Source organism: Parabacteroides hominis (assembly GCF_014287585.1).
GTDB lineage: Bacteria > Bacteroidota > Bacteroidia > Bacteroidales > Tannerellaceae > Parabacteroides > Parabacteroides hominis.
Map to the genome: position 1 here is coordinate 1 of NZ_JACOOJ010000014.1, position 57,671 is coordinate 57,671.

Annotated in this window: 38 protein-coding genes (1 of these 38 running past the window's edge); 12 read left to right on the forward strand and 26 right to left on the reverse strand. The window is 46.1% G+C overall.

What is annotated here, in order from left to right; translation table 11 throughout:
- Window positions 1-156: 156 nt before the first annotated feature.
- Both H8S65_RS09480 and H8S65_RS09485 read right to left on the reverse strand, forming a co-directional pair.
- Window positions 157-1,527 (reverse strand): M56 family metallopeptidase, encoded by a 1,371-nt coding sequence (locus H8S65_RS09480; protein WP_186929751.1) that lies wholly within the window; start codon window positions 1,525-1,527, stop codon window positions 157-159.
- A gap of 1 nt (window position 1,528) precedes the next feature.
- Window positions 1,529-1,894, reverse strand: a complete 366-nt coding sequence (locus H8S65_RS09485) for a BlaI/MecI/CopY family transcriptional regulator (RefSeq protein WP_119216668.1) — start codon at window positions 1,892-1,894, stop codon at window positions 1,529-1,531.
- A 227-nt stretch (window positions 1,895-2,121) separates the two neighbouring features.
- Between H8S65_RS09485 and H8S65_RS09490 the strand changes: the two genes are divergently transcribed.
- From H8S65_RS09490 to H8S65_RS09500, 3 genes are all read left to right on the forward strand, one after another.
- The gene (locus tag H8S65_RS09490) at window positions 2,122-3,663 is read left to right on the forward strand and encodes a sulfatase (protein WP_186929752.1); all 1,542 of its coding nucleotides are present in this window, start codon (window positions 2,122-2,124) and stop codon (window positions 3,661-3,663) included.
- Window positions 3,664-3,711: 48 nt separating this feature from the next.
- Window positions 3,712-4,017, forward strand: coding sequence for a helix-turn-helix domain-containing protein (locus H8S65_RS09495; protein WP_186929753.1), 306 nt, complete (start codon window positions 3,712-3,714; stop codon window positions 4,015-4,017).
- 132 nt (window positions 4,018-4,149) lie between these two features.
- Window positions 4,150-4,398, forward strand: coding sequence for a DUF6722 family protein (locus tag H8S65_RS09500; protein WP_186929754.1), 249 nt, complete (start codon window positions 4,150-4,152; stop codon window positions 4,396-4,398).
- 492 nt (window positions 4,399-4,890) lie between these two features.
- Here H8S65_RS09500 and H8S65_RS09505 read toward each other — a convergent pair whose 3' ends face one another.
- From H8S65_RS09505 to H8S65_RS09515, 3 genes are all read right to left on the reverse strand, one after another.
- On the reverse strand, window positions 4,891-11,310 hold the full coding sequence (locus H8S65_RS09505) for a YDG domain-containing protein (RefSeq protein ID WP_186929755.1): 6,420 nt from the start codon (window positions 11,308-11,310) through the stop codon (window positions 4,891-4,893).
- A gap of 337 nt (window positions 11,311-11,647) precedes the next feature.
- Window positions 11,648-14,038, reverse strand: a complete 2,391-nt coding sequence (locus H8S65_RS09510; RefSeq protein WP_186929756.1) for a DUF3987 domain-containing protein — start codon at window positions 14,036-14,038, stop codon at window positions 11,648-11,650.
- A gap of 11 nt (window positions 14,039-14,049) precedes the next feature.
- Window positions 14,050-14,274 carry a DUF4248 domain-containing protein gene (locus H8S65_RS09515; protein ID WP_186929757.1) on the reverse strand — a complete coding sequence of 75 codons (225 nt, stop codon included), beginning with the start codon at window positions 14,272-14,274 and terminating at the stop codon, window positions 14,050-14,052.
- Between the two features lie 290 nt (window positions 14,275-14,564).
- On the opposite strand from H8S65_RS09515, the gene H8S65_RS09520 reads away from it, so the two are divergent.
- The 3 genes from H8S65_RS09520 to H8S65_RS09530 all read left to right on the forward strand — a co-directional run bounded on the left by H8S65_RS09520 (window position 14,565) and on the right by H8S65_RS09530 (window position 16,004).
- Window positions 14,565-15,014, forward strand: coding sequence for an HU family DNA-binding protein (locus H8S65_RS09520; protein ID WP_186929758.1), 450 nt, complete (start codon window positions 14,565-14,567; stop codon window positions 15,012-15,014).
- A 4-nt stretch (window positions 15,015-15,018) separates the two neighbouring features.
- Window positions 15,019-15,501, forward strand: coding sequence for a glucosaminidase domain-containing protein (locus tag H8S65_RS09525; RefSeq protein ID WP_186929820.1), 483 nt, complete (start codon window positions 15,019-15,021; stop codon window positions 15,499-15,501).
- Between the two features lie 332 nt (window positions 15,502-15,833).
- Complete coding sequence (locus H8S65_RS09530; protein WP_186929759.1) at window positions 15,834-16,004, forward strand: hypothetical protein; 171 nt, start codon at window positions 15,834-15,836, stop codon at window positions 16,002-16,004.
- 304 nt (window positions 16,005-16,308) lie between these two features.
- Here the strand turns inward: H8S65_RS09530 and H8S65_RS09535 are convergent, their stop codons facing one another.
- Together H8S65_RS09535 and H8S65_RS09540 are read right to left on the reverse strand one after the other, a co-directional pair.
- The gene (locus H8S65_RS09535) at window positions 16,309-16,566 is read right to left on the reverse strand and encodes a hypothetical protein (protein WP_186929760.1); all 258 of its coding nucleotides are present in this window, start codon (window positions 16,564-16,566) and stop codon (window positions 16,309-16,311) included.
- Window positions 16,567-16,625: 59 nt separating this feature from the next.
- A complete protein-coding gene (locus H8S65_RS09540) occupies window positions 16,626-17,339 on the reverse strand; it encodes a carbon starvation CstA family protein (RefSeq protein ID WP_186929761.1) in 714 nt (237 codons plus the stop codon).
- A gap of 198 nt (window positions 17,340-17,537) precedes the next feature.
- On the opposite strand from H8S65_RS09540, the gene H8S65_RS09545 reads away from it, so the two are divergent.
- A complete protein-coding gene (locus H8S65_RS09545) occupies window positions 17,538-17,903 on the forward strand; it encodes a hypothetical protein (protein ID WP_186929762.1) in 366 nt (121 codons plus the stop codon).
- Between the two features lie 41 nt (window positions 17,904-17,944).
- On the opposite strand, the gene H8S65_RS09550 is transcribed toward H8S65_RS09545, so the two are convergent.
- The 10 genes from H8S65_RS09550 to H8S65_RS09595 form a co-directional block, all read right to left on the reverse strand.
- Complete coding sequence (locus H8S65_RS09550; RefSeq protein WP_186929763.1) at window positions 17,945-22,732, reverse strand: efflux RND transporter permease subunit; 4,788 nt, start codon at window positions 22,730-22,732, stop codon at window positions 17,945-17,947.
- Window positions 22,729-25,836 carry an efflux RND transporter permease subunit gene (locus tag H8S65_RS09555; protein ID WP_186929764.1) on the reverse strand — a complete coding sequence of 1,036 codons (3,108 nt, stop codon included), beginning with the start codon at window positions 25,834-25,836 and terminating at the stop codon, window positions 22,729-22,731. Before H8S65_RS09555 ends, H8S65_RS09550 begins: the two co-directional genes overlap by 4 nt.
- The gene (locus tag H8S65_RS09560; RefSeq protein WP_186929765.1) at window positions 25,833-26,891 is read right to left on the reverse strand and encodes an efflux RND transporter periplasmic adaptor subunit; all 1,059 of its coding nucleotides are present in this window, start codon (window positions 26,889-26,891) and stop codon (window positions 25,833-25,835) included. Before H8S65_RS09560 ends, H8S65_RS09555 begins: the two co-directional genes overlap by 4 nt.
- 1 nt (window position 26,892) lies before the next feature.
- Complete coding sequence (locus H8S65_RS09565; protein WP_374046315.1) at window positions 26,893-28,368, reverse strand: TolC family protein; 1,476 nt, start codon at window positions 28,366-28,368, stop codon at window positions 26,893-26,895.
- A 37-nt stretch (window positions 28,369-28,405) separates the two neighbouring features.
- Window positions 28,406-31,678 carry a golvesin C-terminal-like domain-containing protein gene (locus tag H8S65_RS09570; RefSeq protein ID WP_186929767.1) on the reverse strand — a complete coding sequence of 1,091 codons (3,273 nt, stop codon included), beginning with the start codon at window positions 31,676-31,678 and terminating at the stop codon, window positions 28,406-28,408.
- Window positions 31,679-31,694: 16 nt separating this feature from the next.
- Entirely contained in the window at window positions 31,695-32,588 is an 894-nt protein-coding gene (locus tag H8S65_RS09575; RefSeq protein ID WP_186929768.1) for an ABC transporter ATP-binding protein, read from the reverse strand.
- Between the two features lie 163 nt (window positions 32,589-32,751).
- Entirely contained in the window at window positions 32,752-33,330 is a 579-nt protein-coding gene (rbr, locus tag H8S65_RS09580) for a rubrerythrin (protein ID WP_186929769.1), read from the reverse strand.
- A gap of 254 nt (window positions 33,331-33,584) precedes the next feature.
- On the reverse strand, window positions 33,585-35,927 hold the full coding sequence (locus tag H8S65_RS09585; protein ID WP_186929770.1) for a carboxypeptidase-like regulatory domain-containing protein: 2,343 nt from the start codon (window positions 35,925-35,927) through the stop codon (window positions 33,585-33,587).
- A 150-nt stretch (window positions 35,928-36,077) separates the two neighbouring features.
- Window positions 36,078-36,230 (reverse strand): hypothetical protein, encoded by a 153-nt coding sequence (locus H8S65_RS09590; protein WP_186929771.1) that lies wholly within the window; start codon window positions 36,228-36,230, stop codon window positions 36,078-36,080.
- 175 nt (window positions 36,231-36,405) lie between these two features.
- Window positions 36,406-38,352, reverse strand: coding sequence for a tetratricopeptide repeat protein (locus tag H8S65_RS09595; RefSeq protein ID WP_186929772.1), 1,947 nt, complete (start codon window positions 38,350-38,352; stop codon window positions 36,406-36,408).
- Window positions 38,353-39,276: 924 nt separating this feature from the next.
- Between H8S65_RS09595 and H8S65_RS20925 the strand changes: the two genes are divergently transcribed.
- Both H8S65_RS20925 and H8S65_RS09600 read left to right on the forward strand, forming a co-directional pair.
- Complete coding sequence (locus tag H8S65_RS20925; RefSeq protein WP_222616265.1) at window positions 39,277-39,462, forward strand: hypothetical protein; 186 nt, start codon at window positions 39,277-39,279, stop codon at window positions 39,460-39,462.
- Window positions 39,463-39,670: 208 nt separating this feature from the next.
- Window positions 39,671-41,347 carry a SulP family inorganic anion transporter gene (locus H8S65_RS09600; protein ID WP_186929773.1) on the forward strand — a complete coding sequence of 559 codons (1,677 nt, stop codon included), beginning with the start codon at window positions 39,671-39,673 and terminating at the stop codon, window positions 41,345-41,347.
- Here H8S65_RS09600 and H8S65_RS09605 read toward each other — a convergent pair.
- Window positions 41,340-41,510: a hypothetical protein gene (locus tag H8S65_RS09605; protein WP_186929774.1), complete on the reverse strand. Its 171-nt coding sequence runs from the start codon at window positions 41,508-41,510 to the stop codon at window positions 41,340-41,342. The two genes, H8S65_RS09600 and H8S65_RS09605, sit on opposite strands and share 8 nt — an antisense overlap.
- A 104-nt stretch (window positions 41,511-41,614) precedes the next feature.
- Between H8S65_RS09605 and H8S65_RS09610 the strand changes: the two genes are divergently transcribed.
- The gene (locus tag H8S65_RS09610) at window positions 41,615-44,416 is read left to right on the forward strand and encodes a T9SS type A sorting domain-containing protein (protein ID WP_186929775.1); all 2,802 of its coding nucleotides are present in this window, start codon (window positions 41,615-41,617) and stop codon (window positions 44,414-44,416) included.
- Between the two features lie 13 nt (window positions 44,417-44,429).
- On the opposite strand, the gene H8S65_RS09615 is transcribed toward H8S65_RS09610, so the two are convergent.
- Genes H8S65_RS09615 through H8S65_RS09625 form a run of 3 tightly spaced genes read right to left on the reverse strand, consistent with a single transcriptional unit; the run spans window position 44,430 to window position 48,092 of the window.
- Window positions 44,430-45,209 carry a radical SAM protein gene (locus H8S65_RS09615; protein WP_186929776.1) on the reverse strand — a complete coding sequence of 260 codons (780 nt, stop codon included), beginning with the start codon at window positions 45,207-45,209 and terminating at the stop codon, window positions 44,430-44,432.
- A gap of 36 nt (window positions 45,210-45,245) precedes the next feature.
- The gene (locus tag H8S65_RS09620) at window positions 45,246-47,273 is read right to left on the reverse strand and encodes a helix-hairpin-helix domain-containing protein (RefSeq protein ID WP_186929777.1); all 2,028 of its coding nucleotides are present in this window, start codon (window positions 47,271-47,273) and stop codon (window positions 45,246-45,248) included.
- A 12-nt stretch (window positions 47,274-47,285) separates the two neighbouring features.
- Window positions 47,286-48,092: a hypothetical protein gene (locus H8S65_RS09625; RefSeq protein ID WP_186929778.1), complete on the reverse strand. Its 807-nt coding sequence runs from the start codon at window positions 48,090-48,092 to the stop codon at window positions 47,286-47,288.
- Window positions 48,093-48,364: 272 nt separating this feature from the next.
- On the opposite strand from H8S65_RS09625, the gene H8S65_RS09630 reads away from it, so the two are divergent.
- The gene (locus H8S65_RS09630; protein ID WP_186929779.1) at window positions 48,365-48,970 is read left to right on the forward strand and encodes a DUF4294 domain-containing protein; all 606 of its coding nucleotides are present in this window, start codon (window positions 48,365-48,367) and stop codon (window positions 48,968-48,970) included.
- Here the strand turns inward: H8S65_RS09630 and H8S65_RS09635 are convergent.
- Window positions 48,962-49,492, reverse strand: coding sequence for an RNA methyltransferase (locus H8S65_RS09635; RefSeq protein ID WP_186929780.1), 531 nt, complete (start codon window positions 49,490-49,492; stop codon window positions 48,962-48,964). The two genes, H8S65_RS09630 and H8S65_RS09635, sit on opposite strands and share 9 nt — an antisense overlap.
- A 598-nt stretch (window positions 49,493-50,090) precedes the next feature.
- Here H8S65_RS09635 and nadA point away from each other — a divergent pair.
- Window positions 50,091-51,077, forward strand: coding sequence for a quinolinate synthase NadA (gene nadA / locus H8S65_RS09640; RefSeq protein WP_186929781.1), 987 nt, complete (start codon window positions 50,091-50,093; stop codon window positions 51,075-51,077).
- A gap of 72 nt (window positions 51,078-51,149) precedes the next feature.
- Here nadA and porZ read toward each other — a convergent pair whose 3' ends face one another.
- The 4 genes from porZ to leuS form a co-directional block, all read right to left on the reverse strand.
- The gene (gene porZ / locus H8S65_RS09645) at window positions 51,150-53,468 is read right to left on the reverse strand and encodes a type IX secretion system anionic LPS delivery protein PorZ (RefSeq protein ID WP_186929782.1); all 2,319 of its coding nucleotides are present in this window, start codon (window positions 53,466-53,468) and stop codon (window positions 51,150-51,152) included.
- 13 nt (window positions 53,469-53,481) lie between these two features.
- On the reverse strand, window positions 53,482-54,063 hold the full coding sequence (locus H8S65_RS09650; protein ID WP_186929783.1) for a non-canonical purine NTP diphosphatase: 582 nt from the start codon (window positions 54,061-54,063) through the stop codon (window positions 53,482-53,484).
- An 84-nt stretch (window positions 54,064-54,147) separates the two neighbouring features.
- Entirely contained in the window at window positions 54,148-55,026 is an 879-nt protein-coding gene (locus tag H8S65_RS09655) for a YitT family protein (protein ID WP_186929784.1), read from the reverse strand.
- A 7-nt stretch (window positions 55,027-55,033) separates the two neighbouring features.
- A protein-coding gene (leuS, locus tag H8S65_RS09660) for a leucine--tRNA ligase (RefSeq protein ID WP_186929785.1) crosses the window boundary here: on the reverse strand, window positions 55,034-57,671 show its 3' portion. 200 nt of this gene lie beyond the right edge of the window; only the last 2,638 of its 2,838 coding nucleotides appear in the window; the start codon falls outside the window, past its right edge — the gene reads right to left on this strand; its stop codon occupies window positions 55,034-55,036.

Here is a 57,671-nt window from a genome sequence, read left to right on the forward strand (position 1 = left end):
GAACGAAAATGGCAATTATTACTTATACAACTCGGAAAATTGCGGCATAGAAAAATACTATATCGGGAAAAGGAGGAAACGATATAAAAAGAGGATGTGTCGGTTTTGACACACCCTCATCCTCTTGGGGAAAAGCATGTACCCTTTTATTACGCACTATTTCTTTTTCGAAGGATAGTCTTTGCGCGGATCACCGAAAAAGAACAGAGTCGGAGCGTTCTTCCCGGCAGCTGTCGCCTGATACCCGGCAAATGCTTTGCCAGCCGCTTCCAATGCTTCTTTAACTGCTGCGTCGCTTGTCTGCATATCGCAGAGGAAATAGATCATCACAGGCTTTTCACCTGACGATGCAGACAAGGTCGCTTTCAGCTTGGCCGGCATTTCAGACATTTCTGCAAAATCGTTGCCATACAGTATCTGGTCATTGGCATTAATGAAGAAATCCATTTTCTGCGTATGTTTCTCCATAAATGCAAGTCTTTCCGAGCCTGAAAGCTGTCCGCCTCCCGCCTGCTCGATATACCGGTCGATCTCCTTGTCGAAGAATTCACGGGTGTACGGTTGTCCGGGCGAAGAAATTGTCGTACCTTCGCTCTGTACTAAGTTTGTCAACTCCCGGTTTACATCCGGGCGGGCGAAAGCGAGCATGCTACATGCTGCCACCGGAACTAAAAGCACGAGCTTCAACCGGGCCCAACTGTTTGATTTCTCTTTTAACATCATAGTAATTCGTTTTTTAATTTTACTGTGATTGAAGCTGTTAGCAAAGGTGTAGGAGCTCGCGCTAACAGCTTTTTTCACTAATAATAATTGATATTTTGTTGCATCGATGCCATTTTTAAGTACGCCCGTATCGGCCTGGTACTCATGAACCTCCTGCAGTTCCCGTTTCAACAGCCAGGCTGCAGGATTGAACCAGTGCAGGAGCACGACTGCCTCCGTATAGATCAAGTCCAACGAATGATGCTTGCGCCGGTGAACCTGCTCATGCATCAATATCTCATCCGGGTAGTCACAATAATCTTTCAACGACAGGACAATATACGGTCCCCAGTTAAAAGGAGTGACCGGCCTGCCGACCAGCACCAGCGTATAACGCTCTTTCCGTATCTTCTCGCCGCTCCGGATCAGCCAAAGCAAACTCACAAACGAGCGAACCAACCGGCAGAGGACAACCGCCATCCCCGCAAGATACAGGTAAACCGCCCACTCTCCCCATGAGCCGGAAGCCTCCCGTACAGCCGGTACAACCTCCGTTCCAACCTGGACAACGGAGTGCTGCGAAACCGTCTCCCCCACTCCTTCCTGTATCATCTCTTCCAACTGCAACAACGGCATTTGCAGCACACCGGGCGATTCCGTCCGTAGCTCGACAAACGGCAGCAGCATGCACACCAGCATCCCCGCCAGCAGCACCATCCGGTTGAAGCGGAAAAACGTCTCGTTGCTCAACAAGGCTTTATAACCCAAGTAAAACAGAGTCAGGCAACAAGTAGACTTAACGATATAAAGGAGGAAGGCAACCATCTCATTTATTTTTACGGTTCTTGATCTGCTGTAGCAATTCTTCCAGTTCCTCGACCGACAGTTCGTCACGGTCTATCAGCGAAGAAACGACACGCGTATAGGAATCGCCGAAATAGCGGCTTACCACGTTCTTCAGCGTCTTGTTCCGGTATTCGTCTTCCGAAACCAACGCATAATACTGATAGGTGTTTCCATACGGGCGATACCCGATATAGCCTTTCTCTTCCAGCACGCGTACGATCGTGGACAACGTGTTGTAGTGCGGCTTGGGCTCTTCCTGCAATTCCAATAACTCACGGATAAACAACGGGCCGTTCGTCCAGAAATAACTCAGGATATCTTCTTCTTTGGGAGTCAGTTTCTTCATATTCGATGTTTATTTATCAGGTGAATGCCCAAAGATAACTATAAAGTGCAATAACACAACTACAATTAATAGTTAAACTACTATATTTAGCAATAATTTAATGTACAGCCCTCAAAACGTAAATATTCACTAAAGGATTCCGAAGCCTCTTCCATTTCTTCTGTAAAGCGTACCTTTGTCATATCAGTAACTTTCTCAGGAATATAAACCGAAAAACACAAAAAAAGATGGACAAACGAATCTTATTGCCTTTAGCAATCCTTCCCGCTTTTCAGGCAGGAAACATGCAGGCAGCCGGCGAGACTGCCAAACGACCGAACATCATCCTCTTTATGGTTGACGATATGGGATGGGAAGACACTTCCCTGCCTTTCTGGACAGAAAAGACACATTATAACGAAGTCTACGAGACACCCAACATGGAACGCCTCGCCCGCCAGGGAGTCATGTTCACCGAGGCGTATGCCAGCAGTATCAGTTCCCCGTCCCGTTGCAGCCTGATCACCGGTACGAATGCCGCCCGCCACCGTGTCACCAACTGGACGCTGCAAAAAGACAAGACGACCGACCGCAAAGACAGCCTGCTCGACATACCGGACTGGAACTATAACGGCGTCAGCCAGGTTCCGGGGACCAACAACACCTTCGTCGGGACTTCTTTCGTCCAACTCCTGAAGAACAGCGGCTACCACACGATCCACTGCGGAAAGGCCCATTTCGGCGCGATCGACACTCCGGGAGAAGACCCGCACCACTGGGGATTCGAAGTCAACATTGCCGGCCATGCTGCCGGTGGCCTGGCAAGCTATTTAGGCGAAGAGAATTACGGCCATACGAAGGATGGCAAACCGACTTCGCTGATGTCCATCCCCGGCCTCGAAAAGTATTGGGGCACGGAGACGTTCGCCACCGAAGCCCTGACGCTGGAAGCGATCAAGGCATTAGACAAGGCGAAGAAATACAACCAGCCGTTCTATCTCTACATGTCCCACTATGCCATCCATATCCCGCTGAACAAAGACATGCGCTTCTACGAGAAATACAAGAAGAAAGGAATGACGGATCATGAGGCTGCCTACGCCACCCTGATCGAAGGAATGGACAAGAGCTTGGGCGACCTGATGGACTGGCTGGAAAAGAACGGGGAGGCGGACAATACGATCACCATCTTTATGAGCGATAACGGTGGCCTTGCTTCCGAATCAGCCTGGAGGGATGGTCCGCCGCATACGCAGAACTACCCGTTGCTGAGCGGTAAAGGCTCGCTTTGCGAAGGGGGAATCCGCGAGCCGATGATCGTCAGTTGGCCGGGAGTAGCCCAACCGAATACCCGTTGCGACAAATACCTGCTGATAGAAGATTTCTACCCGACTATTCTGGAAATGGCCGGAGTGAAGGACTACAAGACAGTGCAACCGATCGACGGCATCAGCTTCGTGCCTCTGCTCACCGGGACGGGCGATCCTTCCAAAGGGCGTTCCCTCTTCTGGAATATGCCTAACAACTGGGGTAACGACGGTCCGGGCATCAACTTCAACTGTGCGGTTCGCAACGGCGACTGGAAGCTGATTTACTACTACGGCACAGGCAAGAAAGAATTGTTCAACATCTCCGACGACATCGGTGAAAAGAACGACCTTAGCACCCGTCACCCGGAAATCGTCAAACGCCTCTCCCAAGAACTCGGCGACCACCTCCGCAAGGTAGACGCCCAACGTCCGTCTTTCAAGGCGACTGGAAAGGCTTGCCCGTGGCCGGATGAGGTGTAAAGCCCGATAGCGAAATCAACAAAGCAATAAAATTAAAAAAGGAGTATTATGGAACTAAAGGAAATCAGTAAAGACATTTATGATGTTAGTGCATTGCTTGACGATGTTTTAGGTAAAGTAGGCACTCCTGAACGGGAGAAAAATAGAGAAAAGGCATGGGAGGAATATAACGCCCAAATCCTGTTGGATGCCCGCAAGAATGCAAGACTAACGCAAGCAGAGCTTGCTAAGCGCATAGGTGCGGACAAAGGGTATATTTCAAGAATCGAAAGAGGATTGACTGTTCCTACCGTCTCCACCCTATACCGTATAGCTGCCGCAATGGGATTAACGGTGGAACTGCGTCCTATGTAGATCGTTTTCCCTAAGCATATAGGATGAGGTATAACCCCGTCTCTATCAAAAAATAGACTGAAAAGGTAGGAAAGGTTTGAAATCTTTTCTACCTTTGTTGTTACTTAATGTTTAACACAAAAAGTCTTGACTATGAAGAAAAAACGAAATTCAAGAGTACAAGTTCTTCCGATAGTAAGGGAAGAAGGTATAAACGTTCAAAAAGAATTTGGAAAGTATTTACTGGATATATCGAAGCTGGTTATTGGCGGTGCAGTAATTACAACAGCATTAGATTTAACAGCCAACAAAAACACTTTGATAATTATTGCGTTTTGTGCAGCTTTTATCATCGGTGTTGGAGGTTTTTTAGTATTCACTTATAAAAACAAGAAGTTATGAGCTCAGGAATTTTATTATACAGTCTTTTGGGTGGTTTTGGATTAATACTATTGATATTCTTACTCACCCCGGCTGGAAAACGGTGGGTTAAATCATTAGACAAGTAACTATGAGTTCAGCAATGGTATTATATGGTATGTTAGGAATAATTGGGGCTGGAATCCTGATATTCTTATTAACTCCGGCAGGTAAACGGTGGTTGGATAAAATCTCATAAATCAAAATGGGCATGGAAGCAGCGTATGTTTTATATGGTATGTTAGGAGTAATTGCATTTGGATTACTGATATTCCTGCTGACTCCGGCTGGAAAGAGATGGGTTAAATCCTTGTAAGTAACTGCAAGGGCAGGTATATATGGAAAGAGAGTTTCTTTGAAAAGAGGCTCTCTTTTTTGTGTTAGGGGGATTTGTGTACGGGCAGGGATATAAAAAAAGGGCATCCTCGCGGACGCCCTTTCTCATTCAATACTAAAACTCTCTATACATATGGATTAGTATACATTAACCTTGGTAACAATAGAATTGCCGGCATTGGTTAATTTCACAATGTAAATGCCTTTCGTTACCGGTATTTGCGTATTGCCACTGATACGTGCATTGTAGACGATCTTACCGATCATGTTTACAACGGTCACCTGTAGCGGCTGAATCGGATTCACATAAATATTTCCCTTTCTTCCAAACACTTCTGTATTGGCAAGAGCTTCTTCGAGGCCCGTTGCGAAACCTACGGTTACTTCGCAAGTGGCGGTTACATCACCGATCGTAGCTGTGATCGTTGCTTTTCCAACCTTGACACCTTTGACTGTCACCTTGTTTCCATCTGCTGTTACAGAGGCTACAGTAGGATCGCTGCTGCTCCATGTAACCGTCTTGCCGGCAGGAGATACAGTAGCTGTCAGGATGAACTCTTCCGTACGAGGAAGATCTTTGGTTGTTGCATCTAAGGAGATTGTAACGGTTTCGTCTTCGTCACCACCAGAAGGAGGAGTTACAGGGTCAGCCTTGAAGCCGATCAGGTTCTTCGTGTAAAGCAAAGTAAAATTCTTATTATCAAAATCTTCTTTTGTACTTACCTGATAAGCATTATTACCTAATGATACTACCTGTATAGCTTCGCTAAATGCATCACCAGGAACCACTTTACCAGTTTCACGGATTGTATAAGTCAATTTACTCTTAGCATTCGCTACAGAAGAAGCCGTTTCCGGAACTTCCACAATGATAGTCGGTTTCAAAACAGAACCTTCTAACTGTGCATTCTTGTTAAATAATGTATAGTTGCCTACATGATTTCCACCTAAGCTATTTAATGTAAACTGACGCGGGCCAACCTCTTCATTATCCAATGTTACATTCAAACTAACAACATCATTGCTTAAAATACCTTCGGCTGTAAAATCATCCAGAGTAAGCGATTTGCTACCTGTATAATAAGCACTGATAGGTGTTGAAACTGTAACAGCTTTCGGGCTAATCTCACCAGAAAGAGCTGCAGTTAAGCTATAGTTATTAGCATCTGCACCCACTAAAATAGGATTCTGAGACGGATTGATTGTCTTTGTTCCGGCAGCATTAGAGGTATAGTTGAACGTTACGCCTTCCATATCCAGAGCAACATTATCACTAACTTCTACGCCATCCAATGTTACAGTACCCGTAGCCTGGGTTAATCCATCGTATGTCTTATCCATGTTAGCCGTATAAGTAACCGGTTTCGGTGTTACTTCATACAGTTTGACTTTGACATCGCCAGATGTATTTGTTGCAATAATAGCAACTTTACCTACACCATTGATTGTCAAAGTACCATTATCCACTGCCAAACGATTCAAATTAGTAGAAGAATAAGTATAACCTGAAAGATCTGTAATCTGATCTGCAGATCCACCATATACTAATTCTATAGGATTAGGATTATTCCATTCTTCTGTTGTAGCTTTCGTAAGCATAGCATTAACAACTTCATCCTTTTGTTGTATAGCATTTACACTTTGCGTAATAACAGTACCGCTTCCGTCTTCTACCGGGAAATAACCTGCGTCATTAATCTTGCCGATTTTCAAGTCTGTATAACCAGCCGAATCAACAACTAAAGCCTCTGCTTTGTCATTTGCATTATAAGCCACCACTACCGGAGTTCCTTTTGTAATAGTCAGAGTACCATTCTGGGCTGTCAGATTATAATTCTGACATAATTTAGGATCAATCGTCAATGCCAGTACGCCATCCTTTTCTGCCACATCCAATTTTCCTGTATAAACAGAAGACAAAGATTCACCTTCGATTAGACCTGTATCCGTAAACGTATATTTCGTATAACGCTGGTTGTACATGCGTGTAACGTCGTTAACTTTTACAGTTGCACTCTTCTTCGTGATTTCACCTTTCAGGCCGGTAGGCTGGATCAAAGTGTAATTATCTTTTTGTGCACCGTCCAATTCCAAAGTGGAAAGAGTGATTGCATGTGTGCCGACATTCTTACTTGCGTAAGTAGCAGTAGCACCTGTCTTAATACTAACTTTATCAGTACCTATTACCTTATAATCTGCAGACAACGTAATAGCCGGCACTGTTGCTGTAACACTGCCATCGTACGTTTTCGGTGTGAAGGCAGCCACACTTGCTTTAAGCGGTCTCGGAGTTACTTTAATTGTCTTGGTAACAGTGGCAGAAGAATAATTTTCATCTGCTGCACGAGTTACTGTAACGGTAATCTCTCCGGCTGCTGTCGGTTTCAAGACGTTCGTGTTGCTAATAGTTGCACCAGACCCAACACTAAAGGTATATTCACCTGTTGCAGCAGCAGCATCGCTTGTTACGGCCAACTGCAAGCTATCGCCATAAACGATAGATGAAAGAACTTTTGAATCGAATGTCAAATTCTGCGGAGTACCTTTTTCTACAGTTACATTGATTGAGGCTGTACCGGATTTATCACCAGCAGTAGCCGTAAATGTAACAGTATGGGTAGCAGCAGTTGCTTGTGATATGGTATAAGTATAGTAGCCATCATCGCCTTTTGCTATTGCGCCATTGGCAGCCTTCATTTCAGAAGCAGCTGTTACAGTTGCAGTAGTAGCACCACCGGAATGAACCAGATTAGCCCGTACCGTAATTGTTTTAGCATCGGCATCACCGGTAACCTTTGCATCTACAATTTCAATCTTAGGATCAACCGCATCAACGGTCAGCTTACCTGCTACAAACTTGATAGCATAATTATCGGAAGTCAGGCCGTAAGGCATAATATCATAACCGCCCTGTTTCACCAATGAATCAGGAGTAGCGGAACAAATGAACTTTAATGTTCCGTCAAGTTGATCTTTGGAATTCTCAATTACTTTTATTTCTGCTTCAAAAGTTGGTAATTCCTTACCGAAGTCGTTATTTGCAGCCTTAGCTGTTACTGTAGCCTGTGCCTTTACAACCTTAGCTGTTACGAAAGTGATCGGAGCTAAAGTATAATATGTAGCTGAATCCCCATTTAACAAAGCGTTCGCATTTGTTATCTCAACCGGAACTTTATCACCTACATTCTTATTGGCACGTGCTCCAGTCGGAGCAGTCGAAGTAGTAAAATAGGCAGCAGCAGCAGCTTCCCAAGGCAAACCGGAAACAGCGATATTAGCTGCATCCCATTTCAAAATTACGTCCGTATCTGCATTATATACAATTGAATCCCCTTTGGTATCTGCACCATAGTTCGGAACGATACCTGCTGTCAGGGTCAAGGTACGTTTGGTGATTTTCAGTTTCTGAGTATTTTCCAGAATTTGATCTTTTTTATCATCAGATACAGTCAGAGTTATTGCTAATTCTTCCGTTGGTTTCAGTATAGTTAATACATTGTTTGCTATTGTTGCATAACTGTTTTGATCTGCTGCAACTGCAGCAGTAATACCTTCCGCATTAAACGCCAACGTAATCGGAGCCGTACCATACACCACGCTATCCGGCAGGTTGGTTATCTTTGCCAATGTTTTCTGGAAAGATGCAATAGTATATTCCTGCCCCTCGGTAAATTTCAATTCATACACAACCTTACCTGCATTCAACAATTCTTTTGCTACAGTTTCGTTGGAAGCGATAACACCGTCCTTACATGCGATAGAGAAAGTCTTACCATTCAAATCTATCTTATCAGAGGCGTTATTCATTTCAGCAACAACAGCAGCAGCAGATGTAGTATCAACTGCCAAAGCTCCACCGGCTGAGATACCAGCCATGATGTATTCCTTCGGAAGGTTCAGTGTACCGTTGTTAGTCAATTTACAACCGCTTGCAATAGTTAATCCTCCATTTAGAGACCAAACATTATTTTCAGGGATAGTAAATTCTTTAATTTCAGTACCAGACTTCTGAGTAAAAGTATTAATATTTGCTTTCGCACCATTCAATACAACATTCTGCAAACCTTCACTGGCTTTCACTACAGGAGCATTACCAACAAATGTCATAGTTGTTTTTCCAGATACAGGAGTTGGGTAATTGCCATTTTGCCAATCTTTGTCAGCACCCAGATAACATTCATATCCTTCTGCAAATGTACAGTTATCAAATGCCATAGATACTTCTGCTGCTTTTCCACGATTTAGAGCAGCGAGACTGGGAGTATAGCCATCCTTACCTGTAGAGAAAGCACATTTCGTGAAAGTTGCCGTTACTTTATCAGAGCAACCATTTGAACCGGTTCCCTTCATTCCGCCTTCGATATTCACTTCATTGAAGGTTGCAGTAATATCTTTCGTATAAGAATAGCTATATCCGCCACCGATATAGAAACAACCGGAAATCTTACCTTTTGTCATGGAGAAATTAGCTTTACCAATGCGATTTACAATCTGAGCATATTCCGTGTCTAAAGATTCTCCAATGCCAACCGGAGCAAAACCACCACCAAAAGCATAAAGAAGATCAGTATTTTCACCTGTTACTTTAACATCGGTAGCCTCAGTCTTGGCATATTCCATACCTCCTGAAAGCATGTAACGGACATAAGCATTTTCGATATTCATGGTTACTTTACCAGTAACATCGGCAGTCTGTCTTTTGGCTTCCGCAAATTTAGCTTTCGGGCCATAGCCGCCACCAACTAAATAACCGGTAATCCGTCCTCCTTTTATCGTAACATTTGCATTCTTAACATCGCCTAAGTAGCCGCCACCGAATATCATGGAAACTTCACCGCTTTCCAAAGTAACACTGGAAGATTCAACATCTGCATATTTTGAGCCACCAAAGATTACCGGATTATAGCTTTCCGGTATTTCCAAATAGTCATTTTCATCAACGCTAATCTTCAAATTGCCTGCTGTTGATGTTGCTATAGTAACAGGTTGTCCGTTTGCATAAATGAAGTATGTATTTTTGTATTTTGAATTACTTGGAAACTCTGCAACATATTCCATCTGCAGTTTCGAGTTCGTCCAATAACGTTTCTCTTCTGAGCTTGCACCCTGAACACCCACATAAGAAGTCCAACCATTCGGGCCTTCAACCAATTGTTTCGGATCTGTCGTAATATCTTCGGACCAGATCTTGGATGATTCGGCAAAAGAACAATCAGGAGAGAAAGTAAACTTCGGAGAATAAACCGGCGTTCCGTCTGTTCCGACATTTACGCCACCCCAAACATTACCTTCCGTATGCAATCCTTCAGCACTTACTTTAGAGTGAACCAACAGACCTGCTGTTGCATTACCCTTTAATGTTACGTTCACTAAAGAAGTAGTCATCGGAGACTGCGCGTTAATACCGGCAGCTTTAGAATCTGCGACTGACAGGTTTTTCAATATTACATCTTCACCTGCTTGGCCATTTTCAATAGAGATCAGGTTCTTAACACTATTAGTCCCGCTCCAATCTGAGCCATTCGCTTTAATAGTAGTAGCTTCTTTTCCTTCAATGGTCAAAGGTCTGTTAATAACAAGCTGCTTGCCGAGTTCATAAGTCGTTGCTGCCAAATTAACCTTATTAACTGTAGCAAACCCTAAATTAATAGTAGAGTCCAGTTGACCGGCAGTATTTACTGTTACAGCATCGTTGTCTTTTGCCCAAACATAAGCCAATGCACCATTATTAGATGTATGCATTGTTGCCAATTGTAAAGAACGATACCATTTATCATTTTCAGGCGTTACTACTGAAGCGATTATCTCAGCTACAGATGTTGTCGGATTACTGCTCCATTCGGAATAGGCATGTCTGTCGTAAAAAGCAATTTGCGGAACATTGTTCTCACTAATTGTTCCACTTTTCAAAGTAAACTTCGGCATATTTGTTTCCTGACGAGACAACTTAACAGCGAACTTTCCATTACCACTTGTAGTAAAATCAGTTGCAGTCAACTGTGAAGAGTTCAAATGCAAACCGCCTTCTTTATTATCAGATAATAAAACCTTATCGAACTTCAGATTATTCAGATTGTAAAGATTGAAAGCCAAAATGTTTGTATTCCTTACAGTCAGGTCTTTGAAAGTAATAGGACTGCTTCCTGAACCATCAAAGTAGAATACATAATTTTTGGTAGGATCAAAACTTCCCTCTACAGTATTCGAGGTATTTTCACCTGTAATACTATGTCCAGCTCCATCAATGGTTAAAGATGTAATTTTTGCCTCAGTAGCATTCAAGTAGAATACTCCTTGCCATTGTGCCTTAGTTGGATTTGGTCCCATAAATTTAACCTTAGAGATGTCCAAATCGTTCTCCAAAGTAATAGTAGTCGTCACTGATGTGCCACTATTCAAGATTTCCAACACATTTTGCAACCCCTCCGCGGTTGTCACTGTGTAATTTCCGTCATCGGTCTTTGTATAACCGTCTCCTGAGGTATCTGCCGCCTGCAACCACCCCACACTCGTTATCGTCATAAAGACCGATAACAACATAAGTAATCTTCTCTTCATAATTTCTCTAATTAAAGTATTAATAATGAGTTCATTGAATGATAATTTTCATTTATACTTTAATCGCTTTATTAACTTACCCCATACGAATGGTTTCCCTTGAAAAGTAGTTAACAGGTGTGATTATATGTATTTTGACGACCGAAAACGATCGTTTTTTTTAGTCATTTTTTCGGTAGATTTTTGTTCTGCAAAGCGGACTTGATTATCAAAAGATAATAGTTTTCCCGAAAAAACACTTACGTTTTTCTGTAAAAACCTGCCGGCAGTTTTCTAAATGTATTTTCACAAAACAGCATTTTCGGAAAAAGTTTCCGCACGTTCCGCACGTTCCGCCTTATACACTTTTTGCTTGGGAAGATTTGCTGTTTTTCAGGTTGTTACGCTTATATCTTCCTTGCATAACCCGCACGATCAGGCCATTTTTCTTCCATCGTGTGAGGGCTGATTCTACGGTTCTTTTTTCCATTCCGAGAATTTGACCCTTTTCTATCGCTTCGCGAGTCGTAAAATTTTCGCCCAACTCGGAGAAAAGTTCCTCGCTGATGATAGGGTTGGAGATAGACTTGAGCACCTCGTCTTTTTTCAGGAGCGTGCTGAGCACCAAAGAGTGTTTCAGGCAGTGGAAAATGATCTGGGTGGCCGTGTTGAAATCATCGTCGCAAATCTTTATTTCCGGGATGTCCAAACGCTGCTCGCCTTTGCGCAGGCCGGTCAGCACCATGCAGATGCGGAAGTGGATCATCCCCAGGCGGAACAGGATGGCTGTCTTGTCGCCTTCGCCGAAAGCACGCAGGCGTTCGAGTTCGAGGGGGAAAATCTCGTTCATATAGTCGCGCTGGCTCTCCGTATAGCTCACCCAGGTCGGGTGCTCGTCGAGGAAGAGGGCGATCTCCTGGAGCGCATGTCCCAAATTGTTATAATAGTTGCCCCGGCGCGGACTGTCGTCGGAGGCAGTCAGGGGTTTCCATTTGCCCTGTTCGGTGATATAGAAGCAAAGGAGGCGGCTGAAAAGGCCGTCTTCGGTGGAATGGATCAGGCGCGTCACCTGCCCTTCCGTGCCGGTGAAGACGAGCGCCATGCGGGGGAAAGGGATGGAGTAGTACTTGTCCTGCTTCGTGTCCTTGCTGATCTGCTCGTGTTGGAAGATCTGGTTCAGGAGGTCGTGATACTGCCCGTGGTCCTGCTCCATCGAGTTGTTGAGCACGTCTATTTCGGTTTCGCACATCAGGGAGGCGTAGTGGCCGTTGTCGGACAACTGTTCGATCATACGCGGGCGGGAGATGTTGCCGGCCAGTTCGATCCCTTTCTGGCGGACGCATTCCGGTTCTTCGGAAAGTTTCCCATTTGATTTCAATTGTTTAAGCATGTCAAAATTGTATTGTTTCATTTTGTTGTTATAGACCTTCACTTCTTTTGCCGATTCGCGGCGGATGCCTTCGGCATAGACGTGGAAGACTTTATGTATCTTGTTGACCATCCCCTTTCCGGAGGCGGCGGCCCCGGCGATGCAGCAGTAGAGCGGCGGCTCGCAGATGGCGTTCTGGTAGGAGCCGCTCACCTTGGGCATGGCTGCCGAAAAAATGCCGAGGCTGCCCATGAGTGTGACCGAACGTTCGACCTCGGTCAGCCCTTCGGTGAACATTTCGAGGAAGAACGGGGGCAGATGTTCATAAACCGCATGCGGAAAACATTTCGCCATTTCTTTGGCATATTCCAAACGTTTGTCTTCCAGCGGACTGCCTTCTTTTTCCTCCAGCGCAGGAGTGTATAGTGCGGAAGATGCGGAACGTGCGGAAACTTCCGCTTGCGGCGCAAATTCTTTCCGGTTGCAGCCATGCTCGGCACGTCCTTTGGCGTAGGCCGAAGTGATGACTTTCACGATCTCTTTTTCGTCGAAATCCGGTTGCGCGTACCGGCTGTTGCATTCCCGTAGCACGGCCTGCTCGCCGAAGCCCGCGCGGTTCAGCGTAAAGGCGAGGCTCACCAGGTTGGCGTGCCGTTGCCCTTTGACCCAGGAAAGGTTACAGTCGGCAGCGTCGAGATAGCGGCGAAGGTTTTCGCCGATATCAGTTGGAAGTTGAGAGTTGAAAGTTGAAAGTTTTTTGCCGCTCTTTTCACTTTCATCTTTCCACTTTTCCTTTTCAACTGTGTACGCGGTTGCTTGCAAATTCACATACGCTTCCGGGTCGTGGCAAAGGAGCGCGGCGCGGGTGATGTCGGTACAGGTGTGGTCGGTGGGGTGTCCGAAGGCGGTTTCGAAGAAATGCTGGAGCGAGCGGCAGACGTCCTCGTGCTCTTCCGCGGTGCATTTGACGCGGGCAACGAGGTGGTTGCCGTTGCCGCTCGCACTGACCTGGGCGAAGGCCACGAAGGGGATGGCGGCGCAGCGGTCGCGGTATTCAGCGGCGGGGCATGTGAGGCCGTCGGTGTCGACCAGCACATAACCGAGGTAATCGCCCGCCTCTTCCGTCCGGCGTTCTTCCGGGAAGCGGCAGGAGACGGCGATGCAGGGGAGTTGCATTTTCAGCGACTTGGCTTTTACGGGGTTTCCCTCCGCGATGGCACGGCGTATTTCGCCGGTGACATGCCGCAGGGCGTTGCCTTTAACGAGGTTGTACACTTCTTCCAGCGACAGTTCTTTGTTCGAACGGAGGTGGTAAAGATTGTCATAATAGGGGAAAAGCGCTTGTTCTCCTACTGATTGTCCTTGATTTTCAGTTTCCATGATGTTTGTTTTTAAGGTTCGCCCAGGTGGTCGATGATGCACATGACCTGCTTGGGGGTGAACAGTTTGTTTCCGGGATGCCAGTTCAGCGCCTGCAGTTTGTCTTTCAGGTTGCCGCTCAGGCGTATCCAACGGGACAGCTTATCGGTCGCCGACTTGGGCGAGGAGCCGGGAAAATAGCATAGGGCGAGTTCGTAAACGGCCCATACCTTAGAATAATTCACTTCGTTTTCCATAATGTCTTGTGTGTTATTTATCACTACAAAGATAGGTATAATTATTTGCATAACAAGCTATTAATCAGCATATTATTATAGAAAATCGGTCGACCCCGGCATGCGGTTATCCCATAAATGCCGGTTATTTCGCGTATGCCCGCTTATATCTTGTTAAAGCTGTTTACGACTCAAAATGACGCAGTAGGGGGCAGTAGGGCGGGAAAGGCCCTCAGAGGGGAAGGAGGGTGTCGTATCTTTGACATACGGACAGACGAAAAAGAGTTTTTAACCTTTAAATTTCAATGTTTATGTCAATCAAGTACAAATTGGTTTTACGCAAAGACCTTTCCAAAGATGCGGAAGAGGGCGACAAGAAGTATTACGCTTCGGTGAACAACAACGGGACGTTCAGTTTCGACGACTTGTGCGAGTCGGTTTCTGCGATCTCGACAGCTTCGCGCGGGGATGTGTTAGTAGTGATGGACGGGGCGCTCTCGGTGATGAAGAACGCGTTGTTGCGCGGGGAGATCGTGCAGTTCGGGGAGTTAGGCAATTTCCAGATCAACACCGGCAGCAAGGGGGTTGCGACCGTCGAAGAGTTCAAGACGAACCTGATACGCAAGGCGCGGATCATCTTCCGTCCGGGGGCGTTGCTGAAAGACTGCCTCGGCAAGGTGAGCTACGAACGTATCGGGAAAGACACCACCTCGCAGGAGGGCGGCGGTTCGGGCGAAGAGGAGCGTCCGGGTGAACTGTAGCGGTATGACGGCACAGCAGATTTCCTTCGTCAAAGCGTCCCTGCCGGCGGCCATAGCGGCGGGGACGGCTTTCAACATGAATCCGTCCGTGATCTTAACACAGGGTGCTTTCGAGAGCGGATGGGGCACGAGCGAGTTAGCGCTACGGGCGCATAACTTCTTCGGGCTGACGGCCTACGGGTGCAGCAACGCGTATTGGCACGGGCAGAAATATCCCGTCCGCACGTCGCGCGACGAACTGGATTTCCGGTGGTACGGGAGACGGGAGGATTCTTTCCTCGACTTCGCCCGCCTGATACGCAACAACTACCGCACGGCCTGGAGCAAGAGCGAAAACCCTTCCGCCTATGCGCATGAGATCGCCTACAGCCGCTACATCAGCGAACTGAACGGGGACGACCGCGAAACCTACCGCCGCAGCCTGATACAGATCGAAAAGACGGTGCAGGCAATATTATCTATTACTTTTGGCTTGACCCAAAAGTAATCAAAAGGTCAAGGCTTAACCTGCCGGGCTACCCCCGTTCCCGCGCCCCGCGCGGGATCGCAAGGAAGCAGGCAGTATCGGCCATCCCCCAAGCCTCCTCAGCCTCTCTTTTGCCGTCTGCTTCAGCAGACGGTTTAAAAGGTCTGGAGGCAAAGCCTCTTCTTTTGTGGGCTTCAGTCCCTTTTATGGATTATATTTAAAGGGGTTAAAAACCCACAGGGGAACCGGCAAGGCCGGAGCAATCATCTATCCGTCTGCTGAAGCAGACGGCAAAAGAGAAAGCCTCGCATGTTCAACTATTCTTATTCAATAATCAACACACACGATGTCTTATGAAAAAGATCAAACAAATTCTTGAATTTATTATCGCGTTGCTTAACTTTTTGTTTCACTTTAAACCTATGCCGGATGAAGAAATTCCAACTGTTATTGCCCCTTTTCCGAAAGATAGCCTCCCGCCTGTTCCGCCACGGGATCAGCCTCTATTTGAGGATATCGGTTAGGTTTAAACTGCGGGTATAATACGGTGTGTTTTCGTCCTGTAAGGACGGTGCATGATAGCTCCAGGTTTTAACCTGGGGTTTAGGATATATATTCTCTCGTTAGTTTGCACCCTGTAAGGGTGCTGCAAGGCGAATAGGTTGATATTCTTTGCAATGCCCTTACAGGACTTTTGCCTTTCTTATTTATCCTTATCTCGTAAACTCTCCATATAATCCTTATTGTAGGCTTCTCCTCTACTAACAAAATATTCAAAATAAACGGTATTGTTTATTACTTTGAACAAGAAGAAGGCTCTATAACCTCCTACACGAGTACGGTAAATGATTTCTCAAAATCATCTTTTTCCTTGTCTGTAAGATACTGTTGGCCTTCCGGGTCCGATTTGATCAAGGATCTGTACAGGGCATCATCGTCCATTGCTTTCGATTCGGAGATAAGCAGATTTTCGATGAATGCTTTCAAACTTTTACCTTCTGCTACTGCCATAATAGATAGCCGTTTGAAAGCATCCTCCGGCAACTCTATCAATTTTTTCTTTCTGGGTAACGCTGTTGTGTTCATATATTCAAATTCTTTCTGCAAATATATAATATATACATCATATATACAATATATATACGTTATACAAACTTCTCCCTCTTCTGCAAGTTCAGGAGGCCGATCAGCATCCAGACGATGCTGGCGGCCAGGAGGAAGATGCGGCTTTTGATGATGATGCCTTCCCAGATGACCGGCAGGAAATTGCGGGGGATGGAGAAGGGGTTGAGGAGGATGTTCCAGAAAGAACGCTCGATAAAATCCATATTGCTGAAGATCAGCAGGGCGATGCCGATGATAATCATCAGAACGGCAGTCCCGTTGCCGCTGCGGGTGATGGTGGAGAACATGAAGGCGAGGTTTCCGAAAAAGAGGATCGGGAACATCAGTTGGGCCGACATCTCAAAGGCGTTGACGGGATAGAGCATGAGCGTAGCCAGCCAGGAGAAGACGATCAGGATCGCGAAGATCGCCACATAGATCATCAGCAGGCGGACGCCCCATACCTTATATTTATAGTCGGGGATGCCGAAAAGGATTTCCAATATCCGGCTGTCCTCATCGTTCTGTATGCCGAAAACAGCAGGATAGAACACCAACAGGACGCAGGGGAACATCAGGAGGTTATAGACCACCCCTTCGTTGACCTCCGACCGGCTCCAGGCAATCTGGAACATGAAATAGGCAAAAAACAGGAATGCCGCCAGGAGGAACCAGATGAATTTCCCGGCAAAGATAATCTTCAGGTTATATTTAACCAGCCGGGGCAAGAGGGATATGAGTTGTTTCAGTGTCATAATCGTTTTTTATTCGTTCTATTTCCTTGTTTCAAAATGCTAATTTACTTATTACTTTTGGCTTGACCCCAAAAGTAACCAAAAAGTCAAGGCTTAACCAGCCTCGTGCCGCAGGTTCTCTTTTGCCGTCTGCTGAAGCAGACGGATAGATGATTGCTCCGGCTTCGCCGGTTCCTCTGTGGGTTTTAACCCCTTTTGATGCAATCAATGAAAGGGACTGAAGTCCACAGAGGAAGAGGCTTTGCCTCCAGACCTTTCAAACCGTCTGCTGAAGCAGACGGCAAAAGAGAGCCTGACGGGTTTTGGGGGATGGCCGATACTGCCTGCTTCCTTGCGATCCCGCGTCAAGCGCGGGAACAGCCTGTCCCCGTGCTTGACACGGGGCCGCAGAAGAACCGTCGGTATCGGCCATCCCAAGAGAAAGCGCAGCTTTCTAAGAAAGGCCTAAGCGGACGGGCGTCAAGCGGAGGGCGAAGACGAAGCGTCCGGAGCATGCGCTGTTTGAGCGAAGCGAGTTTCGCAGGCGACAGCGGAGCCTTTGACCGGAGTAGCCCGGACGGTTAAGCCTTGATCTTTTGGTTACTTTTGGATCAAGCCAAAAGTAACTACAACCCTTTTAACAAGCAAAGATAAGCATCTTCCAGATTCGGTTCCACCTGTTCCGCCCCGTCATAGGGGGAGGCGGTCGAGAGGTAACGGACCCGGATGCGGTCGTCTTTCTGGATATGGTTGACGATGCGGGATTTATCCAATGCCTGTTCAAATTCCGTCTTATCTATATCGAACTGCCAGACCTTTCCGGCTGCCATGCCGACCATATCGACCGGATCGCCGAAATACTTCAGGCTACCCTTGTCGATCACCACCACCTGGCTGCACGAACTGGATATGTCTTCGATGATATGGGTGGAGAAGATCACGATGCGGTCCTTGCTAAGCTCCACCAGCAGGTTACGGAAACGGATGCGCTCGCGCGGGTCGAGTCCGGCAGTCGGTTCGTCAACCACTAAGATACGCGGCAGGTGCAGCAGGATCAGGGCGATGCCGATACGCTGTTTCATACCGCCGGAGAAAGAACCGATCTTCTCGTCCCTGCGGTCGGACATGTGGACGGCCCGGAGGACATACTCCAACCGCTCACGGCGCAGGCCGGGATCGACAAGGCCCTTCAGGATCGCCTGGTAGTCGAGAAATTCCCAGGACGACATATTTTCGTATGTCCCGAACTCCTGCGGCAGGAAACCGATCAGGCTCTGCAACTCCTCCCGGTAGACACGCGTGTCCAGTCCGTTGATCCAAATACTGCCGTAGCTCTGTTCAAGGATGCCGCAGACGATACGCATCAGGGTGGACTTGCCCGCCCCGTTCGGTCCCAAGAGGCCGAACATACCCGTACGGATCTCGAACGATACGCCCCGGAGCGCCTTGAACGGCCGGCGGCGTTTCCCGATCAGCGGAATGCCTTTCACCATGCGGAACCACGAACGGCGCAGCCCGGCGAAACGGCCTTTTACACGCTCGATATTGATTTCCTTCTCATACAGATAGCCGGAAGTCACATAGACAGCTATGCAGAACGCCCACAGCATCCCGACCGTCCCCACTAAGTTCGGATTGTCCAACCTGCGGAACAGGCCGAAGAGAATCAGCGGAGGAAGGCCCCAGAAGATGGCCCGGTTGACGTATTTCACCGCCCGGCTCCCCGCAAACCGCCCGTACAGGTATTCGCGCACCTTGCGCCACAGGTAAAGGGCAGCGGCATAGACAGCGAAGGAAAGGATAAAGATCCACAGCCTGCTGTCGACAAAGAACCAGGTGAACCAGACGCCGAAGCCTAACAGGGCGAACTGCCAGCCCAGTTCCATAAAGAACCCTCTCTCCTGCGCCAGACGCGGGATCGCAGAAGCACCGGCGGTATCTGCATAATCAGAGGAGGGATCAGGGCTGATCTTTTGCGATCCTGCGTCAGGCGCAGGAACGCGGTGCAGACGGCCGCTCCGCAACTGGCGGCTGACACGTCCCGGCCAGTCGTATATCTTCACTAAGTTGCGGACGGATATATGGATGTCCGCCTCCGGATCGATCACCTTCGAACGGGCGCGGCGGAGGCTTGCCTGCATAAAATAGGTCACGCCCGGAATACCGGCTGACAACAACACCCCGTAGACGGACTGCCACAGGAGGCTGCCGCCATACAGATAGATACAGCCCGCGCCTGCCGTAAAGAGCAAGCCGTGCAGCACCCACACTTTCGGGGACAGCCCCCTGTACCATTGCAACGTGTTTTCCAATCCCATGCAGACGGTCGGGATCAGGATCAGCGTCAGCAATGCCGAGAAGGAAAGGCCACCGATCACGGTAATGGCAAACGGCGCACCGATCGCTCCGGCATACTCCGAGTTGCCCATCGCCATCGGAAACATGGCTACGATCGTCGTAATGGAGGTAATCAGGATCGGGCGGATGCGCGACAGCCCGGCCGTCATCAACGCCCTGTTGCGGCGGTAACCGCGCCGGCGGAGGATGTTGGAATAGTCGATCAGGATAATGCCGTTGTTCACCACCACTCCCAACAGGATCAGGAACCCGACCATCACGTTCGCATTGTTCAGCAAACTGTTGCCCGTCAGCAGCAACGCCAACAGCGAACCGATCGCCGCCAGCGGGATGGAGAACAGCAGGACGAACGGCGTCGCAAAGGACTCGAACACCGAAGCCAGTATCATGAAGATCAGGATAAACGCCGCCAACAGCAGGAACTTGAAGTCGGCAAGCATGTCTTCCTCGTGGAACACCTCGACCGCCACGCCCGAAGGCAGGTTATAGCCCGACACCAACTGGTCGATATCCGACCGGTAGCCTTCGAGGAGGTCTTTCGACTCTTCGACGTCGCGCGAGAAGGAATAGAACAACTCGATCTGCTTGTCCTGGTTCACGCGGGTGATGCGGGCACGTCCGCGGCCATAGTTGACGGAGGCGATATCTTCGAGCCTGTGCAGGCCGCCGGAGGCGCTCGGTATGCGCACTTCGCGCAGGTCGTCCACCGTCTTGTCCCGGTTCTTGTCGGCCTCTTCCTCTTCTTCCGTCCGGTTCGTCCGGTTGCGGATGATGATATCGTAGGTGTCTTCCCCTACCTTGAAAGAGGTCCCGGACGAAATCTCCGGGTTTAGCGACGTGAGGCCGGAGGCTATGTTCTGGCGGGAGATATCGTAGGAGGTCAACAGGATCGGGTCGAAGCCGAGGCGGATCTCCGGTTGCCGGCGGCTGTAGGAGACACGGGTATTGCGGATGAACTCCTGCTCGTCGAGGTAATAGCGGAAGTCCTCCGCCACCCGCTGCATGAGGTCGAAGTCGGAGCCTTTGATCACGATCCGCTCCCGGTTCTCGCCGATACCCAAAAGGCGCATGAAGCCGCCCATGCCGCCCATCATATCCCCGGAACCGCTTCCACCCCTGCCCGCACCGCCTCCGGCTTCGGAAAGGGATATTTCGGCGCCGTTGATGGTGCGGAGGCGGGTTTGCACGTCGGACTTGATATCGGCGATGCTGCGCTTCCCGATCTGGCGGTAATCTTCTTTGAGGACAAGTGTCAGCTCGGCATCCGTTTCCCGGATACGGCTGATCAGGTCTTGTTTCTCCGGAAACCCGTCAAGGCGTTCCTCGATGACATGGACGACCTGGTCGGCATTCTCCAGCGTGCTGCCGGTCGGCATCGTCACATAGATACTGAAACGGTCGCTCTCCACCTCTTTCCGGTCCTGGATATTCAGGGAGATAGAGAGGATCAGGCAAAGGAACAGCAGGATGACGGCCCCGAAGATCGTCACCCCCGGATTCCGCATACAGGTCTTCAACAGCACTAAATAGATCTGTACCGGCCGCTGCGTGACAGAGACCTTCTCGTAAAAGACCGTGCCCCTCTCCGGCTTCCGCAACACCGTATAAGTAGCCATCGGGATAAAAAGGAGGGCGACGGCGAGGGAGATCAGGAGGGTCGAGATGATGGAGACGCCGATATGGTGGCCCATCAGCTTGATCAGGAAATTATCGGAAAAGACGAAGGGCAGGAAGACCGTGACCGTCGTCAGGGTGGCGGCGAGGATGGAACGCCAGACCTCGCGCGTACCTTGCGTCACGGAACGTTCGGGCGTGCCTCCGGAGGCCGAGAGGCGGTAGATGTTCTCCAAGACCACCACACTATTGTCCAGCAGCATGCCGATCGCCAGCGCCACGCCGACCAGCGTAAGGCTGTTGATCGTAATCCCTGCCCCGTAGAAGAAATTGAACGCCGTATAGACGGAGATCGGGATAGACAGGGCGATGAAGAACACCAACCGGAGGTTCTTCAGGAAAAGCCAGAGGATGACGACGGCAAGCAGGCCGCCCACGATCGCCAGGTGGATGATCTGGTCGATGTTATCCTCCATCGTCTCGGCCAGGTTGTTCTCTACCACGATCGAGAGGTCGAGCGGGGCAAGCTGCTCGTTCAGGCGGTCGATCACTTCGGCCGTACGGTGGGAGAGCCCGATCAGGTTGGCCTGCGAGTCGGCAAGCAGGGAGACGGAGACGGCATCCTTGCCGTTGACCCGGCTGTAGCTTGTCTCCTCCTTCATATCGAAGAAAACGGTGGCAATGTCTTTCAGCAGGATGGGACCGGGAGCGACGACGATGTTTTCGAGGTCGGAGACTTCGGTATAAGGCGAGTTGACATGGACGAAGTATTTCCCGTCAGGCTCGTTAGTATTGCCTACGAAAGCCTTCTCCTGCGTATTCTGCGCCAGGAGGCTGCTGATGCCGGAAGGAGTCAGGCCGAGGGCTTTGCAGGCGTCGGGATCGAGTTGCACCTCGATGGCCTTCTCGCGCCCGCCGTAGATATTGACGGAGGCGATGCCGTCGATGTTTTCCAGATCGGGCCGTATCTCTTTCTCCACTAAGTTACGGACGCGGTCCGTACCGCCCGATCCGCGTACCTGAAGCGACATGAAGCCGCCGGCAAGCATCGAGACATCGACCTTCTGCACCTGTACCGTAAAGCCTTCGGGAAGCGACGAGGCGGTCTCGTTGATCTTCTCCTGCAACTTCAGGGCGGTTATCTTGAAGTTGATATTCGGCTTGAAATCGATCTTGATGGAAGACTGGCGGCTGTCGATCCGGGACTCGATCTGCTCTACCCCGCCTATGGTTCCGATGGCTCCTTCGAGGGGGATCACGACCTCCGACTCGACATACGACGGGTCCATATCCTGCGCCGACGCGACCTGCACGAACAGCATCGGAAGCTCCGCATTCGGCAACAGTTCGACCGGCAACTGCTTGTACGACACGTAGCCCAATCCTGTCAGGGCTATGAACAGCATACAGATCGCAATCCTTCTATGTAGTAAAAAGTTCATCTTCCCCTTTTCATTTTTTCAAATACATAATATACGCACGGGATCACCACCAGGCTCATAACGGTCGAAGTCACCAACCCGCCGATCACCGCGATCGCCATAGGTGAACGGAGCGAAGCGCCTTCGCCGAAACCGAACGTCATCGGCAGGAGGGCGAGGATCGTCGTGAGCGTCGTCATCAGGATCGGGCGGATACGCTGCTGGCCGGATTCCACGATGGCATCCGTCAGTTCCATTCCTGACTGTTTCAACTGGTTGATACGGTCGACCAGGATAATCGAGTTGTTCACCGCGATGCCGACCAGCATCACGATGCCGATCACTCCCATCATGTTGATCGTCGTCCCCGTCAGGAAGAACAGCAGGATCGCTCCTACCACCGCCAACGGGATCGTCAGCAGGATCGTGAAGGGATGCAACAGCGACTCGAACTGCGAAGCAAGCACCATATAGACCAGGATCACCGAAAGAACCAAGGCGAACATCAGGCTGTTCATGGACTCCTGGCGCTTCTCTTCCTCGCCGGTGACGGTAATCGAATAGTTGGCGGGGAGGTCGATATCTTTCACGGCAAGGCGTATCTCGCCGGCAACCTTGTCGAGCGAATAGCCTGCATCGAGGTTGGCCGTCACCTTGCTGATGCGGTTCTGCCCGCGTCGGAAGATTTCTTTCGGGGCCTGCGAATGGGTGATCGTGGCGATCTCCTGCAGGCGGAACTCTTTCTCGCCGCTTCGTATGACCAGCCCGCCGAGGCCGTGCAAGGTGATATCGGGAACCTTGATCAGGATATCCCGCATCTCTCCCCGGTACTCCATCTTGCCGGATTCGAGGCCGCCGAGCTGCTGCTTCAACTGTTCGATAACGGTCGAGACGCTGACATTATGAATGCCGGCAACCGTGCGGTCGACGGAGATCGTTACCTCCGGGGCGCCGTCTTCAACGGACGACTGGACATTGTAAAGTCCCGGCAGACCGGTGATCCGTTCTTTTACTTCTTCTGTGATAGCCGCTATTTCGTCCAGTTCCTCTCCTTTTACCTCGACCACGATGGGGGCTCCTTCGCTTCCCAAAAGGGAGCTGAGGGAGTTCTCTTCCTGCTTCAGGGTGACCTCTAACCCTTCGGTATCTTCGGTAGCCTGTACGAACTGTGCCATCACCTCTTCGGGCGGGACGGGGCAGGAGGGCGAAAGGATCACTTTCATGACAGCCGTATTCTCCCCTTCGAATATATCATTCTCCGAACCGCTGCCCGATCCGACATGGCTGTAGATCGTACACAGGGAGTCTTGCGAGATGGTGTGCATCAAATCCTCCAGGTTACCGACAGCCGAAGCGGTACGCTCCAACGGAGTCCCTTCCGGCAACTTGATAACGGCAGAGAACGCCTTGCTCCCGGCTCTCGGCATAAACTCCGTACCGATAAAGGGAACCAACAACCCCGCTATCACCAGCAACATCAAAGCGCAGCCGATCACCACCCAACGGCGGCGGAGCAGCGTACGCAACAAGGGGCTGTAACCGGTAATCCGGATGCCGTTTCCCCCCCGTGTACCACCACCAGCACCACGATCCTGCCGTCCGGTAATCCGGTCATACAGCATCGGGATCACCAAGATCGCCACAAACAACGACGACACCAACGAGAACGTCACCGTCCAGGCCTGATCCTTAAACAGTTCTCCGGAAGCGCCATGCAGGTAGACAATCGGCAGGAAGACGACGATCGTCGTCAGCGTCGAGGCAATGACAGCACCGGCCACTTCGGAGGTTCCCGTTATGGCAGCTTCGCGTATCGTCATGCCCTTCTCCTGGTTACGGAAAATACTTTCGATCACCACGATCGCATTATCCACCAGCATGCCGGCTCCGAGGGCCAATCCGCCGAGCGTCATGATATTCAGCGTAAGATGATTGAAGAACATCAGGTTGAAAGTGGCAATAATGGAAATCGGGATAGCCAGGCTGACGATCAACGTCGTCCCCAGACGGCGAAGGAAGACGAACAGGATAACCACAGCGAGGATAATCCCCAAGACGGCACTGCTCTTCACCTCTCCTATCGCATTCTTGATAAAGGTTCCCTGGTTCGTGATCACCTGGAAACGGTAACCGGGCAACGCCTGCTCGATAACCGCCAACTGGCTGATCACGCCATCGACGACCTTCACCGTATTGAAACGCATCTCCTTATAAACGGACAGCCCGATACTGCGCTCGCCATTGATGCGGACAATATTTTCCGGGCGGGCATTCTCGAAGCTGACGGTAGCGACTTCGCGCAGGAAGATCGGAGCCTTGTCCGTAGACGATGCGGAAGCCGCACCGGAAGTCCCCGAAGCCGTAGCCTCGGCCGTAACCGGCTTGTAACCGACAATCAGATTCTCAAAATCGCTCTCCGTCGCAAACAGGCTCGAACTCTTGACCAGGTATTGCAGGCCCAACTCGCTGACACGACCGCCGGATATGCTTTGGTTATTCGCCTCTATCTTAGAAGACAGATCATTTATCGTCAACTTGAAGGCATCTAATTTATAAGGGTCCGTGCGGATCATTAGCGTACTGACCTCGTCACCCGACAGCGTGACATCCGCCACTCCTTCCAGACGGATCAACTCGTTACGGATATAGCTCTCCGCCACCTTCCGAAGCTCCGCCATGTCGGTAATGCTGCGGTGCGAAAGTCCGATCAGGACGACGGGGGACTGGTTCGGATCGTGCTGCGTGATCTTGAGCTCGGTGATATCCTTATTTTGGGCAAAAGGGTTCATGGCTTTCTGCAAGTCGAGAAAAGCCTCGTCCATATCTTTCTTCCAGGTGTACTCGACCGTGATGCGGGCGGAACCGGCACGGATCACGGATGATACCTGTGTCACGTCGCTCTGCCGGATCGCCATCGACTCCATGTTCTTGACAAACTGCTTCTCGATCTCCTCCGGCGGACGTTCGCCTGCCTTCAGCTCGATGAAGAGGCGGGGATTATTCAGGTCGGGCAACAGGTCGACCGCCAACTGGTCATAGGAAATCTTACCCAACAGCAGGATCGCCAGTACCAGCATCCAGATCGTAACCGGGTTGCTTACCGCAAATTTGATAATACTTTTCATTTCTGAACCTTTACCTTTGCATTCTCTTTTAATGTCTCGAAACCTTTCACCACTAAGTTATCGTTCTCTTTCAGCCCTTCCAGTACCTGGATGTTCTTGTCGTCTTCCAGCCCGGTCTTGAGCTCGCGGAGCAGAGCAGTGTTCTTCTCGACGATATAAACGTATTTGACACGACGGTTGGACTGGATCACATCTTTCGGTATGATGATGGCACTGTCCGCCTTGTTCACCACGATATCAGCTTTGACGAACATACCGGGACGAAGTTTCAAGCCGTCATTCTGTATCAGTATCTTCCCTTTGAAGGTACGGGTTTCGGAACTGATGGCGGGCGACAGTTCGCTGATCACTCCCCGGATCGTATCTTCGGGCAACGTATAATGGGTGATATAGACCGGCTGATCCGCTTTCACATACCCGATAGCACTTTCCGGCAGGTTGATATCCATGTACATACGGGCATAGTCCATGATGCCGACTACCGGTTTCCCCTGTTCGATACGGACATCGGACGTGTAATGGGGCAAGTCCACGATCACACCGTCGAAAGGTGCTTTGACATTCATCTTCTCTAAATTGAGCTTACCGTTCTCGTAGTCGTAGCGGGCGTTCGTCACTTTCACTTCCGTGTTACGCATTTCGCTAAGCGTCACACCGCCTTTCTCATACAGGGCTTTCTGCTTCACCTGTTCCTGCTCGGCTATTTCGAGGCTCAACTCTTTGGCGTCGATAGCGATGCCGTTTTCGTATTCCCGGTCTTCGAGGCGGACGATCAGTTGTCCTTTGGAGACGATATCCCCTAATTTAAAGGGCTTGCCTGTACGGGGATTGGTTTGCAGTTTATACAGGCCGCTCATTTCGGAATTGAGCGTTACCCCGTAGGTAGGCTGTGCCGTCCCGGTCGTATTGACCAACTTGCTGATAGAGCCTTTCTTCAATTCCGTCACCGACACGGGTGTAGCAATATCGTTCTGCGTACTCTGCGGCTGATTATTGCAACCGGTCGCCAACAGGACAAACAATAAGAGAGATGTGATTGTATATTTCATATTCATACTACTTTTTCGTTACTAAATCTTCCATCGGGACAATGGGCACGTCGTGCTCGAAGTCGTAGAGGGAAAGTATCTTGAGGTTCAACAATTCGATCTTATAATTGATAAGCGCCTGCGTATAGGCGATCTTTTTATTCGAAAGCTGGGTTTGGAACTGGTTCATATCCATACCGGTGATATCGCCCTCCCGGTAACGGGTCAGGTTCAGGTCGTAGGTACGCTGCGCATTTGCGACGTTCTGCTCGGCTATCTTGATCTGCGAAAGCAGGTTCTCCAGGCTGCGCCAGGTCTGGCGGATGTTCAGTTCGATGTTGACTTTGTCTTCATGGAACTCCAGTTGGTTGATCTTCCGGGCTACTTCCTGCGCCTTGACACGGGCTTTCTTCTCTCCCCAGTCGAAGATCGGGACACTGAAGCTGATGGCGACACGCGGGTTCTGTGTCGGGTTATTATAAATCTTTTCCAGATGTCGGTTATCGCCGATCAGGCCGAAGGAGAGAGCAATATCCCCCTTGAACTCGTTCAGAGCCTTCGTCTTGATCATATCGAAAGCCAGTTCTTTGCTCTCGATCTCACGCTGACGCAGTTCCAGGCGCGATTCGAGGCCATGCTGTATCGCCTTTTCCAGATTCACTTCCACCGGCTTGATCTGTACTTCGGCAAAGACCATGATGTCCTCGTTCAGGTCCATCCCCAACGTCTGCTTCAACTGGTCTTTCGAGTTTTCGAGCGACACCTGCTGTTCTTCCAGGGAAGAGCGTGCGGAGGCGAGATTCACTTCCGCCTGGAACAGCTCATCGCGGGCAGCCAGGTCGGCTTCCACCTTATTCTTGATAATCTCGTAGCTTTGCTGTGCATTGGTCAGTTCCTCCCTGGTAATGGCCAGTTGGCTTTGTGCCATATAGACGGAATAGAACTGCTGGGTAATATCCTTTTCCGTACTCAACCTTTGCAGGGCGTAGCTGATGTTGGCATTCTCATAATCATATTCGATCTGTTGCAGTTCCATCTTACGCTTGTTATAAGTAAAGATGGGTTGCGAGAGTTGCAGGTAGAGGTCGTTGCTGAATGCCTTGTTACTGGTCTTCGTACCGTCGATATTGGAGTTGTTATCCTGCCAGCCGAAACGGTTGATCAACGAGAGGACACCATCCGTCCACAAGATCGGCTGGTCCACCTGGAACGTTCCGGTCGTACTGAACCGCTCGTTCGTGTACCACTGAGACAGGCGGTTGTCGAAACTGCGGCTCTTGCTGTAATCCACCGGATTGAGGTTCAACGAGAACTTCGACTTCAAGGAAGCCCGCTGCGCAACCAGGTTCTGCTGATAACGTTCCAGGTTCATGTGGGAACGGCGCAGGGAAGGGCTATGCTCTTCCGCTATATCCATCGCCTTCTCGATCGTCAGCGAGATTTGTCCCTGCGACGGGGCAGACAGCCCCAGGCAGACGGCAGCCGTCAGCATTATCTTTTTCATGGATAGTAACTCTCTTCGTATCATGTATCTAATTCTATTAATATCGTTTTACTATTTTGACCGCATCGGCCGTCACGCTCCGTAGCTTGCACTCGTTCGTCAGGGTGATCCGGACCGTATCGGAACTGAAGTAGTAGGCGCCTATGGGTTCCCAACCTTCATTCGCTCTTTTCAGGTCTATATAAGCATCTTCGTTTTCCTCGTCATACTCTACCTTAAAGTGATATTCCCCGTCGGCCTGTTTATTATATTTCAGCTCATTGTCTTTGGAAACATAATAGTAGACGTCGTATTGCCCGGCAGAAGGAACCGGAACTTTCCAGGTTGCCGTCTGGTTGCCGTTGCCACTCTTGATCACATAGGCGGACCGGATATAGCGGCCATAGTAGGCGGCATTCGTCGTAGCCGTCCACTGCAACGGGGCACGCCAGGGAGAGACACCGGCATACTTGAAAGAGGTATCTTCGACCTTGTCGAGCCACTTGGGCAGAAGCCCGACGACAGCCGGTTCGGACAGGGAGAAAAGAGGATCTTCATTATCCACGATCACCTCCCCTTCCGCTTCGGGAGAAAAGTCCGCAACGATGAAATCGCCTTCGGCATCGACCGCCCTCTCCCGCTCTTCCCGGATGTTGGTGACAGGCAGGTTCAGGACATTCGGCAGGTTGCCGGCTATCAGCGTATTCACATCCACCTGGCGAGGCACTTCCTCCCAGACCGTTACCAACAGCTTGGTCTGGCGGGCGGCAAGAGGCAGTTTACGGCTCGTACGCGGATCGATATCCGGCCCATAGCCTCCGGCCTGTATATCGAGTTGAAGCATACCGTCGTGATCGGAATTATTGCTGACTAATTGCTTCAGCACAAAGCTCTCCTGTCCCTTGTTCGTGATCTTGGTCACTTCAGGCTGACCGATCGTATAGAAAGGAAGAGGCGTCGGACAATCCCACCCGGAAATACCCGCACGGATATCGGACCCGCTGATCATCCCCAACGTATCCAACAGGTTCTCGAAACGCATATTACGAAACTCGTTCCGTTCCAACAGGGCATACAGGGAATCCCGGAACAGGCTCACCCCCATATTCACTTCGGCAGGAGCAAACAGGCAATACCCTTTCAGGCTGATCGTGTTATTCAGCAAATCGCGGTGTTCCACATCGGACAAAAGCTCCTTAAACGAATGTTGCTCCATCAGCAGGTTCGCTTTCTCGTTATTGCTGATCCCGTTTATCTCGCGCTCCCATCCGTTATTATCGGATTTCTTTTGCAGGTAAAGTTCGACCAGCCGGTTCGTAACAGGCCATTCGGAAGAATAGATATTATACCGGAAGTTATAGAGTTCGGGAAACAGGAAATACGGATTGCTCTGAGAAGAGATATTGAACTTGCCGCGGCTGCCGGAAGAGAAATTATAGCTACCTTCCGTCTGCGAGAAAATCCACAGGAAACTGTTCATCACCCGAATCTCCGCCTCCTCCTCGCTGATCTCACGCCCTCCCCGCTTCGACCACTTCAACTGGTTTTTCTTCTGCTTGACAAAGTCCATCTGATTGAACATGCAGCCCAGTTCGGGGAAAAGAACCATTTCCGGCTGCACCACTTCCTGCGCCTGCGACCAGGGACGGACATAGCTGTAGAACTGTGCCGGAACCTCCACCACTGAAAAACGGTCGAACGGATAACTCAACTTATACGTGCGTTCGAGATTCTCCCGCAGGTTGCGGATCAACCCCGGAATCGTATCGCGGATCGAATCGAAGGCCGCCTCGTAATAATCGTGCCCTTTTATATGCCAGACACTATAGAGCGTACTGTCGCTTTCTACGCTCTTCTGTTCATATTTCCCGATAATCAGGGAGATGGACTGATAGGGATTGTTCGCCGACTGCGAAATAGAAACCAGTCCGGGAAGCGGCTTCACATCCAGTCGAAAGCGGCTGAAATAGGCCTGTTGCCAGTCGGGACTCTTGTCGCTATACCCCGTACCGGGGCGCGGATACCAATAGGTTTCGGGTGTAAACAGCACATAATCGGGAGTCTGGAAACTATATTTCTTATCGAGCTTGAGCATTTCCTTGTCATACGGTTGCTGCAAGACCTCCGCCGGAATGTCCAGATAGCAGAAATCATCCTTTATCCGCCCCTCGTAGCAGACCGAAAGCGAAACGGTGTCCCCCTCGGCTATCTTCCTTCCGAAATCCACCGTTAAAATCTGTTCCTCCCGCTTAAAGTCCAACGGCTTCTCACCTTCCTTCACCTCCTCGACCCTCAATCCGGGATTCAGGCAAAAGGTAAATACTTCCGACGCAGCGAGCGCCGTCCCCTTCATCCCGACAACGGAACGGATCGTTTCGACCTTCTGCTCCACCGAAATATCGTACCGGTCGATCACCATCTTCGGCTCATGGACATATTTATTATTGATACTTGTGTACAAAGCACGCACCTCCCCTTCCCTCAGAATCGAACGCACATGCCGGAAGCCCGCCGTACATGCCAGCAAGAACATGCAGAGCGAAAGGAACAGCCACGGATAATGGCTCCTTTTAGCATTCGGCAACCGCCTGAACAGAAAGATCGTAAAGAAGATGAATCCCAGTCCGGCAAAGAAATAAATCGCCCGGTGGTTCAAGATCAGCTCCAGGTTGCTGAACCCGACGATCGTCGATTTGAACAACGGCAGGTTATACACCATATAATCGAACAGGTAGTAGAACTTATCCTGTATATAAAACAAGGTCAGCCCGATATACCCTAACAAAAGGATAAAAGTGAGCGCCTGGTTCTTCAACAGCAACATCAGGAAAATAGAAAGCCCGATGATAAAGATCAAAGTAGGAATACTGATCAGGAAGAAATAAACCAGATAAGCCGGCAAGTCGACCGCCACGCCCGATGCCATAAAGTTGAAAGCCAGCACAATCGCCAATATCAGCAGGTTCAGGAGCAGGAAGACCCTGAGGTTTCCCCATATCTTCCCGACCACATACTCGGCATTACTGAGAGGCCGGACATAAAAAACCTCGGAAGTATCGAGCTTCTTGTCCCGTTTCAGAAATTCGGACGAAAGAAAGACAGCGACCACCGCCTGCCCTGTGTTCAACAGCAACAAGATCAGATAAGGTATATTGGATGGAACCGCTTTCCCGAACCAAAAACCTCCGGAATCTTCGGCCAACAACAAGCTAAAGCTGAGAACACCTAAAATAAACGCGGCAAGCAGGGTGAAGAGACGGAAGAACCAACTTCTCACCAATATCTTGCTTTCGTATTTGGCTACGGATCGTATGTTCGTGATAAATGACATAGGCAAGCGATCTCTTTTAATCGTTTCTCCAACGGTTCAACTTGTTTTCCATATAGTAGACATAGGCATGTTCCAGGTTCGGCGGATAGGATTCCGCGTCATATCCCTGCACCTCATCTGCCACCACCTGCACTTCCCAACCCGTACCGGACGGGATCGTCGAGATAACCGGGTACAGTTTATCCACCTCATGCAGTTCGTCGCCGGTCACCCGTATGCGCCATACCTTCCCCTCCGCCTGCCTCAACATATCCTGCGGGGAACCGTAGAACGAGACTTCCCCCTTATTCATAAGCGCCATACAGTTGCACGTACTCGATATATCGCCCACGATATGGGTCGAAAGGATGATTGTCACGTCGTTTTCACTGACTTCCGACAGGAGGTTGCGGAAACGGATTCGCTCTTCGGGATCGAGCCCTGTCGTAGGTTCGTCCACGATAATCACTTTCGGATGATGGATCAACGCCTGCGCAATCCCCAAACGACGCTTCATCCCTCCCGACAGCTTGTTGGCATACCGGTCGCGCACATCGAAAAGCCCTACGTTTTCCAACATCTCATCCACCGCATTCTTTCGCAAAGACTTACGGTTCATACCGGAAAGACGCGCAGCGTAGTCTAAAAACTCATACGTTTTATATTTGGCAAAAAACCGGAAATCCTGTGGCAGATACCCCAATATGCCCCGTATCTCCTTGCGTTGCCGCATCAGGTCGTATCCGCAGATATCCACCTCGCCCGAAGTCGGTTCCATAAGAGCCACTAAAATACGCATCAAAGTAGATTTACCCGCCCCGTTCGGTCCTAAAAGTCCGAACATACCAGTCGGTATTTCCAGATTGACATCTTTCAGCGCATGGTTTCCATTCGGATACACTTTATTGAGATTTCTTATCGATATGCTCATCAACAGGTAAATTCTGATTCATATAAATAGCGAGGCTAAAGATAGGAGTTATAATATAAAAAAAGGCACGGATCACGCGGATTTCACAGTTTTAAATCAAATTAAACCGTGTAATCCGTGAAATCCGTGCCTCAAAATAAATAAAACTATGTAAATCTATCGATTAATAGTTCTGTTTCATCGGTTCGAAATAAGCCTGCGGGTGAGCGCATGCCGGACATTTCATCGGAGCCTTCTTGCCTTCGAATACGAAACCGCAGTTACGGCACTGCCATAAGATAGCTTCGTCTTTTTCGAATACCTTGTTTGCTTCCACGTTAGCCAAAAGCTTGCGATAACGTCTTTCGTGTTCAGCTTCCACCTTTGCGATCATGCGGAAAACGACAGCGATTTCCTTGAAACCTTCTTCGTCTGCGATATCAGCAAAAGCCGGATAAAGATCAGCCCATTCTTCGTTTTCGCCGGCAGCAGCAGCCGCCAGGTTTTCAGCAGTTGTTCCGATCACGCCTGCAGGATAAGCAGCTGTGATTTCAACCATACCGCCTTCGAGGAATTTGAAGAAACGTTTAGCATGTTCCTTTTCCTGTTCAGCTGTTTCCATAAACACGCCTGCAATTTGTTCGTAACCTTCTTTTTTAGCTACACTTGCAAAAAATGTGTAACGACTTCTTGCCTGAGATTCCCCGGCAAACGATTTCAGCAGATTCTGCTCGGTACGAGTACCCTTAATACTTTTTTCCATAACGCTAATTTATGTATATATAAAATGAGTTTGTCTAATCGCCCTGAATAAATAACGCTCAAAGGTAGGAAAATGTTCGCCAAATCGTAAATTTACATATACAAAATATTTTTATGCATCGATAGATAATATTTATAAAGACAAGATTTATCAATACCCGTTGACGAAATTAAAAATGTTTTGCCAAAAGAAAAATCGCATCATAATGACTTATTGCCGGATATATATCAAATACAATAGTAGCCATAACATCCCTATCTGTTCATGTTTATGATACCGGCATCCGTATCTGCATTGTTCAACTTTTTATTCCCGGCTTTATGCTTCCGCCCGAAAGAGAAGTTATAAGCAAAACGAATAGTTAATAATTGTCCTGATTCTTTTATATACTCCCAAGAAGTTACTGGTGCATCCTTACTCAATCGTTCATACCCTTGACGGAAATTATTGGTAAAAGGAAACATCATGGCAACACCAAGCTGAAGGTTGTTTTTCATCCAAAAAAGCCCCAATGCTGACATATCTGTCCCCTTTAGTATAGTTTCACCATATAAACTGCTTTTATATCGTCTGTATTGTCCGATAAGCGAGAAGTTTCGATAAGTAAGCGACGCATTAATATTGAAATAAAAATCATCAAATGTATGATCATAATTCCAACCCCTGCTCAGATATTTAGAATAACCGAAACCGGCATTAATAGACAAGAATCGCCTTAATGATCCAATAGTCAATCCATTTACACCCAAATTCAGATCTACATCGAACTGCTGGTAATAATCCTGATTATTTTCAGTCAAAATGACTTTATTGCCTTTAATGAACACTTCTTCCATAATGGGATTCTTTGAGTATTGATGGTTCAAATTCAAATATCCCCGGAAGACACCTTTGGAATAAGAATAATTCAAGTTATTCTTAAATACCTTATACGTTTTCAAATTAGGGTTACCTCGTACGATCTGGATCGTATCCAACAATACTTCGACATCCGTCAAAGATGAAAGTGACGGAATCGACGGATTCATCTGGAACGAATAGCGTAAAAAACTATTCTTATGAGGCTGCCATCCCAATTTTACTGTCGGAGTAAATATCCAATACGTATTATCCACCTCCCCTTCTTTAAACCAACTACGATTCACCCCAACACCTGCCGAATAAGAAAACTTCTTCACCTTTCCTACAACTTCGGCAAAGCCATACGTTTCAGATTGCATCATATCTGATAAAGTACTTGTCGTTCCGGAATAGGTATTCTCCGTCTTCATCTGGGAATGTTTTAACCCGGCACTAAAATTCAGTTTCTCGAATGCACGTGTATAAATACCTTCTCCGATAAATGAATATTTTTTACCATCAATATCAGTCAGAATATTACTAAAAGGATTATTAGGATCTACATATTCCAAATAAGTACGTTCACTGTTCGTAGACATCAAAGTTCCCACAACATTAAATTCGAGTGTTTGCTTCTTTGGTAGATTATATAGAAAATATAAGTCCAAAGAAGGTGTATAAGAATTTTCTTCCTGCAAAATACGGGAATAGATAAAATTTTCTGTATTACTCCCATCATATAATTTATTGTGAAGATTATTATAAGGGACATTTTTTAATGTATTACGGAAAATAGCATTAAAAACATACTTATCAGGATTATATAAATTGTACGACAGATTTATATCGTTCGTAAAGTTTTTCGATTTATCATCCAGACCTTCCTGTATACGTTTAATAGTTTTATCTGCAAAATGATATTCTTCCTCCACTTCTTTATAATGATGCCTATAACCTCGATTTCGGTTTACAACACTTAACCCCCATTCGGAACGACGGTTATTAAATTTCGCAGCCAGAAAATTTTCCCCCCAAAGACGATAAGGAGCATCTGTTCCCTGTAAAGAGACATATCCCCCGGTTTCCCGACGACGAGTCACTATATTAACTACTGCTCCCAAACCCGGTTCACCATAACGACTCCCTGGATCTTCAATAAATTCGATACGAAGCACATCTTTCGGCATAATAGTAGCAAGTTCGTTTGCAGAAACCTTGATGCCGTTTATTCGTGTTTGAATAGACCCCCCATTACTAACCTCCATTGTCTTCATAATAGGATTTACATAGAGACGCGGGATATTCAAATTATTCATCAAATCATATGCATCTGCAGAAATATCTACAGCCGATTTAATCGGTAATATGACCTGCCTGTCCACCCGGTTAATGATATTGGAAGCTGTCACTTCCACATTTCCAAGTTCAACAGACGATTCTCCGATCATAATATCGCCCAAATCTATTGTTCCGGAAAGATTGTTTACTGCTATCGAAACAGTTTCATACCCGATGAACGATGCAGAAACTATATAACTACCCTTTTCCAACTTATCCAATTGAAAAGTCCCTTTTATATCTGTCGCACAGCCACCTACAAAAGAAGAATCAACCGTCGACAATGAAATAGAAACTGCCTCAACAGGCAACAACTTTTCATTTTGAATCTCTACGACACGTCCTTTTATCTTACTATGTTGAGCTTGTACATTCAAACAGAGTTCTAAAAAGATAAATATGCATAAATATATTTTCATAAGATATAATATTAATTTCCACTACATTTAGGACACATAGTATCCGGATAATACCACTTATCTTCTCCATGTTTTTTCAGAATTTCCCTATAGCAAACCTGTTTAACAGATCTACATTTTTGAAAAACTTCACATGTAGAATACAAAGATTCATGAGGTATATTTTTCTGATTGACATAAGCTTTCTAAAACAATTTTAGCTCCGGATTCATCTGCATGCCCTAAAAATCCGATTGACATAGTCAATACCAATGTTACCATCACGCGTGTAGTCCATGTCATAATTTTTTTGTTTGCTCTCATAATATCTTCAATTTTTAATGATTAATTCATGCCGTAAAGTTACCCGTATAGACTATGAAAAACAAGCAAAAGATCTGTACTAAAGGTGGACACACATGTACAAAACAGAATCGGTAATATGTTAATAGATAACACATTACCGATTCTTCAAAAACAAAAGAGGTGGACACTTGCTTTAATATCCCTGTAACCACATATCCAACGACTCTTTTTCATCTAAATCCAAATCCATCCGCTCTTTCATCCGCTGTTTACGCTTCGTCACGGAAGCTGGGGAAATTCCAGTCAAAGTAGCAATCGTACTATTATTCAAATGAAGCTTTATCAGGCAACAAATTTGAAGATCACTTTCAGTTAATGATAAGAATTGTTCGCGTAAACGAACTGTATAATTATCATACAAGATATCAACCGCTTCAATAATACCTTCCCATTCACCTTGCGTTTTGATATATTTTGGAGACAAGCGAAGTTCTTTCAATAGGGTTGTCTGTTTTATCAATTGGTCACATAAGAACTTCTCACGGTCTCGCAAACAAATATTTTCTTTTGAGAGTTTTTTATAATCCTCAAGTTCACTGTCTTTTTGTTGTAACGATTGCGTGAACTTATCGATATTTTCCTGCAATGACTTATTGGCTTCCTGCAAGCTATTGTTCTGGTTGTGCAGACTTTCTATTTCAGACGATTGTTCCTTAATCGAATCTTCCAAACCGGTATGATTAGATATTTCACCGGATAATTCTTCTATGCGTTCCTCATTTTTACGAATTGTCATACCATTTTCATTTAGCTGCTTAGTATATTGACGTAATAAAGCCTTATCTTCTTGAATCGTGCGCTCCCTTGTCAACAAACGCCGTTGATAGATATAAACAAGTACTACTATAACCAAAAGCAATAAGGATAAGATCAAAAGGCTACTCTTCAACAGTTGACTTTTTTCCAACTCCAAAGTAATCTTTTCGTTTTTCAATTTTTCATGATCATATTTTGCTTGAATTTCAGCAACTATATGACTACGGTTGATCTGATCCACAGAGTCACGGCATTGCCAATAATTTTCATTATACTCGATTGCCTTTTCATAGTTATGCATATCCTTCTGTATAAAATACAAATATTGATAAGCACTCCTCTTCGTATACATATTATTTGTAACAAGAACCTTATTCAAATAGAAAGATGCCGAATCATATTTATTCAAATATCTATACGTATCTCCTAACACTAAATAAGTTTGAAGTATTGTTCTTTTATTATCCAACTTCTCATTTTCAGCTCTTTTTAAAAAGGTAAGAGCCATTTCATATTTTCCTATGGCCCGATAAATCCCTCCCAGTTCACTTAAAGCTGCTCCCAAACTTTTTTTATCATTTACTTGCTCTGAAACATCGATTGCTTGCTTATAAGATAATATAGATTTATCCCATTGTTCCATATTTCCATATATTCTTCCCAAATGGATTAAAGAAAAAGCAATATAAAAGCTATCCTGGGATTGTTCTGCCAATTCATATGCTTCCTGAAAAGCCAATAATCCTTCCTGATTAAGACCCCGATAAGCATAAATCATCCCCAAATTAGAATGTATCAAATATCCTAATCTGTAATCCTCCGTCTTCTTCATCTCATCTGCCGCACGCAAATAAAACTCCGTTGCTTTCTCGACTTCGCCCAAATCTTCATTTACACGTCCTTTATAATTCAACACCAAAGCTTTTCGATTCGGATCTTCCTGTTTCATAAAGTAATCATACGCTACATTGATCAAAGAATCGGATGTATGTTTTATATAGTTTTTATCCCGTGCTTGCACCAGTAATAAACTCCAGGTTGCATTCTGCAATTTATTGGAGGATGAAGGAGGATTCATATTTTCCAACAAGGATAAGGCACTGTCAGGATGGTCATACATCAAAGACTCCGCACGGGTTAATTCCGGCAAAAGTTCTGTTGTTTGGCGGTTGGTACAAGCCAACAGATAAACTAAAAACAACAGCAATAATATATTTAAGGCGTTTTTCATGTATATAGACTTTGTTTGCAAATATAACAAATTTTCAATGAATACATCCGAATCCATTTCAGAAGGATCTGTTTCGAACGTTTTTGCTGACATACATATTTCTGTTTTCAAATCTTTCAGGCGAAAGATTATCTATTTTCAGAGCTCTTCCCCAAATCATCTAAATGATTTTTCAAATGATCCGGATGTTTTTCCAAAAACATTTAGATATTTCAGGCAAACCAACGGGATGAATCCGGAAAATCATTTAGATGATTTTTCCGGAAGAGCCGAAACAAAGGAAAAAAGGGAGTAGGAAAGAGTTGAAAAAGGCATTTGAAAGCTATTTTAACACCTCACAAGTCTGATCAGAAAGGTATTTGGCGATTGACATTTTGACGGGAATATAGCCTTCCGATCGACACTACAATCTGTTTTTCGACCATCATTCCGCTTTTCAGCCTGCCAAAAATAGATATCGAAGCAATTCCGAAAACAAAATGACAATCGTATCTTCCGTTTCCTTAGCTTATTTGTAATCACTCCGGCCACAGACACATACAGGCAAACCTGAAGATAGCTAATCCGACATTTTGTCAATATCTGACATACGTCACACAATCTCCCACTCATCCATACTCCGGGTTCGGGAATCGAAATTTATTCCGATTCTAATCAACTTGCGTCCATCGTCTTCACTCCTTCTTGTCTTATTGTCTATTTTTACAAAATACCCGTTGGTCCAAATCGAAATACTACCCCATAAAAATGAGATTTCTATCCCATATTTTTCGATTTATTATTGAGGGTAATATTTATTAATAATCTTACATATACTATAACATTGATTATCAACAAAATGGAAAAACATCTCTTTTGAGGGGGTTATTGTAGTTTTTTTAAAATAAAAGCCGAACATCTACAGAGGTAAAATCTTTTTCCATTCAGGGCGACCGCACCAAAAGTTCAAGGCTTGCCTTATGCCGCAGATTCTCTTTTGAGTCTGCTTCAGCAGACGGATAGATGATTGTTCAATAGATGAAAGGGACTGAAGTCCACAGAGGAAGAGGCTTTGCCTCTAAATCTCTTAAACCGTCTGCTGAAGCAGACGGCAAAAGAGAAGCTGAGGGGGCTTTGGGGATTGCTGATACTGATAGCTATATTTGTATAAGAGGCGGTATCGGCAATCCCAAGAGAAAGCTGCACTTTCTAAGAAAGGCCTAAGCGGACGGGCGTCAAGCGGAGGGTGAAGGCGAAGCGGCAGGAGCCTGAGCTGTTTGAGCGAAGCGAGTTTCGCAGGCGACAGCGGAGCCTTTGCCCGGAGTAGACCGGAAGGAAATATTTTGGTTGCCCTGTTTTCTATTTTAAGAATATATTATATAATCCACTTTCTTTGTACCTTTGCAGCATTTTTTAATAATCAGGCAGAAAGATGAAGAACAAGTTTGATTTTCAGCCCAAGTTGGTATCGGCGCTGAAAAACTACTCTAAGGAGAAATTTATGACCGACCTGATGGCCGGTATTATTGTCGGGATCGTAGCATTGCCACTGGCTATTGCTTTCGGTATCGCTTCGGGGGTAAGCCCGGAAAAAGGATTGATCACAGCCATTATCGGCGGGTTCATCGTATCGCTATTAGGCGGTAACAACGTGCAGATCGGAGGACCGACAGGTGCGTTTATCGTAATCGTATATGGCATTATCCAGAATTTCGGGATCGAAGGGCTGGCCATCGCCACCGTGGTCGCGGGTATTATCTTAGTGATCATGGGGGCATTGAAATTAGGGACGGTTATCAAGTTTATCCCCTACCCGATTGTCGTCGGTTTCACCAGCGGTATCGCCCTGACGATTTTTACCACACAGATGAAAGACCTTTTCGGCTTGACGATGGATAAGGTTCCGGCGGATTTTATCTCCAAATGGATCGCCTATTTCGAACATTTCGACACGGTGAACCTATGGTCGCTATTGATCGGACTCGCCAGTATCGTGATCATCGCCGTCACACCGAAGTTTTCGAAGAAAATCCCCGGTTCGCTGATCGCTATTATCCTGATGACAGTCGTTGTCTACATCATGCGTTATCATTTAGGGATCACGGGGATCGAGACAATCGGAGACCGTTTCACCATCAACGCCTCCCTGCCCGGACCGGAAGCTATCAGCTTCAATATGGAGACGATCAACCTCTTGCTTCCTTCCGCCTTTACTATCGCGATGTTAGGAGCGATCGAATCGTTGCTGTCCGCCACCGTGGCAGATGGCGTGACGGGCGACAAGCATAATTCGAACACCGAACTGATTGCACAAGGTGCAGCCAATATCATCGTGCCTATCTTCGGCGGTATTCCCGTGACCGGGGCGATTGCCCGTACGATGACCAACATCAACAATGGCGGGCGTACTCCGGTGGCCGGCATCATCCATGCGATCGTGTTGTTGCTGATTTTGCTCTTTTTAGGCCCGTTGACCAAACATATCCCGATGGCTTGCCTGGCAGGTGTGTTGATTATCGTTTCTTATAATATGAGCGAGTGGCGTACGTTCCGTTCGCTGATGAAGAATCCGAAAAGCGACGTGTCGGTGTTGTTAGTGACTTTTTTCCTGACGGTTATATTCGACTTGACGATCGCGATCGAAGTCGGATTGCTTATCGCCATGTTCCTCTTTATGAAACGTGTGGCCGAAACGACTCATGTGTCGGTAGTAAAAGATGAGATCGACCTTTCGGACGATGGTGAAATCCACCATGACGAGGAAGTCCTTTCCCTCCCTAAAGGTGTGGAAGTATATGAAATCGACGGCCCGTTCTTCTTCGGGGTGGCCAGCAAGTTCGACGATATCATGCACAATATGGGAGATAAACCGAAAATCCGTATCATCCGCATGCGTAAGGTTCCGTTTATGGACTCGACCGGATTGCATAACCTGGAGAACCTCTTCCGCATGTCACAAGCCGAACATATCCACATGATCCTTTCGGGTGTGAACGAACATGTACGCCGCGTACTTGTTAAATCGGGTTTCGACAAAAAGATCGGAACGGAAAATATTTGCAGCAATATAAATGAGGCAGTAGCAAAAGCGCGCGAAGCGACTACATAAACACGATGTGAAGGAAACGGTCGCCCGATTTATATTTATCCTGCTTTGCTTCAAATATGAATTCTTTAGCGATCGTTTCCACATCTTCAAAACTAAATCCATTTTCCGGCTGGCTCCAATACCAGAGTTGCGGCACGTTCTGCTTGCTATTCGGTGATTCCATTGTTTTATATATTTACTTTATTTATTAGACACAGAATTTGAAAAAACCCCTATCCGAATCAAAAATAAATATTACATTTGTCACCACATCAAATGATAAAACCTATGAACAAGAAGGTTCTCTTTCCGCTGATAAGCCTGCTCCTGTTACTGGCAGGAACGACTTTGCCTGAATCCGCCTACGCACAAATCAGTGAAGGCGGAACACCCGTCTCCTTTCAATACCAGAATACTCTGAAAAGCGATCTGCCAACCATACAGATCCCCGTCGACTTCAGCGTAGAAGACATGAAAACAGTCGATGCCTGGCAGGTCAGCCAGGGGGCGCCGCTGAAAGTAGGAACCCTTATCGATACAGACCTTACAACAGATAATTCCGGTAACTGGATCACTTTACCGGATGGCAATAAAATATGGCAATTACGGATACAGGCAAAGGATGCTATCGCTTTGATGGTAAGCTTCAAAGATTTTTATATACCTGAAAACGGCAAATTGTTTATTTATAATGCGGATAAAACCCAAGTGATAGGTGCTTTTACCTATCAGACTAATCCGTCGACAAAAGAATATGCAACGGAGTTTCTGGCCGGTGATGAGATCATCCTCGAATATGAAGCCGGCAATCAGGCAAATGAACAACCCCGCATTTCGATAGACGCGATCGGATACGGATATAACCATCTGTATATTTCACGCACAAAAGCCGATATCGGTCCGGGTGCTTCCGGATCTTGCATGGTAAATATAAACTGTGAAGAAGGAGATGCCTGGCAAACAGAAAAAAATGGTGTTTGCCTGATGACTTTGATCATTGGAAAGTATATCTATTACTGTTCGGGATCGTTAGTCAACAATACGGCAGAAGATCTGAAACCTTATATTCTTTCAGCTTATCACTGTATAGATCTGGATGAAACTGTCACTCAGCAAGATTTGAACAAATATGTTTTCTATTTTCATTTTGAACGTACAAGCTGCGAAAATACATCGGCAGCCGCTTCCTATAGAACGATGACAGGTTGTAAAAAAGTAGCCGGAATACCATTGGACGGCGGATCGGATGGCTTACTACTCCTATTAAATCAAAATATTCCGGAAAATTATGATGTCTACTACAATGGTTGGGACAGAAGCAACACGGCTGCCAAATCAGGTGTAGGCATTCATCATCCGGCAGGAGATTATATGAAAATATCAACATTCAACAAAGAGGTGACTACCGGAACCTGGTATGGCATCGATAGTGTAATCGGAGCGACAAGAGCACACTGGAACGTTATATTCGAACAAACAGCCAACGGACATAGCGTGACTGAGGGCGGTTCATCCGGTTCTCCGCTTTTCAACCAAAATAAATTGATTGTCGGAACACTTAGCGGAGCCATTTCCTCATGTGAAAAACCAAACCAGTCCAATACATACGGTAAATTGTATTATCACTGGGATCAGTACAGTAAAGCCGATACAGCCCGCATGGACGTTTACCTCGACCCGGACAAAACAGGTGTTACCCAATTGTCCGGCCGTTACGCCATTGGCCGCAAAGCAGCGCCTACCGACCTGATTCTTTCTTATAAGAACGGAGAAGTACAGCTAAACTGGAAAGCTCCTGCTTCGACAGCAGAGAAGCCTTCCCGATATGCAATCTATAGAAATAACACATTGTTGGATTATGTAACCTCTACCTCCTACACGGATAACGATCCGGAAACAGGAACACAGCTCTATAGCGTGTCCGCTCTTTATACAGATGGTAAAGAATCTCAGGTGACATATCAATATATTTATGTTTATGAGTTAAAAGTTCCGACAAAGGTAACCGCAACAGTCCATGACAATAATGTAACCATAAACTGGAAAGAACCTCTATACCAACAGATCATTTATTGGGGAACAGGTTCCGCTTATATGGCATTAGGTTTTGGACAACCGTTTTATTTTGGTCAAAAATGGGATCAAAATGATCTTGCTCCTTTACATAAGCATTTGATAGAATCCATCATTTTCCTGCCTATCGAAGGAACTTCTTATTCATTACTGATTACTCAGGGTAACCGGAAATATACACAGGATTTAGATAACCTGTCTTTCGGAAAATCCAATGTGATAGAATTGAAAGATCCTTTTGTTATAGATGCTTCGAAGGAATTAATCATTGCTTTGCATTCTTCGACAAATAGAAAGGATGTTTATCCGGCTGTTACCGATGAAGGGCCTGCCATAAACGAAAAAGGAAATCTTGTATCCGTTGACGGGGAAAACTGGGAATATATATACGAACCCTCAGAAATAGAAAAAGAAAATTTTGACAATAACTTTTTGATAGCAGCAATTATCAGTTCGGAGCAAAAAGATATCCCTGCCACCAAAACAACATCGGATAATAAGGTTTTATTGAGTAAATCATCGGCTAAACCTTTATTAGCCAAAAGAACGGAAACCTATTCTTCGCTCCGGAGCACACAGGCGACAGCTTTTCCGGAAATAACGGGTTACAATATTTATCGTAATGACAGTAAAGTCGGAAACGTTTCCGGCAAATCCATTACCGAATTTACGGACAAACAAGTTCCCATAGCACGTCTTATTTATCAGGTATCTACTTTATACGGAGATAACGAAAGCAAAAAAAGCGAAGCAAGTGTGGAAGTCAGTGTGAATAATGAAAGTATACATCTTTCAGAAACAAGCATTACTCCGACTTCATTTACCGATCAGGTACAACTGACAGGAAATGAAAAAGTAAACTTGTTAGAAGTCATTTCAACCGATGGCAAAACGGTTATCAAACAAAAGAATCCGGAAGCAATTATTTACACAAGTTCGCTCTCTACCGGTATTTACTTCTTCCGTCTTCATACAGATGGAGGCATAAAGGTAATAAAGGGTATGAAAATAAATTGAGAATTTTTTATTATCAAGCTGATACTGTTACATCGAACCCTTCACGGCGGGCACGGTCGGCAATTGCTTCCAATTCGTCTTTCGTTACCTTTTTCAGGTTTTTGACAGGCGTTTCGCGGTCGATTGTATAGATCATGACCTGTTTAGGCTTGATTTGCTTCAGAGCCTCCAGCCAGCCGGATATTTCGGGTTCGGTCGTGTTTGTCACGCTTTCGCCGTCGATCTCTCCTTCCAGGAACATGGTTTGTATAATCAGATTGCCGTTGAAACGACAAAGTTGTTCCAGCAACCGGTCGTAAGTAAAAGCCGGGGAATTGGGCGCATTCAACTGACCGATGCGGATGTCCAGCACGGAATCGAGCTTCAATATATTATCTTCAATTTTATTCAATGCCTGGAAAACATCCTCCTTGTGGAGCATGGTCGAGTTCGAGAGCACGGCAATCTTGGCTTTCGGGAAAAAGCAGTTACGGGTTTCGATCGTATCGTCGATGATACCGGCAAATTCCGGATGCATGGTAGGCTCGCCATTCCCGGCAAATGTGATTACATCGGGAACGACACCATCGGCCTGCATGGAAGACAGTTTATTTATTAAAGCCTCCTTTACCTCCGCACGGGTCGGCAGTTTACTGCGCGTACGATGATTCTCATTCAGCCCGCATTCGCAATAGATACAGTTGAACGAACAAAGTTTCCCGTCTGTGGGAAGCAGGTTCATACCTAAAGAAACACCTAACCGACGACTATGTATCGGTCCGAATACTATTTTATCAAAAAGAATTGTAGACATAATGATTTATATTTAAGTGCAAAGCTACAAAAGTTATCAGAATTTCCAGCGCAGTAACGTATATACATCTGCTTTGGCATGTCCTTCGATCTCTTCCAGGTCGGTGCCGATCACATCGCGATCAGCATAATACGTGTATCCGAATTTAGCGGAAAGAGAAAGCTGCTTCACGATATCCCACCGGAAAGAGAGCGCCAGCCGGACTCCTTTTCCATAAAAGGAAGGCATATTGAAGGCATACAAGATATTCTTTTCATAAGAAGATATCCGGGTTTGATAATTATCCGTATGAAAGCCTGCCACATAAAAATCTGTTTGAACAGGAATATCAACCGGCTTCCAACCCACGCTCTGGGCAATCATCCATCCTCTGCTCCTTTCGTTTGCTTCCGTATAACAAATACCGTCTGCGGATGTTCGCAGCGAGACGGACGAAGAAACCGCATACAAGGCCTGCATACGCAAACGCTGTTGGTGGTAAGGTGCTATATTTTCCTTTTCTTTGTGTTTATAACGGATATATACGGACAAGCTCCGGCTCGGTGTATAATCGAGTTGAAGCATATATTCCTTTCCTGTCGACGGTGCATCCACCCCATATTTCAACCAGGGAAACCGGAATATATCTGCATAGGCGGATAACTTCCAGTGGCCTAAAGGTGTCCATTGCATCCCCATATACATTCCCTGCTCATTCCGGACGATTGAGTTTTGTGAAAAAGCATTCCCGAAAAAGGCTTGATAGCGTTTATCGTAATAACGATATAACAACAACAGGGAAAAATAAGAAGCAGGCGTCAACTGCAAGGCATTCAGGGAAGCAACCGCCCCATTCCGGCTCAGAGCCGTTTCGCCGTAAAACTTGATCAACTTATTTTTCAACAGATAATCCACACTGACATTCAGATTCCGGCTACCGCGAAAATAGAAAAGGTTGTAAGGTTTCGGATCAGGCTGTATCGAATAGTCTTCGAAGGAATAAGAGAGAGCAGTCAGGCCGATACATAAACCGGGAGTTGCATATCGTATGTTCCCGCCATACGTCTGCATGGGAACTTTACGCATCTTTTCCCTGTCCCGTACCAGACGATGCAAACCGTCCGTTTTAAACGAAGTAACGATCGTACTGTCCACACCTCCATCCAATTTCCGATACGAATAGAACAGGCTGATATCTAATTTTTTCCAGTTGACGGTAGCAGCCGCTCCCCGGAAGAATTCATTTTCATCGGTTGAAAAATGACGCCGGAATCCGTTCGTCCTTCTTTCCGTTTGTGAGACAAGGGCGTTCCGGCTGGGAGAAAAATCATTGCTGATCACCAGACCTTGCCCGAAAGATATTTTATAATCGCCTATGGCAAGACTTTTCAACCATTTATTCATATCTTTCAAAAAGAGGTGCATCGAATAGTAGTCATATCCTTTATGATATTCGTTCCAGAAAGGTTCTCCCGCATCTTTTTCTGCGACCAGACCGAACTGGATGCGTTCATCGAATGCATACGAATAGCGAAGGGAATGATAGAACGGTTCTCCCAAATACTTCCGATTCGGATATTGTTGTAGTACACTGTCAGGATATGAACAATAGCCTTTCTTTTGTTGAAAACATTTGTCATATCTGATTTGTAGTGTATTAGAACCTCGTTTCAACAGGTTCTTCACTGTTATAGGACGTTTATCAACTACTATTTCACCGATATGAACAAAGGGGACAAGCAAAGAAATCGTCTCTAAATCGAATGATTCCACGTTTTTAAGTTCATAAAGGGTCAGCATTTTTCCATAACGGGAACGGTATTCCAGAAGCTCCCGTATCTGTAAATCGGATAAGAAAGGGAGACGTTTCAATTGTCCTTCCGTCACTGTATTGAGTTCGAAAGGATGTTCGACAATATAGGAAATATCCGTATAAAGCGCTTCTATACGCTCTTCATCTTCCGTTTCCGAAGCCATTTCTTCTATATACTCCATCCACTTATCAACAGAATATAATGTCTGGCTTTTAAGCTGATAACTGCTTATTAACAGGCATACCAACAGGTTTATAAACATTCGTTTCATAGTCAAGTCTGATTAAAAAGAATAACTCAAACCCAGTCCGGTACTGGCTCCTAAAACCGGATGATAAACAGTCGCGACATCTATTGTAATTCCAGCCAGACGATATCCGATACCCAAAGCAGGCAGGAGAGGGGTGGCCTGTACTCCCGCCCGTATACGGAAGTTTCTGAACGGAGCATATTCAATGCCCGCATTTCCTGTCCATGTATGTGCTTTATTACTTTCGATCGTTCCTGCTATCAACAAGCTGTTAATTATCTCCCATTGAAAACCTATTTGTACGGAATAACCGGTAAAGCACTTTATTCCAGCAGTATGTTTATGAATGGCAACAGAAGGGAAATTCATTATCAACATTCCAATCAACAATTTGTCAACGGGAGCAAACAAGATTCCAACATCCGTGGAAAGTTGTTTCGGTACTTCTTCCCACAACTCCGTCTGCAACATCTTATATTGGAAACCAATGCCGATCTTCCACCGGTCATTCAACCGTTTCCCGACCGACAAACGAAAAAGTGTTTCCCTATACCGATCATATCCGAAAGAAGAGATATCAACACCTGCCGACAACAACGGATTAGGGTAGACAAAACCAATCCCCACCGTTCCCAACTCCTTTACACCATAGCGATTAAAGTATTCTAAATGAAGAATTTTATCAGTATGCAAAGCCACCAATGCCGGATTAAACAAAACAGATTGCGTAACCCCGTTTCCTCCCATTCCCAAACTACGGATATCGGGAATACGGAGGTTATCAACAGCATGAATGTTGATAGATACAAAAAACAAAACGAATAAACTTATTGATTTCATAGCAAGGTTTGTTTAAATCGTCAACTTTCTATTATTTATGGACTATATATTCAGGATTGATAAATATGGGAAGATAACAGTATGTTTCATAGTCTGTTGATTTTAGTTGTTTATATTGTCACAAAGATAATGATTTATATAATCCCTGCAACACATTAACAACTTATTTACAACACATCCCTTTATTTTCTGTAATCGAAGCTATCACACCGATTAGTCAAATTCTGTAAAACCGGCAGATGCTATTCGTAAATCGATTACTTTTGTGAGCGATGTTGAGAAAAGGCAAGTATAAAATATTGATAATATTCATATTGTGTTCGGTAGGAGCCCATACACAAACATTGAAGATCAATACCGTTCCAGAAGGATTACAAAAAGCTTATCTGGATGGAAAGGACACAGTGCCTGTTGTTAATTTACGGGAAATATTTATTTACCCTCCGGTAAAGTTTAAGAATAAACGAGAACAAGCCCGGTACAGCAAGTTAGTTCGCGATGTGAAGCGCACGTTGCCGTATGCCAAAATGGTTTATGAAACACTGATCGAAACCTATGAATATATGGAGACGCTCCCCGACGAAAAGTCCCGTCAGGCACATTTGAAACGGATGGAGAAAGAACTCTTCCAGGAATATAAACCGCAGTTGAAAAAACTGACCTTCTCACAAGGCAAACTGCTTATCAAACTGATTGACAGAGAATGTAACCAATCGAGCTATAACCTGTTGAAAGCCTATTTAGGCAGTTTCCGGGCAGGCTTCTGGAACATATTTGCCGGCATGTTCGGCGCCAGCCTGAAATCCGAATATGATCCCAAAGGAAAAGACGCCATGACGGAGCGGGTAGTCGTACTTGTCGAAAACGGGTTAATCTGACAACTGCTTAAAGAAATCCCAGATGATGATGCCGGTAGTCACCGAAACATTCAAAGAATGCTTGGTCCCGTACTGCGGTATTTCAATACACATATCACAGTTATCAACGACACATTGTTGAACGCCTTTCACTTCGTTTCCCATGATAACGGCATACTTTTTATTCTTGTCCAACAACAACTTATCCAACATCGTACTACCTTCGGCCTGTTCAACCGCACACACCGTATATCCCTGCTGTTTCAGTTTATCAACAGCCTCCATCGTATCTTTGAAATACTCCCAGTCGACAGTCTCTTCCGCCCCCAAAGCTGTCTTGTGAATCTCGGCATGAGGCGGACAAGCCGTGATGCCGCACAGATAAATACTTTCTACCCTGAAAGCATCAGAGGTACGAAACACGGATCCTACATTGTTTAAGCTTCTTACATGGTCGAGCACAACGACCAACGGAATTTTTTTACTATCTTTGAATGCTTCCGGAGTCAGGCGGTTCAGCTCTGTTATTTTTAACTTGCGCATAGCTATCATTTCTTTGCTTGCAAAAGTAGTGAATTAATGTGGATATGCCGTTGAAAAGCTATTGATAAGTGGTGGACACAAAATGAAAAATAGTTCTTGCATTATTCGATTTGTTCGCTATACATCCTCTTGTTTTTATTATGCAATAAAAATAACGGATTATTTATTACGCCCTATCAACAGTGGTTATACACGTGTCAACAGCCCTCAACTGCTATAAACTTTTACACACAGGCGGTTTTCAACCGGAAACTAATAAAGTCCGTAAAATGAAGAATAACAGGATATAATAGGATAAATCGTATGTTGGTATCTACTTGATAAGTAGTTTGCATCGTTTAATAACGAACCGGACAAGTATTGCAACAGAAATGTATAAACTGTTTCAACAGGATATTATAATCATCATATTTAGATTTAAAATAAAGAATAAATAAGAATATAATAATATGATTGTGGATAACTTGGGAAGGTCGGGATGTTTTACATTCTCTTGTCTTCTGTTTATTTGTTTTACACATATTTCTTATGCATGAAACAATTAAAGTTTTTACCTTTGCATATTTCATGCTTTTACAATCATTTAATACAGGTAACTATGTTGACAAACCAATCGATCGGATATATGGACGCACCCATTCCAAAGGGTTTGGACTTGAAGGAAGAGATAAACAGGATGCGTAAAGAAAAGAACGCCGTTATTCTTGCTCACTATTATCAGACAGGTGACATTCAGGATATAGCAGATTTTGTGGGAGACAGTTTGGCGTTGGCGCAACAGGCAGCCAAGACGACCGCCGATATCATTGTTTTCTGCGGTGTCCATTTTATGGGGGAAACGGCGAAGGTATTGTGCCCGGACAAGAAAGTGTTGGTTCCCGACCTGAATGCCGGTTGCTCGTTGGCAGATAGCTGTCCGGCTACCGATTTTGCAGAATTTGTAAAGCAGCATCCCGGTCATGTAGTTATTTCGTATGTAAATACGACTGCTGCTGTAAAGGCCGTGACGGATGTAGTGGTGACTTCTACCAATGCGCGCCAGATCGTCGAAAGTTTTCCTGAAGACACGAAGATCATTTTCGGTCCGGACCGGAACTTGGGTAATTACATAAACGGCATTACCGGACGCAAGATGTTGCTTTGGGATGGCGCTTGCCATGTGCATGAACAATTTTCACTGGAAAAGATATTGGAATTGAAAAAACAGTATCCCGATGCGGACGTTATTACTCATCCGGAATGCAAACAGCCCGTTATACAGGTTTCAGACTTCGTAGGATCGACTGCGGCTCTTTTGAAGTATACTGTCAAGTCTGACAAAAAACAATTCATTGTAGCGACGGAAAGCGGCGTTATTCACGAAATGCGTAAGCTGAGCCCCGGTAAGGAATTTATCCCGGCTCCTCCTGAAGACAGCACATGTGCTTGCAACGAATGTAATTTCATGCGTCTGAACACGATGGAGAAACTTTACAACTGTTTGAAATACGAACTCCCTGAAATCTTTGTTGACGAACAAGTACAGGAAAAAGCGATCCGCCCGATCAAGAAGATGCTGGAGATATCGGAAAGGTTGGGGCTGTAAGTTTGTTAGGCAAACAATACTAAATAATGTGAGGAGAGTGCATCAAAACGGGATTTTGACGCACTCTCTTTTTTATTTTATAACTGCAATTTTAGTAACCACGCTTTCTTTTGAATCTTCGGTGGCAGAAAGTACCAAATATATTCCTGAAGCGACACGGACACCTTTGGCATTCCGGCAGTTCCAGATGACTTGTCCGCCTAAAGATTTGGTTTGGTAGATCAGATTTCCGTTCAGGTCGGTGATCTTGACGATCGAGTTATCCATCAGTCCCGTGATAGTTACTTTATCTCTATGTTCGGGCCGTACTGGATTCGGATAAGCGTACACATCGGAATAATCGCTTCTACCTTCTGTTGCTTCTCCTTTGTAAGAGTTCAGACCTTTATCGGTTCCAATAAACACTTCGCCTGTTTTTCCATTGATGTCTATGGAATATATATTGTCGGATAGGAGAGGGCTGTTAGATGTGTTGAACTGGTGAACGACTTCCTGATTGTCTTCGCTCAATACATAAACGCCGTTGCCATCTGTCCCGATCCACTTCCGGTTTCCATTATCTACCTTGATGGTGGTTATCATCACGTTATCGAGGAAATAATATGGAGTTCCCTCTTCATTGATAAGTTTTACGCGTGTGCAACGCATGGATTGGTTGTTTTCCGATGTCGCCAGTTTGGGATTTGTAAAATAGATCGCCCCTTTATTGGTTCCTACCCATACATATCCGTCCTTATCTTCCGCCATGCAAGTGTAATTGCTGGGAGAGAAGTCATTGCCGTCGGTGTCGGTTAAATTTTCAAATTTATAAGACGCCGCTTCATCCAAGGAATTGCTGTTGGCTATAACGGTTAAGCGTACTTGACTGGTAGGGCGGGATATGTTTATCCATTTGTCGTTGTTTGAGGTGATAAGTATATCGTTTATAGTATATTTTCCATTTAAAGATTCGACAGACAGGCTGTGCCATTTTCCATCCTTATCTAATATTTTAATGGCTTTATTGACTTCGGAATTAGTCATCCACAGATTTTCATCCTTATCAAGGGCAAGCCCGTCTACACGACAATAAAAGCCCGGATTATCATTTGCATTTTCAAGCGGGCTATTTGCTCTGTTATAAACCATCGTAGGTTCTCTGTCTATATATTGGACAACACCGTAACCGAATGAAGATGTATAAATGATTTCTTCTCCGGCATCGTTTGTAGTAACGACAATACTGGTATAATCTTTAGGCCATACATTTAATTTATTTTGAACAGCTGAAGGCTCTAACACAGTCCATTTGTCATAATCGTATATCATAACCGAACCGGCTTTATCAAAATGATTATCACCTGTTAAGCTTTTTCCACCAGGTATAAGATAGACTTTATCATTTTTAATTTGTATATCATAAGGGCTATTGGTGTACGGACCATCCAAAACAATAGCTTCGTTTACTGCTTCAAACTGATTGGTTCCTGTTCTTTTGATAGAGCGTAAACCTTTGTTTCCTTCGGCTATCCAATATTTATCGGTTTGATAAGTGCTGATATCCTTAATGGGCAGGTTGTTGATTTGATCGAAAGCCTTTGTGTCTGTAAACAGGTAAATTTGTGAAGCAGCTATGCAAGCCAGCTTTTCACCGGTAACTTTAATATTGTTCATCGAGTTATTGCTTGCCAGAGGAACGGTCGTACCGTTGGATTCGTAATAGACTCCTTTATTTTTTGCCAGATAAAACAGCTGGTTTTTGAATAGTACGACTTTATCAACAGAATTGTCAGCCGGAAATCCGAGGATGGTATAAGGTTTCCAGTTTGACTTATCCAATAGGTTGTCTTTTAAAGAAGCGTAAAGGATACCGGAAGATTCTGTTGTAGATGCATATATGTGATTGTTCAGAATGGCACAGGAGGTTATGTTCATGGATAAATTATAGGTATCGGTTATTTCCTTCTTTTCCATGTTGACGACTACAATGCCGGATTTTATGGATATATAAGCATATTCGTTATAAATCATAACGGAATTTACGGCTTTGTCTCTTAACGACGTAGTAGTGTATAGATAAGGAATGTTTTTCACCGAACCTTCTTCCCATATATCTATATTGCAGTTTTGATAGATGATTAGCAGGGACTTTGTCTGCTTATTATATGAGATGAATTGAATATCCGTATCGTTCAATCCGTTTCCTTTGTAATATTGTTTAATGCTATTATCTTCTTTTCCATACGTGTACAAAGCTCCTTCCGCTACAACGAATACCTGATCGGCTGATTCTTCTACATAGTCGGTGTTGTTGTAGGAGAGATACGTTTTCCATCCGAGCGTGTTGTCATCGGCTGCTAAGGCAGGAAATGATAGTATGAAAAGCAAGATAATAGTCAATATATTTCTCATATTAATCCTGATGTTAGAGTGTGTAATTTGATAAAAAGGCAGTTAGCTTTTTGACTGCTTCGGCACGATGGCTGATCTGATTCTTGATGTCGTTGCCCATTTCGGCAAATGTTTGCGAATAGGTGTCGGGAACAAATACAGGATCGTATCCGAAACCGCTTCCTCCTCGTTTTTCCTCGATGATAGTGCCGTTTACAATTCCTTCGAACAGATACTCTTTTCCATCTAAAATAAGAGCTATAACCGTGCGAAAACGGGCTTTCCGGTTTTCTTTGCTTTTCATTTCGTGAAGGAGCTTGTTCATGTTGGCTTCTGAATCGTGTCCGGGACCGGCGTAGCGCGCCGAATATACACCCGGAGCATTATCGAGGGCTTCTACCTCCAGGCCGGTGTCGTCTGCAAAGCAGTCATAGCCAAAGTTTTCTTTGATATAGCGGGCTTTTTGAAGGGCATTTCCTTCCAATGTCTCTGCGGTTTCGGGTATGTCGTCATGACAATCGATATCCGAAAGACTTACTATCTCAGTGTATCCGGTTGTTATTTTCCGGACTTCGTCCAGCTTATGCTGGTTATTTGTTGCGAATACAAGTTTCATGTTAGTTGAGTATAAATAAAAAAGCACTTCTATACGATGTGTATATAACGTATGGAAGTGCTTTAAATTGTTTGGATAGTTGTTTTATGTTTTTATCTGGTCAAACCCTTCCCCATACACTCCTCTGACGATACTTTGCGAGATGAATGCCTGGTGGTCGATTTGTTTTACCAGGCGGAAGATGGAGACGGATTCTGATTTTTTGGCCAGTAAGACAACGACTTTGACCGGTTTGCGGGAATATCCGCCTACACCGTCGAGTATGGTGCAACCACGATCCAGGTCGTGGATGATCCGTTCGGCTATTTCGTCGTATTTCTGGGAGAAGATCAGGAACTGGACCGACTGGCGGTTTCCGTTTAGCACGGCATCTATGATGTAGTTGCTTACGAACATTTCGACAAAACCGAATACGATCTTTTCCACATCATGGAACAGAAGAAATGAAGAGCCGATGATAATGAAATCGCAGAACAGCAATGCACGTCCGATCGATATATTCTTGTATTTGTTTACAATAGCTCCGATAATATCCGTTCCTCCGGTACTGCCGTTCGCTGAAAAGACAAGTCCGAGACCGGCTCCGCAAAGGAATGCGCCGATGATGATGGACATGAACGGCTGGTCATGCAAAAGCGGTTGTCCCTTCAGAAGCCATTCGAAGAACGACAAAGAAGCCGACAGGGAAAAGACTCCGAAAATCGTTTTTATCAGGAATTTGAATCCCAGGACTTTTAAAGCGGCTAATAATAGTACGATGTTAATCACAAAGTAAGACACAGAAACGGGAATAACCTCGTTGCTGGCAAAAAAGATCAAGGCACAAATACCACTGACTCCACCGGTGATGATTTCATTCGAAAGAATGAAAGCGTTGAAGCCGAAGCCGTACAAGAGAGTACCCAACAGGATCATCAGGTAGTCTTGTACGGCAAAGTAAACTTTATTGTTTATAAACTTCATATAAAATTTAGATTACGATGTTTACAATCTTTCCGGGAACAACGATAATCTTTTTCGGAGTCTTGCCTTCCATCCACTTAGCGGAATTTTCGTGGGCAAGAGCGGCTTTTTCTATCTCTTCGCGGGGCATATCGGCCGGAAGCTCCATGCTGAAGCGGGCTTTGCCGTTGAAGGAGATAGCGTAAGTAAGCGAGTTTTCTTTCAAGTATTCTTCGTTGTAGACAGGCCATTCGGCATCGCATACGGTTGTGTCGTGACCGCAAGTATGCCATAATTCTTCAGCAGTATGAGGAGCGAACGGGGCCAACAGGACGATTAATTGTTCTAAAATGGCACGTTTGTTGCATTTCAGGCTGCTCAGTTCGTTTACACAGATCATAAAGGCACTGATGGAAGTGTTGTACGAGAAATGTTCGATATCGTATGTCACTTTCTTGATCAGTTTATGCAATGATTTCAGTTCGTCGGCTGTCGGTTCTGCATCCGTGATCTGCAAGGTGTCCGTATTGCCGAAGAACAGTCCCCAGAGCTTTTTCAGGAAGCGGTGAACGCCGTCGATACCGTTCGTATCCCACGGTTTGGATTGTTCCAACGGACCTAAGAACATTTCATACAGGCGAAGCGTGTCGGCGCCATATTTCTCGACAATCATATCCGGATTGACCACGTTGAACATAGATTTTGACATCTTTTCAACAGCCCATCCGCAAATGTATTTGCCGTCTTCCAGTACGAATTCCGCGTCGTTATATTCCGGGCGCCAGTTTTTGAAGGCTTCGATATCCAGTATATCGTTTGATACGATGTTTACGTCTACATGGATAGGAGTGACCTCGTACCGGTCTTTCAGGTTCAGAGATACGAATTTGTTCGTGCCGTTAATACGGAATACGAAGTTGGAACGTCCCTGGATCATCCCCTGGTTGATCAGTTTCTTGAACGGTTCCTCTTCACAAACGACACCTGAGTCGAACAGGAATTTATTCCAGAAACGGCTGTAGATCAGGTGTCCGGTAGCATGTTCGGTTCCCCCGATATACAGGTCTACGTTACGCCAATATTCGTCTACGTCCTTAGCAACCAAAGCCTGGTCGTTGTGCGGGTCCATATAACGCAGGTAGTAAGCGGATGAACCGGCGAATCCCGGCATCGTGCAAAGTTCCAGCGGGAAGATAGTCTTGTTGTCTATTTTGGAAACTTCCGTAACTTCCTGTTTTGCGGTGTCCCATGCCCATTTTACGGCGTGTCCTAAAGGCGGTTCGCCTGTTTCGGTCGGCAGGAATTTATCTACTTCCGGCAATTCTAACGGCAATTTGTCTACCGGCAACATCTGAGGCATACCGTCTGCATCGTAATAGACCGGAAACGGTTCGCCCCAATAACGCTGGCGGCTGAAAATAGCGTCGCGCAGGCGGTAGTTCACCTTAACGCGTCCTAATTTATGTTCTGCCACATATTTTTTAGTGGCGGCGATCGCTTCTTTTACGTTCAGGCCATTCAACGACAGGTCGCAATAAGGCGCTACGTCCGGTCTCGGTGAGTTGCAGACGATTCCTTCTTTTGCATCGAAACTTTCTTCGCTTACGTCACAACCTTCGATCAGCGGGATAACTGGCAAGTTGAAATGTTTGGCGAATGCATAGTCGCGGCTGTCATGTGCCGGAACGGCCATGATAGCACCGGTTCCGTAGCCGGCCAATACATAGTCGCTGATCCAGACGGGCACGGCATCGCCGGTGAACGGGTTGATGGCATAAGAACCGCTGAATGCACCGGTAACGGAACGGTCGGCGATACGTTCACGTTCCGTACGCTTTTTAGTGCGTTCCAGATAAGCGTCTACTTCCTGTTTCTGCTCCGGAGTCGTCAGTTGTGCGACCAGTTCGCTTTCGGGAGCCAAAACCATGAAAGTAACACCGAACATGGTGTCGGCACGGGTTGTAAAGATGGTAAATTCGAGGTCGCTATCTTTTACCTTGAACTGGATTTCGGCTCCTTCGCTGCGGCCGATCCAGTTACGCTGTGTTTCTTTCAGCGAGTCCGTCCAGTCGATCGTGTCCAGTCCGTCCAACAGGCGTTGTGAATAAGCGGATACGCGCAGGCACCACTGGCGCATGATCTTTTGTTCCACCGGATAACCGCCACGTTCGGAAACACCGTTCACTACTTCGTCGTTGGCCAGTACGGTTCCCAGTGCGGCACACCAGTTTACCATCGTTTCGCCCCGATAAGCGATCCGGTAGTTCAGCAAGATTTCCTGTTTTTCTTTTTTGCTTTTGGCTTTCCATTCGTCGGCCGTGAAATGCAATTCTTCGCTGCAAGCGACATTCAAACCTTCTGTTCCCGACTGTTCGAAAGCGGCAACCAGTTCGCTGATAGGGCGTGCCTGCTTTTCGTCGTTGCAGTAGTAGCTGTTGAACATCTGGATAAATGCCCATTGCGTCCATTTATAATATTCGGGATCGCAAGTACGGATCTCGCGGCTCCAGTCGTAACTAAAACCTATTTTGTCCATCTGCTCACGATAACGGGCAATGTTTTTCTTTGTCGTTACTTCAGGATGCTGTCCGGTTTGGATGGCATATTGTTCTGCCGGCAGTCCGTAGGCATCGTAGCCCATCGGGTGCAAAACATTGAAACCTTGC

Excerpts from the sequence above, each read along its gene's own strand:
- H8S65_RS09525 (WP_186929820.1), top strand. The coding sequence starts at position 15,019 with ATGACGGCACAGCAGATTTCCTTCGTCAAAGCGTCCCTGCCGGCGGCC.
- H8S65_RS09620 (WP_186929777.1), bottom strand. The coding sequence starts at position 47,273 with ATGAAACGAATGTTTATAAACCTGTTGGTATGCCTGTTAATAAGCAGT.
- H8S65_RS09605 (WP_186929774.1), bottom strand. The coding sequence starts at position 41,510 with ATGGAATCACCGAATAGCAAGCAGAACGTGCCGCAACTCTGGTATTGG.
- rbr (WP_186929769.1), bottom strand. The coding sequence starts at position 33,330 with ATGGAAAAAAGTATTAAGGGTACTCGTACCGAGCAGAATCTGCTGAAA.
- H8S65_RS09480 (WP_186929751.1), bottom strand. The coding sequence starts at position 1,527 with ATGGTTGCCTTCCTCCTTTATATCGTTAAGTCTACTTGTTGCCTGACT.
- H8S65_RS09505 (WP_186929755.1), bottom strand. The coding sequence starts at position 11,310 with ATGAAGAGAAGATTACTTATGTTGTTATCGGTCTTTATGACGATAACG.
- nadA (WP_186929781.1), top strand. The coding sequence starts at position 50,091 with ATGTTGACAAACCAATCGATCGGATATATGGACGCACCCATTCCAAAG.
- H8S65_RS09610 (WP_186929775.1), top strand. The coding sequence starts at position 41,615 with ATGAACAAGAAGGTTCTCTTTCCGCTGATAAGCCTGCTCCTGTTACTG.
- H8S65_RS20925 (WP_222616265.1), top strand. The coding sequence starts at position 39,277 with ATGAAAGGGACTGAAGTCCACAGAGGAAGAGGCTTTGCCTCTAAATCT.
- H8S65_RS09565 (WP_374046315.1), bottom strand. The coding sequence starts at position 28,368 with ATGAAAAAGATAATGCTGACGGCTGCCGTCTGCCTGGGGCTGTCTGCC.
- H8S65_RS09615 (WP_186929776.1), bottom strand. The coding sequence starts at position 45,209 with ATGTCTACAATTCTTTTTGATAAAATAGTATTCGGACCGATACATAGT.
- H8S65_RS09550 (WP_186929763.1), bottom strand. The coding sequence starts at position 22,732 with ATGAACTTTTTACTACATAGAAGGATTGCGATCTGTATGCTGTTCATA.
- H8S65_RS09625 (WP_186929778.1), bottom strand. The coding sequence starts at position 48,092 with ATGAAATCAATAAGTTTATTCGTTTTGTTTTTTGTATCTATCAACATT.
- H8S65_RS09575 (WP_186929768.1), bottom strand. The coding sequence starts at position 32,588 with ATGAGCATATCGATAAGAAATCTCAATAAAGTGTATCCGAATGGAAAC.
- H8S65_RS09520 (WP_186929758.1), top strand. The coding sequence starts at position 14,565 with ATGTCAATCAAGTACAAATTGGTTTTACGCAAAGACCTTTCCAAAGAT.
- H8S65_RS09560 (WP_186929765.1), bottom strand. The coding sequence starts at position 26,891 with ATGAATATGAAATATACAATCACATCTCTCTTATTGTTTGTCCTGTTG.
- H8S65_RS09600 (WP_186929773.1), top strand. The coding sequence starts at position 39,671 with ATGAAGAACAAGTTTGATTTTCAGCCCAAGTTGGTATCGGCGCTGAAA.
- H8S65_RS09545 (WP_186929762.1), top strand. The coding sequence starts at position 17,538 with ATGCAATCAATGAAAGGGACTGAAGTCCACAGAGGAAGAGGCTTTGCC.
- H8S65_RS09490 (WP_186929752.1), top strand. The coding sequence starts at position 2,122 with ATGGACAAACGAATCTTATTGCCTTTAGCAATCCTTCCCGCTTTTCAG.
- H8S65_RS09555 (WP_186929764.1), bottom strand. The coding sequence starts at position 25,836 with ATGAAAAGTATTATCAAATTTGCGGTAAGCAACCCGGTTACGATCTGG.
- H8S65_RS09655 (WP_186929784.1), bottom strand. The coding sequence starts at position 55,026 with ATGAAGTTTATAAACAATAAAGTTTACTTTGCCGTACAAGACTACCTG.
- H8S65_RS09495 (WP_186929753.1), top strand. The coding sequence starts at position 3,712 with ATGGAACTAAAGGAAATCAGTAAAGACATTTATGATGTTAGTGCATTG.
- porZ (WP_186929782.1), bottom strand. The coding sequence starts at position 53,468 with ATGAGAAATATATTGACTATTATCTTGCTTTTCATACTATCATTTCCT.
- H8S65_RS09585 (WP_186929770.1), bottom strand. The coding sequence starts at position 35,927 with ATGAAAATATATTTATGCATATTTATCTTTTTAGAACTCTGTTTGAAT.
- H8S65_RS09530 (WP_186929759.1), top strand. The coding sequence starts at position 15,834 with ATGAAAAAGATCAAACAAATTCTTGAATTTATTATCGCGTTGCTTAAC.
- H8S65_RS09500 (WP_186929754.1), top strand. The coding sequence starts at position 4,150 with ATGAAGAAAAAACGAAATTCAAGAGTACAAGTTCTTCCGATAGTAAGG.
- H8S65_RS09650 (WP_186929783.1), bottom strand. The coding sequence starts at position 54,063 with ATGAAACTTGTATTCGCAACAAATAACCAGCATAAGCTGGACGAAGTC.
- H8S65_RS09485 (WP_119216668.1), bottom strand. The coding sequence starts at position 1,894 with ATGAAGAAACTGACTCCCAAAGAAGAAGATATCCTGAGTTATTTCTGG.
- H8S65_RS09635 (WP_186929780.1), bottom strand. The coding sequence starts at position 49,492 with ATGCGCAAGTTAAAAATAACAGAGCTGAACCGCCTGACTCCGGAAGCA.
- H8S65_RS09535 (WP_186929760.1), bottom strand. The coding sequence starts at position 16,566 with ATGAACACAACAGCGTTACCCAGAAAGAAAAAATTGATAGAGTTGCCG.
- H8S65_RS09590 (WP_186929771.1), bottom strand. The coding sequence starts at position 36,230 with ATGAGAGCAAACAAAAAAATTATGACATGGACTACACGCGTGATGGTA.
- H8S65_RS09540 (WP_186929761.1), bottom strand. The coding sequence starts at position 17,339 with ATGACACTGAAACAACTCATATCCCTCTTGCCCCGGCTGGTTAAATAT.
- H8S65_RS09595 (WP_186929772.1), bottom strand. The coding sequence starts at position 38,352 with ATGTCAGCAAAAACGTTCGAAACAGATCCTTCTGAAATGGATTCGGAT.
- H8S65_RS09515 (WP_186929757.1), bottom strand. The coding sequence starts at position 14,274 with ATGGAAAACGAAGTGAATTATTCTAAGGTATGGGCCGTTTACGAACTC.
- H8S65_RS09570 (WP_186929767.1), bottom strand. The coding sequence starts at position 31,678 with ATGTCATTTATCACGAACATACGATCCGTAGCCAAATACGAAAGCAAG.
- H8S65_RS09510 (WP_186929756.1), bottom strand. The coding sequence starts at position 14,038 with ATGGAAACTGAAAATCAAGGACAATCAGTAGGAGAACAAGCGCTTTTC.
- H8S65_RS09630 (WP_186929779.1), top strand. The coding sequence starts at position 48,365 with ATGTTGAGAAAAGGCAAGTATAAAATATTGATAATATTCATATTGTGT.